The organism is Pseudomonas sp. BF-RE-22, from assembly GCF_019956155.1.
Taxonomy (GTDB): Bacteria; Pseudomonadota; Gammaproteobacteria; order Pseudomonadales; family Pseudomonadaceae; genus Aquipseudomonas; species Aquipseudomonas migulae.
In genome coordinates this window covers 1-56984 of record NZ_JAHBDD010000014.1, presented here as the reverse complement: position 1 = coordinate 56984, position 56984 = coordinate 1, and the positions used below count along the sequence as shown (strand labels likewise).

Here is a 56984-nt window from a genome sequence, read left to right as displayed (position 1 = left end):
CCGGCGTGTTTGCAGAAGTCGATGATCGCGCCCAGGGTGTGACCTTCATCGAGGATGTCGTCGATGATCAGCACGTCACGGTCGATAAACGACACTTCAGGCTTGGCTTTCCAGAACAGGTCGCCGCCGCTGGTTTCGTTGCGATAACGGGTGGCGTGCAGGTAGGACGCTTCCAGCGGGAATTGCAGATGGGTGAGCAGCTTGCCGGCGAAGATCAGGCCGCCGTTCATCACGCAGAACACCACCGGGTTAGTGTCAGCCATTTGTTCATTGATATGTGCACCAACGCGGGCGATGGCCGCCTCGACTTCAGCTTCGGTGTACAGGCAGTCAGCCTCTCGCATGATTTGACGGATATGCTCGAGATCAGCGGACATGGCGCTCTCCAAGGGGTGGCATTCAGGAAAAGCGGGCAAAGGTACGCATCCCGCACGGCCAGATCAAGCGTTTGTGGACTAACGTACTCTATTGTCTATAGGACAACACCCTCGGATAGATTAATCTAGGCCGGTTTTTTTGCCCGCCGCCGGAGCCTTTCCCATGCCCATCCTCGAGATCCGCCATCCGCTGATCCGTCACAAACTCGGCCTGATGCGCCGCGCAGACATCAGCACCAAGAATTTCCGCGAGCTCGCTCAGGAAGTCGGTGCCCTTTTGACCTATGAAGCCACCAAAGACCTGCCGCTGGAATCCTACGACATCGAAGGCTGGTGCGGCACCGTGTCGGTCGAGAAAATCGCCGGCAAGAAAATCACCGTGGTGCCGATCCTGCGCGCCGGCATCGGCATGCTCGAAGGCGTGCTGAGCCTGATCCCGGGCGCCAAAGTCAGCGCCGTGGGCGTGGCCCGCAACGAACAGACGCTGCAAGCCCACACGTATCTGGAAAAACTGGTTCCGGAAATCAACGAACGCCTGGCAATGATCATCGACCCGATGCTCGCCACCGGCAGTTCCATGGTTGCCACCATCGACCTGCTGAAAAAAGCCGGTTGCCGCGACATCCGCGCCATGGTGCTGGTCGCCGCGCCGGAAGGCATCGCCGCTGTGGAGAAGGCTCACCCGGACGTGACCATCTACACCGCTTCCATTGACGAGAAACTCAACGAACACGGTTACATCATCCCGGGCCTGGGCGATGCCGGCGACAAGATCTTCGGCACCAAGCAGAAGGACGCTTGAGCATGCAGCAAGAGTTCAACGATCCGCTCTGGCGCACAGTGCTGTCGGGTGCGCAGATGCTGTTCGTGGCCTTTGGCGCGCTGGTATTGATGCCGCTGATTACCGGCCTCGACCCGAACGTGGCGCTGTTCACCGCCGGTTTGGGGACGATTCTGTTCCAGATCGTCACCGGGCGTCAGGTGCCGGTGTTCCTGGCATCGAGCTTCGCCTTCATCACCCCGATCATTCTCGCCAAAGGCCAGTTCGGCCTCGCGGCGACCATGGGCGGCGTGATGGCGGCGGGTTTTGTCTACACCTTTCTCGGCCTCGCCGTGAAGATCAAAGGCACCGGTTTCATCGACCGTTTGCTGCCACCGGTGGTGATTGGTCCGGTGATCATTTCCATCGGCCTGGCCATGGCGCCAATCGCCGCCAACATGGCGATGGGCAAGGCTGGCGACGGCTCCGAGCTGATTCATTACCAGACAGCCATGCTGATCTCGATGCCCGCGCTGCTGACCACGCTGATCGTTGCGGTGTTCGGCAAAGGCATTTTCCGCCTGGTACCGATCATCTCCGGCGTGCTGGTCGGTTTTGCGATGGCGTTCTATTTCGGCGTGGTTGATACCGCGAAGATTGCCGCTGCACCCTGGTTCGCGATCCCGAACTTCACTGCGCCGGAATTCAACTGGCAGGCGATTCTGTTCATCGTTCCGGTGGCATTGGCCCCGGCCATCGAGCACATCGGCGGCGTGATCGCCGTGGGCAGCGTGACCGGCCGCGACTACCTGAAGAAGCCAGGCCTGCACCGCACGCTGCTCGGCGACGGCATAGCAACCACCGCAGCCGGCCTGTTCGGCGGCCCGCCCAACACCACGTACGCCGAAGTGACCGGCGCGGTGATGCTGACCAAGAACTACAACCCGAAAATCATGACCTGGGCGGCGATCTTCGCCATCAGCCTGGCGTTCATCGGCAAGTTCGGCGCGTTGCTGCAAAGCATTCCGGTGCCGGTAATGGGCGGGATTCTGTGCCTGTTGTTCGGTTCGATTGCGGCGGTGGGGATGAACACGCTGATTCGCCACAAGATCGACCTGGGCGAGGCGCGCAACCTGGTGATCGTTTCAGTCACGCTGGTGTTCGGGATTGGCGGCGTGCTGGTCGGCACCGGCACCGGCCCGGACGACTTCGGCCTCAAAGGCATCGCGCTGTGCGCGGTGGTGGCGATTGCGCTGAACCTGTTGCTGCCGGGGAATGACAGCTGGAAGCACAAGAAGGCGGATGAGCCGTTGTTGTAAACCAGCCTTTAGATCGCCTTCGCCCACTGCGGATCATCGTTGAGGCACGGCACCAGCACCAACTCCTCCCCTCCCGCTTCGCGGAACTGTTCTTTCCCGCGATCACCGATTTCTTCCAGCGTCTCGATGCAATCGGCAACGAACGCCGGGCACATCACCAGCACCTTTCTCACGCCCATTCCCGCCAACTCATCAAGGCGCGCTTCGGTGTAGGGTTCGATCCATTTCGCTCGACCCAGCCGCGACTGAAACGACACCGACCATTTGCCGTCCGGCAAACCCATGCGCTTGGCGAATTCCGCTGCGGTGCGCAGGCACTGGCCGCGATAACAGGTCGCAACGACTTCCGGTGGCGCACCAGCGCAGCAATCGCCGCCACCTTCAAAACTGTGCCCCGGGTTGAGCTTCTTCAGATGCCGCTCCGGCAAGCCATGGAAGCTCAGCAACAGATGATCGAAGTCCTGCTCCAGATGCGGTTTGGCGCTGGCCACCAGGGCATCGATGTATTCCGGCTGATCATAGAACGGCTCGAGTATCGAGAACTGCACATTGAGTTTGTGCTCGCTCACCACCCGCTTGGCTTCCTCGATCACCGTGGTCACGGTGCTGTCGGCGAACTGCGGATAAAGCGGCGCGAGGGTAATGCGCTTGTGGCCCTGGGCGGCGAGTTGCAGCAGTTTCGACTCAATCGACGGCTCGCCGTAACGCATCGCCAGTTCCACTGGCCCGTGGCTCCACTGTGCGCTCATGGCCTGTTGCAAGCGGCGACTGAGCACCACCAGTGGCGAGCCCTCCTCCCACCAGATCGAGGCGTAGGCGTGGGCCGACTGCTCCGGGCGTCTGATCAGAATCAGCGAGACCAGCAAACGGCGCACCGGCCATGGCAGGTCGATCACATACGGGTCCATCAGAAATTGATTGAGGTAGCTGCGCACATCCGCCACCGAGGTGGAGGCAGGTGAACCCAGGTTGACCAGAAGCAACGCGTGATCGGTCATGCAACGTCCTATTTCAGAGGCGGCTGGACAAGTCGTCCAGAGCCGCACGCAGGTCAGTGAACTGGAAGGTGAAGCCCGCTTCCAGCAAGCGCGCCGGGACAGCCTTCTGGCCACCCAGCAACAGCAATGACAACTCGCCCAGGCCCACCTTCAAGGCCAGGGCCGGCATGGGCATGAACGCCGGGCGATGCAGCACGCTGCCCAGCGTCTTGGCAAATTCGCGATTGCGCACCGGTTTGGGCGCGCAGGCATTATAAGGACCGCTGGCGCTTTTCTGATGCAGAAGAAAATCAATCAGGGCGATTTGATCCTTGATATGGATCCACGGCATCCACTGCCGACCAGTGCCCAAAGGCCCGCCCAGCCCCAGTTTGAACAGCAGCAACAGCCGCGACAAAAAGCCGCCCTCGGCCGACAGCACCAAGCCGGTGCGAACGAAGATCACGCGAACGCCCAAGGCTTCGGCACGCTGGGCGGTTTCTTCCCAGGCAATGCACAACTGACTGGCAAAATCATCGATCACCGGAGGGGAATGTTCAGTCAACTCCCGCTCGCCCCCGTCGCCATACCAGCCAATGGCAGAGCCCGAAATCAACACCTGCGGTTTTTGTTCACGGCTTTCGAGCCACGCCAGCAAGGTTTCCGTCAGGGTGATGCGGCTGCTCCACAGCAAGGCTTTACGTCGGTGGGTCCAGAGCCGGTCGGCAATTGGCGCGCCCGCGAGGTTGATAATCGCATCCACCGGTTCCTGACCGAGGTCCTCGAGTCGGGCCACCGCGCGCACCTGGGCGCCACAGACTTTCGCGACTTTGGCCGGCGTCCGGCTCCAGACGGTCAGACGATGTCCCTGACTCAACCAGTGGCGGCAGAGCTGACGTCCTATCAAACCAGTACCGCCGGTCAGCAATATGTGCATGACTTCTTCCTCGCGTGGCGTTTTACCCTGATCACTAGTCTATTTTTATAAGCAGGGATCTTTGATATCGGGCAGGGTCTGTGTTTAACAATAGGCCAAGCTGTCAGAACGAGAACGCTAAAAGTTATACCGAAAAACAATATTGTACAGGTTTCAACCACGGCGTAGTCTGTACAGAAAGGTAAACGAGGCCCCTATGACTGTACCTATCGCAATCATCGGCACCGGCATTGCCGGACTCTCAGCCGCCCAGGCCCTTACGGACGCAGGGCATGTCGTTCAACTTTTCGATAAAAGCCGCGGCAGTGGCGGGCGCATGTCGAGCAAGCGCAGCGATGCGGGTGCGCTGGACATGGGCGCGCAATATTTCACTGCACGTGATCGCCGCTTTGTCACTGAAGTCCAGCGTTGGCAAGCCAAAGGCTGGGTCGCCGAATGGGCGCCGCAGCTTTATACCTACCACGGTGGCCAGCTCAACCTGTCGCCGGACGAGCAGACGCGCTGGGTCGGCACGCCACGCATGAGCGCCATCACCCGTGGCCTGATTGGCGATCTGGAAGTGCATTTTGCCTGCCGCATTACCGAGGTCTATCGCGGTGAAGAACACTGGCATCTGCAGGATGCCGAAGGGTTCACTCATGGCCCGTTCAGTCACGTGATCGTCGCCACGCCAGCACCGCAAGCGACCGCCTTGCTGGCCTCCGCGCCGAAACTCGCAGGCGCCGCCGCCGGGGTCAAAATGGACCCGACCTGGGCCGTCGCACTGGCCTTCGATACTCCGCTGGATACGCCCATGGAAGGCTGCTTCGTGCAAGACAGCCCACTCGACTGGCTGGCGCGCAACCGCAGCAAACCGGGGCGCGACAACACCAAGGACACCTGGGTATTGCACGCGACCAGTGCCTGGAGCCGGCAACATATCGACCTGTCCAAGGAAGCCGTGATCGAGCAACTGCACGGCGCGTTCGCCGAACTGCTCCACAGCGCCATGCCTGCGCCGAGCTTCAGCCTCGCGCACCGCTGGCTCTACGCCCGCCCCGCCAGCAGCCATGAATGGGGCACGCTGGCCGATGCCGACCTGGGTCTTTACGCGTGTGGCGACTGGTGCCTGTCCGGTCGTGTCGAAGGTGCCTGGCTCAGCGGTCAGGAAGCCGCCCGCCGCCTGCACGAACACCTGCAGTGAACCGCATCAACCCGAGCAAATTGCTGCTGTCGAAATGGACAGCAGCCCAGCCGCAAAACCGCGAAAAACATTTTCTGGTCATCGAGCTGTTCCGCGACGAGGAAGGCACGGTGCTGGACGTCGAATTGCAGGCAGTGCTGACCAAGCGCAATCAACGCCTGAGCTGGCAAACCCTGAAAAACAGCGACGCCTGGATCTCGGGCTGGAACTAGATCCTGTAGGAGCCGGCTTGCTGGCGATTCAGGCGCCACGGTTTAGCAGGTAAACCCCCATCATCGTTCATCGTCGGAACGCCGCCCGCAGCAAGCCAGCTCCTACAGCACGCCAAATACTTATACAAACAATTTGACTTGTACACCTTTGAATCTATGATGAAACACATGTTGTACAGAAATTAAATCCTGTACAGGTTTGGATTCGAGGTGCTCCGATGCTCCACGCCAGCGCGAAACCGAAAATCGCCATCAGCGCCTGCCTGATGGGCGCCGAGGTGCGTTTCAATGGCGGGCACAAGGAATCGCGGCTGTGCAGCCGCACCCTCACCGAGTATTTCGATTTCGTCCCGGTGTGCCCGGAAGTCGCCATCGGCCTGGGCATTCCTCGCCAGCCCATTCGACTGGTCGGCGACGCTGAACGCCCCGAAGCCATCGGCACTGTTCACCCCGAACTGAATGTCACCCGGCCGCTGGCCGATTACGCCCGGAAGATGGCCGCCGAGCTGGACGATGTCTGCGGCTACATCTTCATGCAGAAATCGCCGTCGTGCGGACTGGATCGGGTCAAGGTCTACCACGCCAACGGTGCGCCGGTAGACGGCGGTGGCCGCGGCATCTATGCCCAGGCTTTCTGTGCGTTGCACCCGGACCTGCCGGTGGAAGAAGACGGCCGGCTCAACGACCCGGTGCTGCGGGAAAACTTTCTCACCCGCGTGTTCGCCTACAGCGCCTGGCAACAGTTGCTGCAAGCAGGCCTGACTCGTCGCGGCTTGACCGAATTTCAATCGCGCTACAAATACCTGCTGATGGCCCACAACCCGGTGCAGTACAAAACCCTGGGCAATCTGCTGGGCAACATGGGCCGGATCGACCCGAAAGAACTCGGCCCACGCTATTTCAGCGAACTGATGGCGGCCTTGAAAAAGTGCGCCACGCGCCGCACCCACACCAACGTCCTGCAACACATCAGTGGTTACCTCAAGCAGGTCATCAGCGCTGAAGACAAACAGGAAGTGCAACACGTCATCGGCCAGTACCGCCACGGTATCGTGCCGCTGGTGGTGCCGCTGACGCTGCTCAAACATCACTTTCGCCAACACCCGGACCCGTACATTGCGCAACAGGTTTACCTGCAACCGCACCCGGAAAACCTCAGCCTGCGAAACGCGATCTGATGAAAATCCCACTCGACACCAGTGCCCGCGAAGACCTCGGCGCCGACTTCAAGAAAGCCCTCGATGAGGGTTGGCTGCCAATTCGTGAAGTGGCCCGGCAGACCGGCGTCAACGCCGTCACCTTGCGCGCCTGGGAACGGCGTTACGGTTTGATCGTGCCGCAACGCACGCCCAAAGGGCATCGGCTGTTCAGCGCCGAACACGTACAACGAATCCTGACAATCCTCACCTGGCTCAATCGCGGCGTGGCCGTCAGCCAGGTCAAGCAACTGCTCGACACCCCGCAAGCCTTTGGCGAATCGGTCGAAAATGATTGGCAGGTGATGTGCAACACGCTGCTGCAAGCAGTCACTCGGCTCAACGAACGCACCCTGGATGACACCGTCAACCAGGCGATCGCGTTGTACCCGCCGCGGACTTTGTGCGAACAACTGTTGATGCCGTTGCTGGCCGAACTTGAACAACGCTGGCAAGGCCAGTTTGGCGCGCAGATGGAGCGCGTGTTTTTTCACTCCTGGTTACGCAGCAAATTCGGCGCGCGCATCTACCATAACAACCGTCAACTGCGCACCGCACCGCTGCTGTTGATCAATCACTCCGACCTGCCGCTGGAACCGCATCTGTGGCTCACCGCGTGGTTGATCAGCAGCGCCGATTGCCCGGTGGAAGTGTTCGACTGGCCGTTGCCGGCGGGCGAGCTCGCACTGGCGGTCGATCACCTGCAAGCCCGTGGCGTACTGCTGTATTCCAGCAAAGCCATGAACCTTGCGCAGCTGCCGAAACTTTTCAACGGTGTCAGTTGCCCAAAAATGATTGCCGGACCAACGGTATGCATCCACCACGCCGAGTTGTCCGTAAAAACCACAGAGATTGCTGAATTGTTCCTGGCCGAAGATCCGTTATCGGCGCATCAGGACCTGGTACAGCGCGGGCTTATTTAAATGAATCGTACGGACACCACCATGCAATTGATCTGGCTGCGCAGCGACTTGCGTCTACATGACAACACCGCTCTCTCGGCTGCCGCTTCCCGGGGGCCGAGCGTGGCGGTGTACCTGTTGAGCCCGGAACAATGGCGCGAGCATGACGACGCGCCGTGCAAAGTGGATTTCTGGCTGCGCAACCTCCGTGAACTGAGCCACGCACTCGGCGAGTTGAACATCCCGTTGCTGATTCGCACGGCCTCTCGCTGGGATGAAGCGCCGAAGGTTCTGCTCGACCTGTGCCAGCAGTTGAAGATCGACGCGGTGCACGTCAACGAGGAGTACGGCATTCACGAAAGCCGTCGTGATGCGGCGGTGGCCGAAGCACTGAAAACCATAGGCGTCGACTTTTATAGCTACCTCGATCAGTTGCTGTTCAGCCCCGGCACCGTACTGACCAAGACCGGCACCTATTTCCAGGTCTTCAGTCAGTTCCGCAAAGTCTGCTACGACCGTCTGCACCGTTCATTGCCGAGTCTCGTCAGGGCGCCAGCGGTGCAATCGAAGCTGAACATCGACAGCGATGAAACCCCTTCAAGCGTTGCAGGCTTCGACACGCCCAGCGACACCTTGCGCGCGCTCTGGCCCGCCGGTGAAGCCGAAGCCCGACGCCGTCTGGACACCTTCGCCGATGCGCAGATCGACTACTACAAAAGTGAGCGTGACTTCCCGGCCAAACCCGGCACCAGTCAGCTCTCGGCTTACCTGGCGGCCGGCGTCATTTCCCCGCGCCAGTGCTTGCATGCCGCCCTGCAAAGCAATCAGGGCGAGTTCGAAAGCGGCAAAGTCGGCGCCGTCACCTGGATCAACGAATTGCTGTGGCGCGAGTTCTACAAACACATTCTGGTGGGCTACCCGCGCGTCTCCCGTCACCGCGCCTTCCGCCCGGAAACCGAAGCCCTGGCCTGGCGCGATGCCCCCGACGAACTGGCAGCCTGGCAAGAAGCGCGAACCGGTCTGCCGATCATCGACGCGGCGATGCGCCAACTGCTTGAAACCGGCTGGATGCACAACCGTTTGCGCATGGTGGTGGCGATGTTCCTCACCAAAAACCTGCTGATCGACTGGCGTGAAGGCGAACGTTTTTTCATGCGGCACCTGATCGATGGCGATCTCGCGGCGAATAACGGTGGCTGGCAATGGAGCTCATCCACCGGCACCGATTCGGCGCCCTATTTCCGGATTTTCAACCCGCTCAGCCAATCGGAAAAATTCGACAGCGAAGGCCTGTTCATCAAGCACTGGTTGCCGGAGCTGGCCGGGCTGAACAAGAAAGACGTGCACAACCCGGCGAACCTCGGCGGGTTGTTTGGCGTGGCAGGTTATCCGTCGCCGATCGTCAATCTAAGTACATCCCGTACACGCGCGCTGACGGCGTTCAAAAACCTGCCGTCGCGACAGAACGCGGGAGGCGGTTATGAGTGATTTCCTGCGCCGCTTCGCCTGGCAGTTTGCCGAGCTGAACAAAGACAACCTGCAGCGCCTGAATGAGCTGTACGCCGACGATGTGCACTTCACCGATCCGCTGCACGAAGTACAGGGCCTCGCGCATTTGCGCAGTTATTTCAGCGAGCTCTACGCCAACGTCAGCGAACTGCGCTTCGATTTTCACGGCTTCGACCAGATCGGCGAAGGCGAAGGTTATCTGCGCTGGGTCATGAGCTACCGCCATCCGCATCTGGCCGGCGGGCGCTTGATTCGGGTGGAGGGCTGCTCGCACCTGCTCTGGCGTGACAAGGTTTATCGCCACCGGGATTACTTCGATGCCGGGGCACTGCTTTACGAACATGTACCCGTATTGGGCCGGGCTATCGCCTGGTTGAAAAGGAGAATGGGATGAGCCTTACACCTCCACGACGATATTGGCTGACTGGCGCCAGCAGTGGCATTGGCGCCGCGCTGGCCGAGGAGATTCTGAAAACCGGCGCCCATCTGGCGGTCAGTTCACGTTCGCTGGCGCCGATGAAAGTCTTGTCGCAACGCTATCCCGGGCAAGTGCTGGTGGTGGCGGGTGACCTGACCAACAGCCAGACCGTACGCGAAATCGGCGAGCAGATCGCGCAAGACTGGGGCTCGCTGGATACGGTGATTCTCAATGCTGGCACCTGCGAATACGTCGACGTTCAGCAGTTCGATTCGTCGCTCGTCGAGCACGTGGTGCGCACCAATCTGCTGGCCAGCAGTTACTGCATCGAAGCCGCCCTGCCGCTGTTGCGCAAAGGCCTTGCGCCGCATCTGGTGGGCGTCGCCAGTTCGGTGACTTACCTGCCGCTGCCACGGGCGGAGGCGTATGGCGCGTCGAAGGCCGGGCTGCGTTATCTGTTCGAATCGTTGCGTATTGACTTGGCGCCCGAAGGCATCGAAGTCACCGTAGTCAGCCCGGGGTTCGTCGAGACTCCGCTGACGGCGAAGAACGATTTCCCGATGCCGCTCAGTTGGCCGGTGGGTAAAGCGGCGCGGCACATCTTCGAAAAACTGAAGCATCGGCCACTGGAGATCGCGTTCCCGGCGCTGTTCATGGCGGCGCTCTGGCCGCTGTCGAAAATGCCCAACCGGGTGAAGCTCGCCATCGGCAAACGCATGGTCCGCAGCAGTCCGCCGATCAAGGACGTGCCGTGAACATCGCCATCATCGGCAGCGGCATCTCGGGGCTGACCAGTGCTTACCTGCTGAATCGCCGCCACGAGATCACCCTGTTCGAGGCCGATGACCGGGTCGGTGGCCATACCCACACCGTGGACGTGAAAGTCGATGGCGAGCTTCACGCCGTGGACACCGGTTTCATCGTGTTCAACGACTGGACCTACCCGAACTTCATTCGCTTGCTGGGTCAGATCGGCGTGGGTTTCAAAGCGACCGAGATGAGTTTCTCGGTCACCGATCCGAACAGCGGCCTGGAGTACAACGGCAACAACCTCAACAGCCTGTTTGCCCAGCGCCGCAACCTGCTGTCACCGGGGTTCTGGGGCATGCTGCGCGACATTGTGCGCTTCAACAAGCGCGCCCGGCTCGACCTGTCCGAGGGCCGGATCGCGGCGCACACCACGCTCGATGAATACCTCAAGGCCGGCGGTTACGGCGAGCGGTTCATCCTGCATTACATCGTGCCGATGGGCGCGGCGATCTGGTCGATGCCGATGGCCGAAATGCTGAATTTTCCGCTGCAATTCTTTGTGCGGTTTTTCAAGAATCACGGTTTGCTGTCGGTCAACAATCGCCCGCAATGGCGTGTGATCGAGGGCGGATCGAGTGCTTACATCGCACCGTTGACCGCAACCTTTAACCGGAAGATCCGCCTCAACTGCCCCGTGATGCAGGTCGAGCGCGATGCCGATGGCGTCGTGATCCACAGCCGCGCCGGCAGCGAACGCTTCGACAAAGTGGTGTTCGCCTGCCACAGCGATCAGGCGCTGAAACTGCTGGCCAAACCGAGTGATGCCGAACAGTCGATCCTCGGCGCCCTGCCCTACGCCGACAACGAAGTGGTGCTGCACACCGACACGCGCCTGCTGCCGTCGCGCACACTCGCCCGGGCCAGCTGGAATTACCGCCTCGGTGGCGCCGGCCATACGCTGGCGGCGGTCACCTACGACATGAACATCCTGCAAGGCATCCAGAGCGACACCACGTTTTGCGTCAGCCTCAACCAGAGCGCCGGCATCAGCCCGGCCATGGTGCTTGGCCGATTCACCTACGCCCATCCTCAATACAGCCTGGCGGCGGTGGCGGCGCAGGAGCGCTGGGAAGAATTGAACGGCGCGCAACACAGCTTTTATTGCGGCGCCTACTGGGCCAACGGTTTCCATGAAGATGGCGTGGTCAGCGCGTTGCGCGTGGCCCGCTCGTTCGGGGAAGTGCTGTGAACAGCGCGCTCTACAGCGGCTGGATCGCCCATCGGCGGTTTGCCCCAAGGCGCCATGAATTCCGCTACCGGATCGGCCTGCTGTACCTCGATCTCGATGAACAGGACGCCGTACTCGGGTTATCGCCGCTGTCGGGCAACCGCCGCTTCTCGCCGTTTTCGTTTCGCGAAAGCGACTACCTCAAAGCCTTCACCGGCAATGGCATGCGCCTGATCGATGCGGTGCGCGAACAGGTCCGCCAGGCCATTGGTCATGCGCCACAAGGTTCAGTCTGCCTGCTGACCCAGCCCCGCAGTTGGGGCCTGGCGTTCAACCCGGTGAGCTTTTTTTATTGTTACGAAGCCGACGGCCAACTGGCGGCAATCGTTGCCGAAGTCACCAATACCCCGTGGCGCGAGCGTTATCACTACGTGTTGCCGGCCAGGACACCGGATGACCTGCGCGATTTCCATCAGCATTTCGCCGTGGCCAAGGCCTTTCATGTGTCGCCGTTTCTGCCACGCGATCTCGAACACCGTATGAGCTTCAGCCCGGTCGCGAAAAAACTCGGCGTGCACATGGCCGACTGGCAGGGCGAACTGAAGCTGTTCGACGCCACGCTCAACCTGAAACGCGAAGCCCTGAGTCGCGCCAGCCTGCACCGGTACCTGCGGCGCTTTCCGTGGATGACCGCAAAAACCTGCCTGGCGATTTATTGGCAAGCCCTGCGCCTGTTGTTCAAACGCGTGCCGATATTTGCTCATCAAGCTGCCGACGGCAGCTTTCAAACCGCCACCGTTCCGCCCAAGGATCGCCGCCATGAAATCCTCTAGCGTCTCGGCCAAAGCCACTCTACTCAGCACTAACGGCTTGACCGGGACGTTGCTGCGTCGCGGTGTGCTGCGGCAACTGGCGCACCTCAAGCACGGGCAACTGGTGGTGATCGAGGACGGCGAGCGGCAGGTCTTCGGCACCGCTGGCAGTCATTTGCAGGGGGAAATCCACATCCTCGACGCAGCGGCGTGGGGGTTGGTGGCGAGTAACGGTTCGATCGGCGCGGGCGAGGCATTTATCCACGGTTACTGGAGCTCGCCGGACCTGACGGCGGTGGTTCGCGTGTTCGTCAGTAACCTTGAAGTACTTGATTCGCTGGAAGGTGGCCTGGCGAAACTCGGCCGGCCCTTCGTTCAAGGCCTGCACTGGCTCAACCGCAATACACGCAAGGGTTCGCAGAAAAACATCGCCGCTCACTATGACCTGGGCAACGACCTGTTCGAACAGTTTCTCGACCCGACCATGATGTATTCGGCCGCACAGTTTCTAAGTCCCGAGGACAGTCTGGAACAGGCGCAGCTGAACAAACTGGAGCGGATCTGCCAGAAACTCGACCTCAAACCCAGCGATCACCTGCTGGAAATCGGCACCGGCTGGGGCAGCATGGCGCTGTACGCGGCGCAGAATTATGGCTGCAAAGTCACCACCACCACGCTGTCCAGGGAGCAGTACGCGTTTACCGCGCAACGGATCGAAACCCTCGGGTTGCAAGATCAGGTCACGTTGTTGCTCAAGGATTACCGCGACCTCACCGGGCAGTACGACAAACTGGTGTCGATCGAAATGATCGAAGCCGTGGGCCATCGCTTTCTGCCGACCTACTTCAAGCAGTGTGCGCACTTGCTCAAGAGCAATGGTTTGATGCTGTTGCAGGCGATCACCATCCGCGAACAGCGCTACGAGCAGGCCAAGGGCAGTGTCGACTTCATTCAGCGCTACATCTTCCCCGGCGGCGCCCTGCCCTGCGTGCAGAAAATGCTCGAGATCGTCAGCCGCGACACCGACATGAACTTGCTGCACATGGAGGATTTCGGCCTGCACTACGCGCGAACCTTGCGCCTGTGGCATGAGAATTTTCGCCGCGCCCAAGGCCGCTTGAGCGAATTGGGCTACGACGATTATTTCCTGCGGCTGTGGGAGTTTTACCTGTGCTACTGCGAAGGTGGTTTCCTGGAGCGCACCATCGGCACCGCGCAGTTGCTGCTGGCCAAACCTTCGGCGATCACCGCGCCGCTGCTCGGCCGTTTCGATGCTTGAACGCCTGGCCAACGCCGTGCTGTTCCAGCTCGGCTGGCTTGCCTGCGTGATCGGCGGCAACAGTCTGTGGTTATTGGTGGCGCTGGGCGCTTTGGTGATTCATCTGCTGTGGATAAGTCGTTGGGCGGACGAAGGCCGGCTGATTCTCAGCGTGGTGCTGCTGGGCACGACCGTCGACAGCTCATTGCGCTGGCTGGGGGTGTTCGAGTTCAACGATGTCACGCCGCTGATTCCCCTATGGCTGATGCTGTTGTGGGCGTTGCTGGCCACGACGTTGCGCCATTGCCTGCAATGGAGCGCAACGCCCTGGTGGCTGGGCTGCTTGCTGGGCGCCGTGGGTGGGCCGTTGTCGTATTACGCGGGAGGACAACTGGCCGGGGTGCAATTCCCTTACGGCCAATTACCGACGCTGATCGGCATCGGATTACTCTGGGCGCTGCTGTTTCCCACGCTGCATTTCATGGCCCGGCGCCTGGCGTCGTCCGACACCCACGACTGAGCGTCCGTCCGGCCTTTCACACAGCACCGACCGACTGACTTACACTGCGTGCCATGAAAACCATTCCCCACACGCAAATTGCCGAGCCTGCGGTCACGTGCTCGACCTGCGCGGCCTGCTGCTGCCAGCTCGAAGTGATGCTGATCACCGACACGGGCGTGCCCGAACGTTTTATCGATACCGATGATTGGGGCGGGGAAGTCATGCTGCGCCTGGACGACGGCTGGTGCGCCGCGCTGGATCGCAACACGATGATGTGCACGATCTACGAAAAACGCCCGCTGATCTGCCGGGAGTTCGAGATGGGCGCACCGGAGTGCATCGAAGAGCGCCAGGGGATTAGCACGGCGTATCGATGATTTAGAAATGTGTTGCCTGATCTGACGCCTTCGCGGGCAAGCCTCGCTCCTACAGGTTGGATGATCCCCTGTAGGAGCGAGGCTTGCCCGCGAAGCTTTTAGTCTTACAACGGCATCGTGTAATGCAGCGCGTAACTTTCTACACCATCGTTCGGGCTGCTGAGCCCCGCATTGGAATAGTGCGTCGCACGAATCCCGACTTCATGCCCGCCCGCAAAACGCAGACCAAAGCCGAAACGGTCTTCGAACTGAAAGGCGCTGCCCAGTTCGTTGCCTTCAAGTTCGGTATTCGAGAACGCCGCCACGCCAACCCCGAGCTCTAGATAAGGTTTGACGTTCTGACCGGCAAACTCATAAACAAACACCGGCGAAAAAGACAGGCTGTGGTTGCTGGAAGTCTTGTCGCCTTCCCAATAGGTGTAGGCACCACTCCAGTAACCGGTCAAACGACCGACGTCACTTTGCAACCAGCTCTTGTCCCAATCGAATTGCATGCCCAATCGATAGGTCATGGTCGAATCGCTGGTCTGGCCGACCCCGAACTCCACGCCTGCCGCCTGTGCGGTAAAACTTTGCCCCATCAATGCGGCCGCAATCGCGGCCAAGCAGAATAGTCGCTTCATAGAAACATCCTTTTCCGTACGATTTCGTATGGTTTTTTTGTTGCTTACCGCAATAGAAGCCGACGTTTAATCAGAAGTTCACCCCAATTACCCGTTTCCCCAAACTACCTATTGAAGCTTTGCACAACGCCAGCGGTATTCCACAGTATCGGCAAGATATTTCTGAAATGTTCCGGATCGGCACTCGTCCAGAATTGCGCTGCGCGAACTGGACCTTCAGCCAGCAATTCACGCTCGGCCAACAGCCGCTGAAGTTGTCGCGCGACGGCGGCGCCGGTATCGATCAGGCTGATGTCCTCGGGGATCATCTGCTTAAGCAACGGCTTTAGGAAGGGGTAATGCGTGCAGCCGAGAATAATCGTGTCGCAGCCTGCGGCGAGCAGCGGCCCGACATAGCGGGCCAGCAACTCACGCAGGGCGGGACTGTGCAGATCGCCGTTTTCAATCAGCTCCACCAGCCCCGGGCACGGCTGAGTGATCACCTGCACATCGGTGGCGAAACGGTCGAGCAACGCAGCGAACTTGGCGCTCTGCAAGGTGCCCGTGGTGGCGAGGACACCGACCACGCCGCTGCGGGTCGCGGCGGCGGCCGGTTTGACCGCAGGCTCCATGCCGACGATGGGCCACTCGGGGAAGTCGCGCCGCAAATCGGCAACACCGGCCACCGTCGCCGTGTTGCAGGCCAGCACCAGGGCCTTGGCGCCTTGCTGCTGAAAAAATTCGGCCATCACGCTGCAACGATGGCGAATGAATTCCGGGGTTTTCTCGCCGTAAGGAATATTGCCGCAATCGGCGACGTACAGCAGAGACTCGTTGGGCAGCAAACGCTGGACCTCGGCCAGCACCGACAGCCCACCGACCCCGGAGTCGAACACGCCAATGGGCGCTTCACGCATGTTTCGGCCCACAGACGCTGCAGCCCGGATCGCGCTTGACGCGCAATTCACGGAAGCGCGAACCCAAGGCATCGATCAACAACAGGCGCCCTACTAGCGGTTCGCCGAAACCGGCCAACAGTTTCATGGCTTCCAGTGCCTGAAGGCTGCCGACCAGTCCCACCAAAGGACCGACGACGCCCGCTTCACTGCACGTCAATTCAGCTTCGCTGCCGTGCCCGTATAAGCAGTGGTAGCACGGACTGTCCGGACGGCGCGGGTCGAACACCGACAATTGCCCTTCAAGACGAATCGCCGCGCCGCTGACCAGCGGCTTGCCGGCCGCCACGCACGCAGCGTTGACCGCTTCGCGGGTGGAAAAATTGTCGGAACAGTCGAGGACCAGATCCACTGTGGCCACCACAGCGGCCAGGGAATCTTCGTCCAGCGCGGCACGATGGGCGACCAGCTTGATCTCGGGGTTGATCGCGCTCAGGCGGCGGATCGCCGAATCGACCTTGGTCTGGCCGACGCTGTCGGTGTCGTGAATGATCTGGCGTTGCAGGTTGGTCAGGTCGACGGTGTCGAAGTCCGCCAGATGCAGCTCACCGATACCCGCGGCGGCGAGATACAGCGCAACCGGCGAACCGAGGCCGCCTAGACCGACGATCAACACGCGGCTTTCTTTCAATCGCAACTGGCCGTCGATGTCGACGTGCTGCAACAGAATCTGCCGACTGTAACGCAACAATTCCTGATCATTCAGCACGGCAGGCGCCCCAGGCTGATCCGTTGGTGACCGCCCAGATCGGTGCGGCTGTGGACTTCTTCAAAGCCGCGTGTCTGCAACAAATCGCGCACGGCTTCGGCTTGATCATAACCGTGTTCGAGCATCAGCCAGCCGCCCGCTTCCAGATAATCCGGGGCCTGGGCGACGATCAAACGCAGATCGTCGAGCCCGTCGACTCCAGCCACCAAGGCACTGGCCGGTTCGAAGCGCACATCACCTTCCACCAGATGCGGATCGGCGGATGCAATGTACGGCGGGTTGCTGATGATCAGTTGAAAACGCTGACCTTCCAGGGCGCTGAACCAATGACTGCTCAGCACGGTGGCGTTGTTCAGGTGCAAACGCTGACGATTGCGCTCGGCCAAAGCCACGGCTTCGAGTACACGATCCACAGCGGTGACGCTCCACGCCAGACGCTCGCTGGCCAGGGCCAACGCAATGGCGCCGCTGCCGGTGCCGAGATCGAGGACCTTGGCGGGGGTGGCGGGCAACAATTCCAGCGCGGCTTCCACCAGCAATTCGGTGTCCGGGCGCGGGATCAAGGTGTGTGGCGCAACTTCCAGATCCAGCTTCCAGAAACCTTGCTGGCCCAGAATGTAAGCCACCGGCTCACCGCCACGACGGCGTTGCAGGTACTCGGCAAACTTCAGCGCGGCGTCGCTTGGAACGATGCGCTCCGGCCAGGTGTGCAGAAAACTGCGGGACTTGCCCAACGCCGCCGCCAGCAGCAATTCGGCATCCAGACGCGCCGTCGGCGAGTCGGGTAAATCAGCGGCGCGCAACAAACTGGCAATGATCGTCATTTAGTCACCTATCGCTGCCAATTGGTCGGCCTGGTATTCGGCCAGCAACGGTTCGATCACCGCATCGACACCGCCCGCGAGAATTTCGTCGAGGGAATACAGCGTCAGGTTGACCCGGTGGTCGGTGACCCGGCCCTGGGCAAAGTTGTAGGTGCGGATGCGCTCGGAGCGATCACCCGAACCGACCAGCAACTTACGCTCGCTGGCGATGGCATTCGCCGCTGCGCTGGTCTGCTGATCATTGAGCTTGGCCGACAGCCAGGACATCGCCCGGGCGCGGTTCTTGTGCTGGGAACGTTCTTCCTGGCACTCGACGACGATACCGGACGGCAAGTGCGTGATGCGGATCGCCGAGTCCGTCTTGTTGACGTGCTGGCCACCGGCACCGGAAGAACGGTAGGTATCAATCCGCAGGTCCGCCGGATTGATCTCGATTGCTTCCTGCTCGTCCGGCTCGGGCAATACGGCCACGGTGCACGCCGAAGTGTGGATACGCCCCTGGGATTCAGTGGCCGGAACCCGTTGCACACGGTGCGCGCCGGATTCGAATTTCAGCTTGCCGTAGACGTTGTCGCCTTCGACGCGGGCGATGACTTCTTTATAGCCGCCATGTTCGCCCTCGTTTTCCGAGAGGATTTCCACACGCCAGCCGCGACGCTCGGCGTAACGCGAATACATGCGGAACAGGTCGCCGGAGAAGATCGCCGCCTCGTCACCGCCGGTGCCGGCGCGGATTTCAAGGAATACGTTGCGCCCGTCGTTCGGGTCCTTGGGCAGCAGCATGCGTTGCAGGCTGGCTTCGATCTCGATCAATTGCTCTTTGGCTTCGCGGACTTCTTCCACGGCCATTTCACGCATGTCCGGGTCGTTGTCCTTGAGCAGTGCCTGGGCGCCTTCGAGGTCGCTCTGTACTTTGAGCAACTGTTTATAGGCGTCGACAATCGGCTCGACTTCCGCGTATTCCTTGGAATAGGCGCGGAATTTGGTCTGGTCGGAAATGACCTCGCCGTCGCCAAGCAAGGCGGTCAATTCCTCGAAACGGTCCTGGAGGATGTCCAGCTTATTGAGCAGTGACGCTTTCATTGCGGTTTTTTATCCGAAAAGCTATCCGATGAGCCCTCACCGAGGGCAAAGAGTTCCTGGGCCATGGCCAGTGCGTCGAGGCGACCTTCGGCTGAGAGCTTTTTCAACTGCACGCTCGGGGCGTGCAAGAGTTTGTTGGTCAAGCCACGCGCCAGTTGCACCAGCACGTCTTCGGCGCTGCTGCCGTTGGCCAGCATGCGTTGGGCCTTCTGCAATTCTTCGTCACGCAGGCGCTCGCTTTGTTGGCGATAGGCCTTGAGTACATCCACCGCTGCCAGTTCACGCAGACGGATCATGAAATCTTCGGCACCGACCGAAACCATCTCTTCCGCCGCTTGCGCAGCGCCTTGACGGCTCTTGAGGTTTTCGGCGACCACTTCGTGGAGATCGTCGACGCTATAAAGGTAAACGTCGTCCAACTCGCCGACTTCAGGCTCGATATCGCGCGGTACGGCGATGTCCACCATGAAGATCGGTTTGTGCTTGCGCAGTTTCAAGGCACTTTCCACCGCGCCTTTACCGAGGATCGGCAACTGGCTGGCGGTGGAACTGATGACGATGTCGCTACGCACCAGTTCGGCCGGAATGTCCGAGAGCAACACGGCATGGGCGCCAAACTGCTCGGCCAGAATGCTTGCGCGCTCCAGGGTGCGGTTGGCGACGACGATGCGTTTTACCCCCAGTTCGTGCAGATGGCGGGCGACCAGGGTGATGGTCTCGCCGGCACCGATCAGCAAGGCCTGGCTGCGTTGCAGGTCGCTGAAAATCTGTTTCGCCAGGCTGACTGCGGCAAACGCCACGGACACCGGGTTTTCGCCGATGGCGGTGTCGGTGCGCACTTGTTTGGCCGCATTGAACGTGGCCTGGAACAAACGCCCGAGCAGCGGACCGATGGTGCCGGCCTCGCGGGCCACGGCGTAGCAGGATTTCATCTGGCCGAGGATCTGCGGTTCGCCCAGCACCAGCGAATCGAGCCCGGAGGCGACCCGCATCATGTGACGAACTGCCGCATCATCTTCGTGCACATAAGCGCTCGCGCGCAGCTCGTCGAGGCTCAGATGGTGATAATCGGCCAGCCAGCGCAGCACGATGTCCGCCGAAAGGTGATCCTGTTCTATATAGAGTTCACTGCGATTGCAGGTGGAGAGGATCGCAGCTTCGCGGCTGTCGGTGAGTCGGCAGAGCTGCTGCAAGGCCTCCACCAGCTGCTCAGGGGTAAAGGCCACGCGCTCGCGGACGTCTACTGAAGCAGTCTTGTGGTTAATACCGAGTGCAAGGAAGGCCATTCAAGGTCGCTGATGGTGACGTGAAGCCGGCAATTGTCCTACTTCGACAGATTCAGAACAACTACTCGATCTCTATTGACCTGGTAGCCGATGCCCGACTTTGCGAGCGGTTCTCGTTTACCCGACTTCCACGCAACCTTTGTAGGAGCCGGCTTGCTGGCGATGGTCGTGAACGATGGCGCATTTATTCCTGGAAAGGATGCGGCGCCTGCAAGTCCATCGTCGGAACGCCGCCCGCAGCAAGCCGGCTCCTACAGGGGTTTGTCGCGTGCTTCAGGGAAAATGCCCGGCCGGTTATGTTTGGCCGAAGGCTTGTGTCATGATGATCTGACCGCAGGTTAGTCGTCCTCTTCCTATATGAATAGATCTTCCGCGTTGCTCCTCGCTTTTGTCTTCCTCAGCGGCTGCCAGGCCTTGGCACCCGTTTCGTCGGACGGTACGTCGCCGGTCGAAGACAGCACTCCGGCCCCTGAAAAGCCCAAGGTCTACAGCTCGTTCAGCGAAGAAACCATCTTCAGCCTGTTGAGCGCCGAACTGGCTGGCCAACGCAATCGTTTCGACATTGCGCTGGACAACTACGTGACCCAGGCCATCAACACCCAGGATCCGGGCATCTCCGAACGCGCGTTTCGCATCGCCGAGTACCTGGGCGCCGATCAGGCCGCCCTGGATACCGCGCTGATCTGGGCGAAAAACGCCCCGGACGACCTCGAGGCGCAACGGGCCGCGGCCGTGCAACTGGCGCGCGCCGGGCGTTATGACGACTCCATGGCCTATATGGAGAAAGTCCTTCAAGGCAAGGGCGACACGCATTTCGATTTCCTGGCCCTGTCTGCGGCCGATACCGATCAGGAAACCCGCAACGGCCTGATGAAAAGTTTTGACCGTTTGTTGCAGCGTCATCCCAACAACAGCCAGCTGATTTTCGGCAAGGCCTTGTTGATGCAACAGGACGGCGACAGCAAAGGTGCACTGACGCTGCTGGAAGACAACCCGCCGGATGACGGCGAAATAGCCCCGATTCTGCTGCGCGCACGCCTGCTGCAAACGCTCAATCGTGGTGATGAAGCGTTGCCGCTGCTGCAAAAAAGCATCAAGAAATACCCGGACGACAAACGCCTGCGCCTGACGTATGCCCGCATGCTGGTCGAACAGGACCGGATGGACGACGCCAAAGTCGAGTTTTCGAGCCTGGTTCAGCAGTACCCCGAAGACGACGAATTGCGTTACTCCCTGGCGCTGGTATGCCTGGAAGCCAAGGCCTGGGACGAGGCCAAGGGCTACCTGGAAGACCTGATCGCCCGAGAAAGCCATGTCGACTCGGCACACCTGAACCTCGGCCGTATCGCTGAAGAGCGCAACGATCCCCAGGGCGCCCTGATCGAATACGCCAAGGTCGGCCCGGGCAACGACTACCTGCCGGCACAGTTGCGTCAGGCCGATATCCTGATGAACAACGGCAAGACCGCCGAAGCGCAAAGCCGCCTGGCGGCCGAGCGTGACGAACAACCCGATTACGCGATTCAGCTGTATCTGATCGAAGCCGAAACCCTGTCCGCCAATAAACAGGGGGACAAGGCCTGGAATGTTCTGCATAAAGCCTTGCAGCAATACCCGGACGATCTGAATCTGCTGTACACCCGCGCCATGCAGGCGGAAAAACGCAATGACCTGGCGCAGATGGAAAAAGACCTGCGGCTGATCATCAAGCGCGACCCGGACAACGCCATGGCACTGAACGCCCTCGGCTACACCTTGTCCGACCGCACGACGCGTTATGCCGAAGCCAAGGCCCTGATCGAACAGGCGCACCAGATCAATCCGGAAGACCCGGCGGTACTCGACAGCCTCGGCTGGGTGAATTTCCGCATGGGCAATCTCGACGAAGCGGAAAAACTGCTGCGCAAGGCACTGGATCGTTTTCCCGACCAGGAAGTGGCCGCTCACCTCGGCGAAGTCCTGTGGGCCAATGGCAAACAACGCGAAGCCAAACAAATCTGGGGCAAGTTCCTCAAGGAACAACCCGACAGCCCAATCCTGCGCGGCACCATCAAGCGCCTGACCGGATCAGAGACTCTTTAAGCTTATGTTTTTGCGCCACTTCATCGTTTTCAGTTTCATCGCCCTGCTCGCCGGTTGCGCGGGCTTCGGTGCCCGCGAATCGGTACAGGGTCAGGGCGACGCCGGCCTGTGGCGCGTTCACAAAGAACAACTGACCGGCCTCGACGGCTGGCAGATCAACGGCAAGATCGGCATTCGCGCGCCAAAAGACTCGGGCAGCGGCACGCTGTTCTGGTTGCAGCGCCAGTCCTATTACGACATTCGCCTTTCGGGCCCCCTGGGTCGCGGCGCCGCACGCCTGACCGGACACCCCGGAAAGGTTTCGCTGGAAGTCGCCAATCAGGGGCGCTATGAAGCGCCTACGCCGGAAGTGCTGCTCGAAGAACAGCTCGGCTGGAAGTTGCCGGTGTCCCATCTGGCGTGGTGGGTCCGCGGACTCCCGGCGCCGGACAGCAAGAGCCGCCTGACCCTGGACACCGATAGCCGCCTGGCCAATCTGGAACAGGATGGCTGGCAAGTCGAATACCTGAGTTACGCCGAGCAAAACGGCTTTTGGCTGCCCGAGCGGATCAAACTGCATGGCACCGACCTTGATGTCACGCTGGTGATCAAGGAATGGCAACCGCGCAAACTGGGGCAATGAACATGACGACCCCACGCTTGACGCTGCCCTCCCCGGCCAAACTCAATCTGATGCTGCACATCCTCGGTCGCCGTGAAGACGGTTACCACGAGTTGCAGACGATTTTTCAGTTTCTCGACTACGGCGATGAAATCACTTTCGCCGTGCGCGACGACGGTGTGATTCAACTGCACACTGAATTCGATGGCGTACCGCACGACAGCAATCTGATTGTTCGAGCGGCAAAAAAACTTCAGGAGCAATCCGGTTGTTCGCTCGGCATCGACATCTGGATCGAAAAAATCCTGCCAATGGGCGGCGGCATCGGTGGCGGCAGTTCAAATGCCGCGACGACTTTGCTCGGGCTCAATCACCTCTGGCAACTGGGTTGGGATGAGGATCGACTGGCCGCACTGGGCTTGACGCTGGGCGCCGACGTCCCGGTTTTCGTGCGTGGCCACGCGGCTTTCGCCGAGGGTGTGGGAGAGAAACTCACCCCTGTAGACCCCGAAGAACCGTGGTATCTCGTGCTTGTGCCGCAAGTATCTGTAAGTACAGCAGAAATTTTTTCAGATCCGTTGTTGACACGTAACTCTTCTCCCATTAAAGTGCGCCCCGTTCCCAAGGGAAACAGTCGAAATGACTGCTTACCGGTGGTAGCAAGGCGTTATCCAGATGTACGTAACGCATTGAATTTGTTAGGTAATTTTACCGAAGCAAAACTCACCGGAACTGGAAGTTGTGTGTTTGGGGGCTTCCCAAGCAAAGCTGAAGCTGATAAAGTCTCGGCCCTTCTTACAGAGACCCTTACAGGGTTTGTAGCAAAGGGAAGCAACGTTTCGATGTTGCATCGCAAGCTGCAAAGTCTGCTCTAAAGGAACCGATTACTGGGTAATCGTTGCAACAGATACAGGGGCGTCGCCAAGCGGTAAGGCAGCAGGTTTTGATCCTGCCATGCGTTGGTTCGAATCCAGCCGCCCCTGCCATTTTCTATACTCATCCAGGTTACCCTCAGCCTCTAGGTACTGCGCGTGTCCAAGATGATGGTCTTTACGGGGAATGCTAACCCCGATCTGGCTCGGCGTGTCGTACGTCAGCTGCATATCCCTCTCGGTGACATCTCTGTCGGTAAGTTTTCCGACGGCGAGATTACAGCCGAGATCAATGAAAACGTCCGCGGTAAAGATGTCTTCATTATTCAGCCGACTTGCGCTCCGACCAACGATAACCTGATGGAACTGGTAGTGATGGCTGATGCCTTCCGCCGCTCCTCGGCTACTCGTATTACTGCTGTTATTCCTTACTTTGGTTATGCCCGTCAGGATCGCCGTCCGCGTTCCGCACGTGTGGCTATCAGCGCGAAAGTCGTTGCTGACATGCTTACCGTAGTCGGCATCGACCGTGTTCTCACGGTTGATCTGCATGCTGACCAAATCCAGGGTTTCTTCGATATTCCGGTAGATAACATCTACGGCTCCCCCGTTCTGGTGGATGACATTGAAGATCAGCGCTTCGAAAACCTGATGATCGTGTCCCCGGACATTGGCGGCGTCGTGCGTGCACGTGCTGTTGCCAAATCCCTGGGCGTGGATCTCGGGATCATCGACAAACGCCGTGAGAAAGCCAATCACTCTGAAGTGATGCATATCATCGGTGATGTCGAAGGGCGTACCTGTATTCTGGTCGATGACATGGTCGATACCGCCGGCACTCTGTGCCACGCGGCAAAGGCTTTGAAAGAGCATGGCGCTGCCAAGGTTTTCGCCTACTGCACACACCCTGTGCTGTCCGGTCGGGCGATCGAAAACATTGAAAATTCCATGCTGGACGAACTGGTGGTGACTAACACCATCCCGTTGTCCGCTGCTGCTCAAGCCTGCTCGCGTATCCGTCAACTGGATATCGCGCCGGTTGTTGCCGAAGCGGTCCGCCGCATCAGCAATGAAGAATCGATCAGCGCGATGTTCCGTTAAGGGCCCTGCCCTTCTCGAACAGCTCGTTGACGAAAAGCGCCCCGCCCCGGCATTCCTGTCGGGGCGGGGCTTTTTTGCCCATATCGCCTTTAGCGCTGGTCGCAAACGCTGGGGCGAATGTGGTTATTTTGGAGATACAACATGAACGATTTTACTCTGAATGCTGAAGTGCGTTCCGACCTGGGGAAAGGTGCGAGCCGCCGCCTGCGTCGTCTCGCAAGCCTGGTACCAGCTGTAGTTTACGGTGGCGAAAAAGCCCCTGAATCCATCAGCATGCTGGCTAAAGAAGTTGCCAAACTGCTCGAAAACGAAGCGGCTTACAGCCACATCATCGAGCTGAACGTTGGCGGCACCAAGCAAAACGTAATCATCAAAGCTCTGCAGCGTCACCCGGCCAAAGGCCACGTGATGCACGCTGACTTCGTACGCGTAGTTGCCGGCCAAAAGCTGACCGCTATCGTTCCAGTGCACTTCATCAACGAAGAAGCACCAGCGAAGAAAGGCGGCGAGATTTCGCACGTTGTTGCTGAAATCGAAGTGACCTGCCTGCCAAAAGACCTGCCTGAATTCATCGAAGTCGACCTGGCTAACGCCGAAATCGGTTCGATCATTCACCTGTCCGACCTCAAAGCCCCTAAAGGCGTTGAGTTTGTTGCTCTGGCACACGGCGATGACAAGGCTGTTGCCAACGTCCACGCTCCACGTGTTGCTCCAGAAGCTGCTGAAGGCGCTGCAGAGTAATTCACTCTGTGATGCCGGAGTGACCCGGTAACATCGCGGACTGGAACGTAGCGAGAAAGCGGGCGAGAACGCGGAGTTTACATAATGGTAAATGAGCACTTGTCGTCCACTTTCGCCGCACACCCGGATTGCGGCGATGTTATCCACCACTCCAAAGAAGGGCCCCTATCGTGACTGCCATCAAACTGATCGTTGGCCTGGGAAATCCAGGCGCTGAATACGAACAGACCCGGCATAACGCAGGGGCCCTTTTTGTTGAGCGCATCGCGAACGCACAAGGCGTCAACCTTGTGGCGGACCGCAAATATTTCGGCCTGACCGGGCGCTATTCGCACCAGGGTCAGGATGTTCGCCTGCTGATTCCCACCACGTACATGAACCGCAGCGGCCAGGCCGTGGCGGCACTCGCCGGTTTCTTCCGCATCAAGCCTGAAGAAATCCTCGTGGCGCATGACGAACTCGACCTGCCACCGGGCGTAGCCAAACTCAAACAGGGCGGCGGCCATGGCGGTCACAACGGGTTGCGCGACATCATCGCGCAACTGGGCAATCAGAATACCTTCTACCGCTTGCGGCTTGGCATTGGCCATCCGGGCGTAGCCAGTATGGTTTCAAATTTCGTCCTGGGTCGTGCGCCACGCGCCGAACAGGAAAAACTCGATGCCAGCATCGACTTTGCCCTCGGCGTGCTGCCGGATATCCTCGCCGGGGAATGGAACCGCGCGATGAAAAACCTGCACAGCCAGAAGGCCTGACTCTACTCCTCGGGGAAAACACCATGGGATTCAATTGCGGCATCGTCGGCCTGCCTAACGTCGGTAAGTCCACCCTGTTCAACGCCCTGACCAAATCCGGGATCGCGGCCGAGAACTTCCCCTTCTGCACCATCGAGCCGAACAGCGGTATCGTGCCGATGCCGGATCCGCGTCTGGACGCCTTGGCGGCCATCGTCAAACCAAAGCGCATCCTGCCGACCACCATGGAATTCGTCGACATCGCGGGCCTCGTTGCCGGCGCCTCGAAAGGTGAAGGCCTGGGCAACAAGTTCCTGGCCAACATCCGTGAAACCGATGCCATCGCCCACGTGGTCCGCTGCTTCGAAGACGAGAACGTGATTCACGTCTCCAACAGCGTCGACCCGAAACGCGACATCGAAATCATCGACCTGGAACTGATCTTCGCTGACCTCGACAGCTGCGAGAAGCAACTGCAGAAAGTCGCACGCAACGCCAAGGGCGGTGACAAGGACGCAGTGGTCCAGAAAGGCCTGCTGGAGCAACTGATCGCTCACTTCACCGAAGGCAAGCCAGCGCGCAGCCTGATGAAGAGCATGGGCACCGACGAGAAAGCGGTGATCAAGGGCTTCCACCTGCTGACCACCAAACCGGTCATGTACATCGCTAACGTCGCTGAAGACGGTTTCGAAAACAACCCGCACCTGGACGTGGTCCGCGCCATCGCCGAAGAAGAAGGCGCCGTGGTTGTTCCGGTGTGCAACAAGATCGAAGCGGAAATTGCCGAGCTGGATGACGGCGAAGAGAAAGACATGTTCCTCGAAGCCCTTGGCCTCGAAGAGCCTGGCCTGAACCGCGTGATCCGCGCCGGCTACGAAATGCTGCACCTGCAGACCTACTTCACCGCCGGTGTCGAAGAAGTCCGCGCCTGGACCGTCCGCGTTGGTGCCACCGCACCGCAAGCCGCTGGCGTGATCCACACCGACTTCGAAAAAGGCTTCATCCGCGCCGAAGTCATCGCCTACGACGACTTCATCCAGTACAAGGGCGAAGCCGGCACCAAAGAAGCCGGTAAATGGCGTCTGGAAGGCAAGGACTACATCGTTAAAGACGGCGACGTGATGCACTTCCGTTTCAACGTGTAAAAACACCCGCCCAAGAAAAAGCCGCGTTTGATACGCGGCTTTTTTGTGCCTGAAATCCCGTTCACCGCAATCCTGTAGGAGCCGGCTTGCTGCGGGCGGCGTTCCGACGATCCAGACACCGCGGTTAACCAGCCAGTCCGCGTGATCGTTCATCGCCAGCAAGCCGGCTCCTACAGAAGAAATGTGTAGATCAGGCCTTTTTGGTTCTTGGCAGGAAGATCGCCAACACGCCCAACAACGGCAGGAACGAGCACAGGAAGTACACGTATTCGATGCCGTGCACGTCCGCCAGATGCCCCAGCAACGCCGCGCCAATCCCGCCGAAACCGAACATCAGCCCGAAGAACACCCCGGCAATCATCCCGACATTACCCGGCACCAATTCCTGTGCATAAACCACAATGGCCGAGAATGCCGAGGCCAGGATGAAGCCAATCACCACGCTCAGAATGCTGGTCCAGAACAAATCAACATGCGGCAGGATCAGGGTGAACGGCGCAACCCCAAGGATCGAAAACCAGATCACCGCCTTACGTCCGATCTTGTCGCCAATCGGCCCGCCGAAGAAAGTCCCCGCCGCCACCGCCCCCAGAAACAGGAACAAATGCAGCTGCGAACTGGCCACCGAGAGGTCGAATTTCTCGATCAGGTAAAAGGTGAAGTAACTGGTCAGACTGGCCATGTAGAAATACTTGGAGAACACCAGCAGCCCAAGCACCACCAGCGCACTCGTGACCCGGCCCTTCGACAAGCCATGAGTGGCCGCCTGACCTTGCTTGAGCTTGAACAGGTTCAAGTGATTGGCGTACCAACGGCTGATCCGGTAGAGCACGAACAGCGCAAACAACGCGAACAAGCCGAACCACGCCACATGGCCCTGGCCGAACGGAATGATGATCGCCGCCGCCAGCAATGGGCCAAAGGCCGAACCCGCGTTACCGCCCACCTGGAACGTCGATTGCGCCAGACCGAAGCGCCCGCCCGAAGCCAGTCGCGCCACACGGGAGGCTTCCGGGTGAAAGGTCGAGGAACCAATACCGATCAGCCCTGCCGCCAGCAGGATCATCGGAAAGCTGCCGACCACCGACATCATCAAAATACCAATCAACGTACACACCGTACCGGCCGGAAGCAGCCAGGGCTTGGGATGACGATCGGTGTGGTAACCGACCCACGGTTGCAACAGCGAAGCCGTCAGTTGAAAGGTCAGGGTGATCAGGCCGACCTGGGTGAAGGTCAGGCCGTAGTTGGCCTTGAGCATCGGGTAGATCGACGGCAGCACCGACTGAATCAGGTCGTTGATCAAATGCGCCAGCGCCACGGCACCGATGATGCGCATGACCAGAGGGCTGCTTTGTGACGTCGCGGATGCCGGCGTCGCGCCGGTCTGGGCATTGCTGATAGCCATGGGAGTTTCCGTACAACAGATGGGTGCACACGGGCAGGTGCGTCAATGTGCCATTTTTCAGTGCAGCAGCGCCATCCCCTTAGCCAGCTAACGAACTAATTTCCGCAAGTAATAGCGCAACGCCATGGTCTGAATCTTGCCTTGTTATCCGCTTCAACGCGGCGCCCTTACAAAGGGCACCGAGAATGGGAAGTTTCGCTACAGAGTCGGCCTACAGAGCTGGCGAGGGTGAACTTTCGAGGCCTTTAAAAAGGGCACGAGTCGCGGTCGCAACGACCTCGACGCACGCCATTGGTGCGTGGTGTCCAGAGGAGTCATGGGGCATGCAGGCTTTTTTATCTCCGGGGATCGGGTTGCTGGGGCGTTTCGGCTTCGCCCGTAAATTTCAGTTGTTGTTTCTGCTGTTTATCCTGCCACTGGCGGGTAGCCTGCTGATGATCGGCCAGGACTATCGCGCCAAACTGAACCTGATTTCCGGCGAACGTGCCGGGGTTCGGCAACTGCTCGCGCTGGATGCGCTGGATAACCTGCTCGCCGCCCAGCGTGATCGCGCCGCGCGCTGGCGTGCCACCGAGACCAATCGCCAACCGACACCGGCCACCCTCGCCGCGATGGCGGCGTTCGATGCCGTTCAGCCGGCGGTCGCGCAAGCCACCACGGACCTTGGCAACGCGTTGCAAACCGAAGGCGCCGAGGGCGAAACCCTGGCCCGCTATCAAACCCTGCAAACCGCGCTCAACGGCCTCGACTCGAAAAGCCTGAGCAGCGTCGGCTGGTGGCCGGACGGTTACGACCGTTTCACTAACGCCTTGAGTGCCCTGCAGGCCCTGCGCGAGCAGATCGCCATGGACAATCGCCTGACCCTCGCGCCGTGGCTGGAAACCTACCTGCTGACGCAGATCTCGACGCAACACGCGCCGGACCTGATCGAGCGCGTCGGCCGTCTGGCCAGCGTCGGCCAGGCGTCGGTGGTGTCCGGGCAATTCACCCTGCAAAGCCGCCTGCAATTGCGCGACCTGCGCAGCCGCATCGGCGACGCCCGCGAGCAGCTTGTCAAAACCGCCGGCCTGCTGGAAGCGCGCCTGCCCAGTGCCTTGCAGGCGTGGGCCGGGCAGTACCATGACAACCTCAAACACCTCGACGCCGAGCTGAAAGTCCTCGATGACGGCGTGTTTGGCGGCAGCATCAAACTCAAACCCGAGGAGTTCGAACGCAGCCTGGACAGCCTGCTCACCGACCTCGCCTCGCTGCGTCAGCAGTCGTTGGTCTCGCTGGATCAGCGTCTGGATTACTACCATGGCTCGGCGATCCGCCAGTTCATTCTGGTGGCCGTGATCTTTGGTTGCCTGCTGCTGGCCGCGCTGTACCTGTTCATCTGCTTGCAGGCTTCGATCCGCCGCAGCGCCAGCGGCATCACGCTGCTGGCCGAAGCCTTGCGCGACGGCAATCTGAGCCTGCAAGTGCCGGTTGAAGGCCGCGACGAACTGGCGGCGATCAGCACCGCGCTCAACGTTGCGGTGGTGCAACTGCGCAACAGTCTGTTGGGGGTCGATCATGAAACCTTGCAGCTGAGTAACGCGGTGCGCACGCTCAATCACCATTCCAGCGGCGCGTTGGGCGAGGTTGAAGCGCAGCAGTTGCAGATCAGTCAGATCGCGGCAGCGGCAACGCAATTGGCCGCCACTTCCCAAGGGGTTGCCCAGAGTTGCGAACAGGCCTCCGGCAGCGCTCAGCATACCCAGCGCATTGCTGCCGACAGCAGCCGTGACAGCCAGCGTACAACGGCGAGCATCCAGCAGCTCAACCAGCGTTTGAACGACACGGCGGCTGCACTCGGACGGGTCAGCGAACAAGGGCAGCAGATTCAGTTGGTGGTCGACACCATTCGCGGTGTCGCCGAGCAGACCAACCTGTTGGCGCTCAACGCGGCGATCGAGGCCGCGCGTGCCGGTGAGCAGGGCCGTGGCTTTGCGGTGGTGGCCGATGAAGTGCGCAGCCTCTCGCAGCGCACCCAATCGTCCACCGCGCAGATCGCCGGTACCGTCGACAGCCTGCGCAACACGGTGAACGAAGCCGTGAGCCTGATGGAAGCCGCCTGTGGCCAGGCGCAATCCGATGCGCAAGCAGTCACTGGCCTCGGCGAACGACTGGGGGAAATCGCCAGTGCCGTGCAGAGTGTCACCGACACGTTGGCGCAAATTGCCACGGCGGTCGACGAGCAAGCGACCACTGCCGACGAAGTCAGCGGCAACATCCAGCAGGTCGATCAGGCGGCTGTCCGCTTGCTCGAAGGCGCGCGGGCGGTGAACCTGGCGGCGGACACCTTGAGCCAGGGCAGCAAGGCCCTGAGTGCCAATACCGGGAGATTCCAGCTCGGTTGACGCCCTCCCCCGGTCCGGTTTTTCGGCTCTGGAGGATAAGCGGTTGAAAGTGTAGAGAAATATTTTAGATTTACGCTTGACGCATCTGCATTACCGGTGAATAATGCGCGCCACTTGGCTACATAGCTCAGTTGGTTAGAGCATAGCATTCATAATGCTGGGGTCCGGGGTTCAAGTCCCTGTGTAGCCACCAAGTACTAAAAACGGCTTACCGAAAGGTAGGCCGTTTTTTTATGCCCGGAGAAAAGTGCACGGATTCTTTGGCCAACACATACACGGGCATGTGTCGTGCGCGAACTCTTTGCCCGACACAAAACCTGTAGGAGCCGGCTTGCCGGCGATGGCGGCCTGACAGGCTCCACAAAACCTGAACCGGACCACAACGCCTGTCAGGAACGCATTGCCGCCAGCGCCGACAACGCCCGCTCCCATATCTGCCACGTACGCAACCAGACCATCGCCTGCCAGTCGCTGTCGGCAGGATAGAACTGTTCCAGCAGATTCAGTTTGATCTCGCGCCCCACGGCATCGCCGGGATTGCCGTGCAGATGCAGCCAATGATCGTCACGCAGATGACGATGAACCTCGGCCCCCGGATACGTCCCGCACTCAATCACGAAGGGCATCAGGCGCACCTGCGGCAACGCATCGATCAGCGCCTGCGAGGTGTAGCCGGTTGCCGTCGCGGCCACGCCGGTTTCGCTCAGCGTATCGGCACCGGTCAGCAGCGTGTAGAGCCATGGCCCGTAAATGGCCTGCGCCTCTGGCAACGCCGGGTAAGCCGACTCGGTGATGGTCAGCAACATCGGATGGCCGTACTCCCCGGCGCCGGTGTGCAGGTCAAAGCACATCGCGACCTCGGCGTGGGCGACATGCTTTTGCAGGATCTGATGCAACGTACGGTTCGACCAGGCCGGTGCCCGCCCGCCATAAAACAGACCATCGGGATGACTGTGCTGGCCGCCCTCGACAATCGACATCACCGCCGGCCAGCCGTGATCGTGGATCTGCTGGTTAAGCAGCGCATCGGCGTGATCACGCTCGGGGCCTGCCAACTCAGTGCAGGCATAGATCTCATGCAGCGCGGCGTAGGCCCGGTTGTCCGGCAGTGGATGTTCAAAGTTCAGGTGATTGCGGTTCAGGTCGATGTTGTCTTCGTTGACCCGGCGCAACCACGCCGTGCCCCAGGGATTGATCAGATGAACGAACACCACGGCGACATCAGCCGGCAGTGAACGCTTGCCCAACTCCTGCATCCATTTGATCTGACAGCCCGAACCATAGAAACCTTCGACCCCGTGAGTGCCGCTCAACGCGATCAGCAAGCGTTTGGCGCCCGGATCTCCGAGCACCGCCACATCGGTGCTCAACGGCTCACCGAACGGCCCTTTGAGCGGGTGCGGGTACTCAGTCAGCGTCGCGCCGGCCGTGGTCGCTGCGGCCAGAAACTGTTCACGCTGGGTGCGATAGCCGGGCTGGGTGGGAAAGTCGGTCTGCATGTCTGCCTCTTGTTTGTTTTCTGGCCTGCCTGTTGCCCTCGACCCTACAGAAAATCCGTCAATGGATGAAGGACAAAACGTCCTGTGGTTTGCGTCGCTTCCTGTCGGCCGATAAAGTCCCCTGAACTTTTCCCACGGACGGAGTGCCCCGCGTGTTCTCAACCCTTCATTTGAGCCGCTATCGCCTGTCAGCCCTTTCGCTGATTGCCAGTGCATTAATCCTCGCGGCGTGCAGTGCCCCGCCCTCCTCGACCTTACCGGTCGCACCGGAAACCGCCTCGGGCTATCGCACCGACCTGCAAACCCGCCACGCCTCAAAACACATGGCAGCAGCAGCCAACCCACTCGCTGCCGAAGCCGGACGGGCGATGCTGCGTCAGGGCGGTTCGGCGATTGATGCCGCCATCGCCATGCAAGCAGTGCTGACGCTGGTCGAGCCACAATCGTCGGGTATCGGTGGTGGCGCGTTGATTGTGTTGTGGGATGGCAAAAACGTGCGCACGTACGACGGTCGCGAAACCGCACCGGCCGGCGCCACCGAGAAGCTGTTCCTGCAGGCCGATGGCAAACCGATGCCGTTCACTCAGGCGCAGATTGGCGGTCGCTCGGTCGGCACGCCGGGCGTGTTGCGGGCGCTGGAACTGGCCCATCAAAAACACGGTCGCCTGCCTTGGGCGCAGCTGTTCGAGCCGGCGATCAAACTCGCGGAACAAGGCTTCGCCATCTCGCCGCGCCTGCATCAGTTGATTGCTTCGGATTCGTCCATGCAGCGCTCGCCGGACATGATGGCGTACTTCCTGAACGCGGATGGCAGCCCGAAAGCCGTCGGCACCTCACTGAAAAATCCGGCACTGGCCGCTGTGTTCAAACGCATCGCCAAGGAAGGTCCCGATGCGCTGTACAAAGGCCCCATCGCGCAGGAAATCGTCGCCAAGGTTCAGGGCCACGCCAACCCCGGCACGCTGTCGCTGAACGACCTCAACGGCTACACCGCCAAAGAACGCGCACCGCTGTGCACCGATTACAAACGCTGGCAAGTCTGCGGCATGCCGCCACCGTCGTCGGGCGGGATCGCCGTGGCGCAGATTCTCGGCACCTTGCAGGCGCTGGAAGCCCGCGACCCGCGTTATGCCCTGGCGGCACTGAAGCCAGTCAAAAGCGCCCAACCCGCCGGCATCGAACCGGCCCCTGAAGCCGTGCACCTGATCTCCGAAGCCGAGCGCCTCGCCTACGCCGACCGTGCACAGTACGTCGCCGACAGCGACTTCGTGCCCGTCCCGGTCAAGGGCCTGGTGGACCCGACCTATCTGGCCAGCCGCGCCGCCCTGATCGGTGATCGCAGCATGGGCACGGCCAAACCCGGCACCCCACCGGGCATTCAGGTCGCCTACGCGCCGGACCGCTCGCCACTGCGCATTTCCACCTCTCAGGTGGTGGCGGTCGATGACCTGGGCGGTGCGGTGTCGATGACCACCACGGTCGAATCCGCCTTCGGCTCACACCTGATGGTCCAGGGCTTTCTGCTCAACAACCAGATGACCGACTTCTCGTTCATCCCCGAAGAAAACGGGCAAAAGGTCGCCAACCGCGTCGAGCCCGGCAAACGCCCGCGCTCGTCCATGGCGCCGACCCTGATCTTCGACCGCCAGAGCGGCGAATTCCTCGCCACCATCGGCTCTCCCGGCGGCTCGCAAATCATCGAGTACGTGGCCAAATCGACCTTGGGCCTGCTCGACTGGAACCTCGACCCGCAAACCGCCATCAACCTGCCCAACTTCGGCAGCCGCAACGGCCCGACCGAACTGGAACGCGGGCAGTTCAGCGCCGAGCTGATTCAGGCGCTGAAGGACAAGGGGCACAACGTGAGCGAAATCGACATGACCAGCGGGACGCAGGCGATTGTCCGGGTCAGGGATGCACAGGGGAAAGCGTCGCTTGCGGGTGGAGCGGATCCGCGGCGGGAGGGAGAAGCGTTGGGGGATTGAGTCCTGCGCAGTGCTGAAAGCCGGATGCTCCTGAATCCGTTGCCGGAGCGAGCTTGCTCGCGAAAAACGTCTGGAGAACGCGGTCATTCAGATAGCACGCGTTATCGTTGACGATCTTCGCTGGCAAGCCAGCTCCTACAGGGAAATACGTCGTTTGAGAGGCTGAGCCTGAACAATCGCACGCAAACTAACGAGAAATCTTCAACACCTGCCGTGCCTTGTGCTTCTCCAGCGCCAGCTCGATCAGACGACTGACCAGCTCGCTGTACGTCATGCCCGTGGCCTGCCACAGCTTGGGGTACATGCTGATGCGGGTGAAACCGGGCAGCGAGTTGATCTCGTTGATCAGTACTTCACCGCTGTCCGTCAGGAACACATCGACCCGCGCCAGCCCGGAGCAGCCGAGCACCTGAAACGCCTCGACGGCCAGGGCACGAATGCGTTCGCTGGCTTCGGTGCTGATGTCAGCCGGAACCACCACTTGCGCGGCCTGTGCGTCGATGTACTTGCTGTCGTAGGAATAAAACCCGCTACGCACGACAATTTCGCCACAACCACTGGCGATAGCGTCTTCGTTGCCGAGCACCGCGCATTCGATCTCGCGACCGCTGACGGCAGATTCGACCAGCACTTTCTCATCGAAACCCAAGGCCAATTCGATCGCTGCCGTGTACTCGGCCTCATCGTTGACCTTGCTCACACCCACCGAAGAGCCCTGATTCGCCGGTTTGACGAACAGCGGCAGCCCGAGTTTGCCCCGGACCTCGGCGAACCCGGTGCGCTTGGCGGTTGCGCGGGTCAGGGTCACGAACGGCGTCACCGCCAACCCGGCATCGCGCAGCAGGCGTTTGCTGATGTCCTTGTCCATGCACACCGCAGAGCCCAGCACATCGGAGCCGACAAACGGCAGATCGGCCATGCGCAGCAACCCTTGCAGGCAACCGTCTTCACCCAGCGTGCCGTGGACGATCGGGAAGATCACATCAACGTGGCCCAACAGCTCCTGACTGGAAGTCTCCACCAATTGCTGACGGGTTTTGCCCGGCACCACGGCGAGTTCGCGGTTGGATTGGTTGAGGGCGATCAGCGCCGGGTTTTCCTGGTTGAGCAGGAAATTCGACGGGTCGTTCAAGTGCCAATGACCCTGTTTATCGATACCGATCAACACCGGATCGAAGCGCGAACGATCCAGTGCGTCGACGATGTTTTTCGCCGATTGCAGCGACACTTCGTGCTCCGCCGAACGGCCGCCAAAAATAATGCCTACCCGCAGTTTGCTCATTCAGAACTCCTTAGCGACTGGCCACCAGATGCGCACCGAACAACAGGTAGCAACTGCCGGCAAAGCGATCCAGCCATTGGCGCGAACGGTCGTACACCCGCGCCATCCGACGGCTGGAGAAAACCAGCGCCACGCTGCAATACCAACTGAACGACAACGTCGCCATGGTCAATACGGCCAGCACCAGCAATGTCGGGGGCACTGTCGCGGGCATGGCGGTCGCGAAGATCGTCGCCACGAACAGTGCGGATTTTGGGTTGGTCATGTTGCCCAGAAAACCCTGGCCATACACCGACCACAATGTGCGCCTCGCGCCGTCAAGCAAGCGGCTGTCGCCCGCAGCAACCGGCGGTTTGCGCTTGAACTGCTTCAAGCCGAGGTAGATCAGGTAACAACCACCGGCAATCTTGAAGCTCAGGTAAAGCGTCGGTGCCGCGCTGAACAGCGACTTGATGCCCAACCCGCCCGCCAGCCCCCAGAGCACCGTGCCGGTGGCCACGCCCAGCGCAGCCACCACGCCGTGACGTTTGGATTGACTGGCTGCCAGTTGCGCGATGTTGAAGAAGTTCGGCCCCGGCGTCACCACCGCAACCGTCCACAACAGCGCCAGCGACAACAACGGAGCGGCGTAGCTCAGGTGGGATATTTCCATAATGGGGGTCGCCTTCTTGGCTGCAGAGGATGCGCAACACATTGCAACATTTGCACTCGGTTTTCTACTCGCGCGAGACCTTCCATCCGCCAGCAGACAGACGACCGGTCACTGAGCTAACGTGTTCTGCATCAAGCTCAAGATAACGATCACCATGGCCCGACACCCGCCTCGCAATGACTGGTTCCACCGCGCACCCGACGTTTCCGGCCTGCAGCGTTTCGAAGCGTTTTTTGCAGGTCACGGCTACGACTTGCACCGCCACGACACCTACGCCATCGGTCACACCCTGGCCGGCGTGCAGAGTTACCAGTACCGCGGCGCCTGGCGCCACAGCCTGCCCGGCGGGACGATGGTGCTGCACCCGGACGAAGTCCACGATGGCGAGGCCGGGACCGAGAGCGGTTTCCACTACCGAATGATGTACATCGAACCGGCGCTGATCCAGCAGATGCTCGGCGGTCAGCCGTTGCCGTTCATCAAGAACGGGTTGTCGACCGACCCACGCCTGTTCGCCGCCACCCAAGTGCTACTGCGCAGTCTCGATTGCCCGCTCGAACCGCTGGAAGAACAGGACGCGCTGTTCGATCTGGCGCAAGCCTTGAACACTGTCGGCGGAGTGACCACCACGCGCCCAAGCTTCGATTATGTGGCAGCAGAACGCGCGCGGGAGTACATGCACAGCGCCCTGGATCGCACCGTGACCCTGGAAGAACTGGCGCACCACAGCGGTCGGGATCGCTGGAGCCTGTCACGGGACTTTCGCCTGTTGTTCGGCACCAGCCCTTATCGATACCTGACCATGCGTCGCCTGGACCTGGTCCGTTCGCTGCTGATTCAGGGCCAATCGCTGGTCAGTGCCGCGCTGATCGCCGGCTTCACCGACCAGAGCCACATGACCCGCCAGTTCAGCAAAACCTACGGCTTGTCACCGGCGCGCTGGATGAAAATGCACCGGCGCTGAGCCACGCACAATCGTACAAGAAGCGCGCCGTTGCGCTGGTTACCGTGGTTCTACGATCAACCACGAGAACTGCTTCATGAAAGCTTACGAAAGCTTGAACTTCGCCGAAAAAATCTCACGAATCGACTCGCACTGGACACCGCGCGTCATTGCCGAAATGAACGACTACCAGTTCAAGGTGGTGAAGCTGCTGGGGGATTTCATCTGGCACGACCACCTCGATACCGACGAAGCCTTCATCGTGCTCGAAGGCCAGTTGCGCATCGATTTTCGTGATGGCCACGTGCTGGTGAACGCCGGCGAAATGTACGTGGTGTCCAAGGGCATCGAGCACAAGCCGTTCGCCGAGCAAGAGGTGAAACTCCTGCTGATCGAACCCCGGGGCGTGTTGAACACCGGCGACAAGGGTGGCGAGCGCACGGCGGAGAATGACCTCTGGGTCTGAAGTCTTACGGCTGCAAGGCTTTGCCGTCTACCGGATCACCGATGGTCAGGAAATGCCCGCCCGCCACGTGGTGCAAGGTGCGTAAAGCATCGTGCCCCTCGAAATGCCAGCGTCCGTCGCTGAACACCCGCTCGTCCGCCTGGGCCGCAATCACTTCGGCCAGGAACAGATCGTATTGTTGGTGGTTGTTCGGTTCCGGCAGCAACCGGCATTCCAGCCAGGCCACGCAGCCTTCGAGCATCGGCGCGTCGATCAACTCGCCGCTGAAGGTCTGCAAGCCATAGGTCTGGAACTTGTCCCGGCCCTGGCCTTGAGTCAGCTCCAGGCCCGAGGTCGAGCCGACGGTTTGCGCGATATCGGCCTGGGCAGCGCAGGGTACGTTCAACACGAATGTGCCCGACGCTTCCAGCAGGTGCCGGGTCCAGGTGGACTTGTCCAGCACCACGGCAATTTTCGGCGGTTCGAAATCCAGTGGCATGGCCCAGGCCGCCGCCATGATGTTGCGCTGCCCGTCATGGGCCGCACTGACCAGCACGGTCGGCCCATGGTTGAGCAGGCGATAAGCCTTGGACAAGGGAACCGGACGGCGATGGGAAGCGCTCATGGGATCTGCTCCTGGGAAAAGAGCCGATTGTAGCGATATCCGCCCGGTTCGCAGGCATCAAGTCGTTAGCTGGTTGGCAAACTGCCCGACCGCGTTCACCACTTTCTGCGCGCCGTCCTGAATCTCGACAATCACCGTGCCCGCCTCTGCCGCCAGCGCCAGCCCCTGCTCTGCCTGAGTTTTGCCGTCGGTCATCAGTGACACCGCATTACGCGCCATGTCCTGGTTCTGACGCACCACCAGGACAATTTCATCGGTGGCCTGACTGGTGCGCGAAGCCAATTGCCGGACCTCGTCCGCGACCACGGCAAAACCACGACCCTGCTCACCGGCACGGGCCGCTTCGATCGCCGCGTTGAGTGCCAGCAGGTTGGTCTGTTCGGCGATGCCGCTGATGGTTTTGACGATGGTGCCGATCACCAGCGACTGCTCGTTCAAGGCCTCGATGCCCTCGCCGGCCGTTTGCATGTGCTTGGCCAGGTCGCGCATCACGTTCACCGCTTGCGTCACCACGGCCGTGCCGCGCTGGGCGCTTTGATCGGTTTGCTGCGAGGTGCCGTAGGCAATGTTCGCCGCTTCAGCGACGGCCAGCTCCTGATTGACCTGATCGGTGATCACCGTGGCGAACTTCACCACTTTGTAGAGTTTGTTATTGGCGTCGACCACCGGGTTGTAGGACGCCTCCAGCCAGACCGTACGCCCGTGGCTGTCGATGCGTTTGAAGCGGCCGGCCACGAATTCCCCGGAATTCAGGCGACGCCAGAAGTCCTGATACTCGGCACTGGTGTGCTCCTGCGCTTCACAGAAGAGACGGTGATGTTTGCCTTTGATCTGCGCGAGGCTGTAACCCATGCCGTTGAGGAAGCGGTCGTTGGCCGACAACACATTGCCAGCGAGGTCGAACTCGATCACCGCCGTCGAGCGCACCAGCGCGCCGATCAGGTTCTCGTGTTCACGGGATGCCTCGATGGTGCGGGTCAGGTCACTGGAGTAAATCGAAAAGTGCTTGATCCGCCCGTCCCCGGAGCGCACCGGCTGCACAATCGAACGCAACCAGGCTTCCTGGCCATCGCCACGCAACAAGCGCACCGCACCGGCAAAGTGCTCGCCTCGGGTCAGTGCAGCCTTGAAGCGGTGATGGAATTCGTCGGACTTCACGTGAACAGGAACGATGTCTTCGATAGGACGATCGATCAGGTCGTGGCTCTTGTAGAGCATCTCGCTGAGAAAATTCTGATTGACCGATTGAATCCGCCCGTCGGGATCCAGGGTCAGGACCAGCATCTCGCTTTCCAGACTTTCCTTCACTTGCTGAAGGCTGGAGAGTTCTTCGCGAAGAGCCGACAACTCTTGCTTCAAGCGTTTGTTGAACATGGGAAAGCACCGATGGACAGAGATAGAAAGCGGCATGCAGCCTAGCCATCGGCCTTGGGGATGTTTTCTGAAGAGTGTTTCAGGGTTGTCCTACAAAAATAGTTGTCTTGGACGCAGCGCCACCTTCAATCAGATGGCGCCAGCCGCCGGGCAATTGCCTGTGCTCGGCGTACGCGCGCCGAAATACAGCGCGCTGCTCACGCCCACCGCGCCCATCACCGCGCAGAAAATCACGCAGATCCAAGGGCTCCACGGCATCAGACCGATCAGCAACAGCGGCGTGATACTCGCCCACGCGGCGTAGGCAATGTTGTACGTGAAGGAAATCCCCGAGACGCGAATCCGCGCCGGGAACAGGCTGACCATCACCGACGGCACCGCGCCGACCACGCCACAACTCAGGCCGGCAATCGCATACGCCAGACCGATCCAGTTGCCGCCGATGATCAGGCAGGTATAAAGCACGCCGATGCCCAGCGGCAGCAGCAGGCTGTACAGCATCACGGTGCGCCAGGCGCCGATACGGTCGACGAGCAAACCGGCGAGCACGCAGCCGATGTTCAGGAACACGATGCCCAATGCGCTCAGGCCAAAGGTGTGGCTGGCGGTCATGCCGAAGGTTTTCTGCATCATGGTCGGGGTAATGACCACAAACACCACCACGGCTGAAGTCAGCACGCAGGTGAGGATCATCGCCGGCAAAATGGCCAGGCGATGCTCACGCAGGACCGTGCGCAGTGGCAGTTCGACGGCGGCATCACGCTTCGCCTGCATCGCCATGAACACCGGAGTTTCATTGAGCCAGCGGCGCAGCCAGACGCCTATCACGCCAAATACTCCGCCCAGCAGGAACGGGTAACGCCATGCGAAATCGAGGATCTCCGCCGGGGTGAACGCCTGTGCCAGAAAGGTCGCTGTCAGCGCGCCGATCAAGTAGCCAAAGGTCAACCCGGCCTGAAGGAAACCCAGTGCATAACCGCGATGCCCGGCCGGCGCGTGCTCGGCGACAAACACCCAGGCGCTCGGCACTTCACCGCCGACCGCCGCGCCTTGCAGTACCCGCAGGACCAACAGCAGCAAGGGTGCGAAATAACCGATCTGGGCGTAGGTCGGCATGATGCCTATCAGCAGGCACGGCAGCGCCATCATCAGAATGCTAAGGCTGAAGACTTTCTTGCGCCCCAGCCGGTCGGCGAAATGCGCCATCAGAATCCCGCCCAACGGCCGCGCCAGGTAACCGGTGACAAAAATCCCGAAACTTTGCAGCAGGCGCAGCCATTCAGGCATTTCCGGCGGGAAGAACAGCTGACTGAGGGTCAGGGCGAAAAACACGAAGATGATGAAATCGTAGATTTCCAGCGCGCCGCCGAGGGCCGCAAGGCCTAGGGTCTTGTAGTCCGAACGGCTGAACGGTGCCGGGCGCGAATCGTTAAGGGCAGTCATCAAAAGAACTCTGGCATGGGCAAAAAACCAAGGCGCCCATGGTCTACGCAAACGCGCCAGCGGACAACCCGTTAGACCATAGTCCCGTATCGGTAAAACTTCGTCACAAATTCTGACCGATTGATTTACTGTTGGCGCCTGTCCAGACGGGCGTTGCAGCCAGTGCCGATCAAAAACTGTAGGAGCGAGCCTGCTCGCGATGGACTCGAGAACGACGCGTTTAATCAGTAAACACGCGTCATGGTTTACGACCATCGCGAGCAGGCTCGCTCCCACAATAAAAACGGCGTTAGGCCTTTGCAGCCCTGAAGACCACAACAAACATAAAAATTCGAGGTACTCCCGTGGCTGCTGATATCGAAGATACCCGCTCCGCCCGCTTTGCCCTGCGCTGTTCAAGTTTTGCCGAACGCTGGTTTCCTGATTCCTGGGTGTTTGCTGCCCTGGCGGTGATCATCGTCGCCGTGGCCACCCTGTTCATGGGCGCCAAACCCACCGACGCCGCGATGGCCTTCGGTGACGGGTTCTGGAGCCTGATCCCGTTCACCATGCAGATGGCGTTCGTGGTGATCGGCGGCTATGTAGTCGCCAGCTCGCCGCCCGCCGTCAAGCTGATCGACCGTCTGGCGCGCATCCCCAAGAACGGCCGTTCCGCCGTGGCGTGGGTGGCGCTGATTTCCATGGTCGCGTCGCTGCTGAACTGGGGCTTGTCGCTGGTGTTCGGCGGCTTGCTGGTGCGCGCCCTCGCCCGCCGCGTCGACCTGAAAATGGATTATCGCGCCGCCGGTGCTGCCGCCTACCTGGGCCTTGGCGCGGTGTGGGCCCTGGGCCTGTCGTCGTCCGCCGCGCAGTTGCAGGCCAACCCGGCCAGTTTGCCGCCGTCGATTCTGTCGATCACCGGGGTGATACCGTTCACGCAAACCATCTTTCTCTGGCAGTCCGGCGTCATGTTGCTGGCGCTGATCGTGATCTCGCTGATCATTGCCTACGCCACCGCCCCAGGCCCGAACTCGGCCCGCGATGCCAAAGCCTGCGGCATCGACCCGAGCTTCAACCTGCCACCGCTGCAACCGCGCACTCGCCCCGGCGAATGGCTGGAACACAGCCCGCTGCTGACGATTCTGCTGGTGCTGCTGGCGGCCGGGTGGCTGTTCCACGAGTTCTCGACCAAACCGGCGATCAGTGCGATTTCCGGGCTGAACACCTACAACTTCCTGTTCATCATGCTCGGTGCCTTGCTGCACTGGCGCCCGCGCAGTTTCCTCGATGCGGTGTCCCGCGCGGTGCCGACTACCACCGGCGTGCTGATCCAGTTCCCGTTGTACGGCTCGATCGCCGCGCTGATGACCACGGTCAAAGGCACTGACGCGCAGACTCTGGCGCACCACATCTCGACCTTTTTCGTACAAATCGCGTCCCACGACACCTACGCGCTGCTGATGGGCGTGTACTCGGCGATCCTCGGCTTCTTCATCCCGTCGGGCGGCGGCAAGTGGATCATCGAAGCGCCGTACGTGATGCAAGTGGCCACCGACCTGAACTACCACCTGGGCTGGGCCGTGCAGATCTACAACGCCGCCGAAGCCCTGCCGAACCTGATCAACCCGTTCTACATGCTGCCGCTGCTGGGTGTGCTGGGTTTGAAGGCGCGGGACTTGATCGGGTTTTCGTTCGTGCAACTGCTGGTGCACACGCCGCTGGTGCTGTTTCTGCTGTGGGCGCTGGGGACGACGCTGACGTATACGGCGCCGGTGATGCCGTAATGCAAAAAGGGGCCGATATTTCTATCGGCCCCTACTTCTCGTTCGGCCTCTTCTGTTTCAGTATGTCTTCGCCCGTTCTCGAGGGCCCACACGCTGAAAAGGATCTGAGCATGTTCAAACTCGCAGCACTCACCCTTGCCGCCCTGACCCTGAGCACCGCCGCCCAGGCGGATGCCGATCTGAAGCTGGGCAGCACCGAGCGCGTCACCCGGCTGTTCGCTTACCCCAACAATTGCAACGTGATCTGCTTTCGCAACTGGACGCTGGAGCAAACCGTCGAGCATTACCTGACGCAGAGCGTGCAGCGTGATGGTTACAGCGATGCGAAGGTGCAGGTCAAAACCGATAACAATCAGCTCTATGCCGCAATCACCGGTGTGCCCAGGGGCTATGAAAAGCCGTTGGCAGCGCTGCTCGATGCCGGCGATCTGGCTTATACCGGCGCCAGCAAGCTGAATGCCGACGGCAAGTGGGCTTACAGCTGGTACTTGTTCCTGCCGCTGGGCATGGCCCTGGAGAACCGCAGAAGTGTCGAGCTGCTGCACTTCCCGCCGGATTACTCGCTGACTCAGGCCCAGGACTATCTGGAGTCCAAGACCACCGATCGCTGGGCCACGCTGCTGACGATCAACGGCATCCCTGCCGATCAGACACCGGCTTTCCAGACCATCATCGACATCGCGCCGATCGCCGCGCCGTCCAACGCCGGCAAGGATCTGGAAGGCGTCTACGACTACTTCAAGGACTACCAGACCACCATGGTCAAGGAAGTCAGCCAGAACGCCAGCGGTGCCACGTTGCCGATGGTCGCGTTCGGTGCGCCGGTGCGTAACTGGATCAAGCAGCAATACGGACCGACCGTAAACGTGCTGGGCCTGGCAACCATCAGTCCGAAAGAAGGGGTGAAAGTGCCGGTGCTGGGTTCCAACCACCCGAGCTACATCTGGTACGCCGCCGACCCGGACAGCTACACCGGCAAAGATGCCCAGGCACAGGCCGATGCAGCGGGCCTGAAAGTCATGGGCCAGGACTTGAGTGCCGCATGCTGGCAGGCCGCAATGGGCCGCGACCTCGACAGCAATCCAGACATTGAGCTGAGAAGTTGCACCCAGACCTGGCAAGTGGCCCAGGCAGTTAAAACCTGCGAACTGTTCTACACCTCGATCCGCAACCTGACGCCTGGGCAAGCCACGGCCAAATGCGCGACGACGCCGATCAAGGCTCAACTCAAACAGCTCAAGGTCCCCACGCCTGCGACCGCAGTGCCTGCTACGCATCTGTAAAAAACTGAACGGCGTTCCTGCGTGAGCCTTGGCTGACGTGGGAACGCGCGCTTTTCCTCTGTCAGTTATGACAGTAGACCGGTGGTTTTTTTTGCGAGAGTCTTGAGGCGTACCCATGTGCTGCAGGGCTGACAGGATGTCAGCTGACGGAGGTCGCAGCGCCCCGCCGACAAGGATTGTGATGAAACCCCACGCTGAGCAAGGAATCACCTCACCGCCATTCAATGGCATCTATCGGTTTAGAAAGTTGTCCCCTCGACTAGGATTCCCTAACACGGAAGACTTTCAAATCATCAACAATGCTCAGGGAGAGCCGATCGCTGTCGCCGCTTTGCGCGAATTCCCTCGGCTCAGCCGAATCTGCCGTATTTCCGGGCATTTGCTGCCCTATCGCTGCCGACACACTCGGCAAATGGCACCGGGCATTCATGTCTATGACCCGCGCTTCTGCGGATTGCTTAACCACGCCTGCGACCCCAACGCCTTTCTCGACATGAGTGAACTGTGGTTATGGGCGCTGAAGGACATCAGAAAAGGTGATCGGCTGACGATGGATTTCGCCACGACGGAAGACAGGCTGCAGCGGCAGTTTGCCTGCCGCTGTGGTTGTCCTTGCTGCCGTGGCTGGATCACCGGCTACGACGAATCGCCGAATGCCGATGGCCAGTTGTTCTTCCAGAACTGGCGCCGATGACACCAGGGGCTTTTACAGCGGCTCGAATGGGCGCAGGCGGTACTGCGGCGGCAACTGCTCGAAACCACTGATGGTGGCATTCAGGCTCTTCCACCGACCGTCCTTGATGCCATAGATGCAGCCGTGAATCGACAGTTTCTGCCCGCGGTGCCAAGCGTTTTGCACAATGCTGGTGTGCCCGACGTTGGCCACTTGCTGGATCACGTTGAGCTCGCAGAGGCGGTCGACCCGCTCTTCTTCGGTCGGCAGTTTGGAGAGTTCTTCGCGCTTTTCGTAGTAAAGGTCACGAATCGACCGCAGCCAGCCATCGATCAAGCCGAACTGGCGATCCTGCATCGAAGCACGCACACCGCCGCAGCCATAGTGGCCGGTAACGAGGATGTGTTTGACCTTGAGCACGTCCACCGCGTACTGAATCACCGACAGGCAGTTGAGGTCAGTGTGCAGCACCACGTTGGCCACGTTGCGGTGGACGAACAGGTCGCCAGGCAGCATGCCGACAATCTCGTTCGCCGGTACGCGGGCGTCGGAGCAGCCGATCCAGAGGAATTCCGGCGTTTGCTGACGCGCCAGTTTGGCGAAGAAATCAGGATCTTCTTTGGTGATCGCGTCAGCCCAGCGCTCGTTGTTATCAATCAGATCTTGTAAGTCGTTCATGCAATGAAGCCTCGAGAATGATGCGCTGCTTTGACAGACAACCGTCCGTCGGGGTCACGCGCAAGATGCAGATTGCCGATGAGGCATATTACCGGTGTTCCCTGCCGGCGGAATTCCGGGCAGCCCAGTGGGTCTACCGTAGTAAGGCTCACAGTATGAGGAATTACCATGAATGATTCACGACGTCCGTACGATGCGGCGCAACCCGAGCCCATCGACGACAACGAAGACCGCATGGGTTCGCTGCAGGAGCTGGATTTCGAGGAGGAAGAACCCAGCGCGAAAATCGGCGACGAACTGACGCAAACGGAACGCGAGCGACTGATACCGCGCGCGCGCGTGCGTGAAGCCGGAATGACCGGCGCCTCGACCGCTGATCATGAACCCACCGATGATGACATGAGCCCGGAAACGTTGATCCGTGAAGACGGTGCGCGGGATGCGCATGAGGCCGGTGACGATTACCGGGCCGATTGGGATTTGAGCATCGTCGATGAAGATGACATCGGCGGGGGTAATGGGTTGGATGAAGAAGAACTGGCGCGGCTGGATCCGCTGGATGGGAATCGGTAATGGTGGGTGTCAATGAAGACGCCTTCGCGGGCAAGTCGGATCGCCGCCCGCTCGCTCCTACGTTTGCAATGCAATTCCCTGTAGGAGCGAGGCTTGCCCGCGAAGCTTTTGAGGCTCAATCCACCAAAGTGCAGGCCATGACCACCGCATCTTCGCGCCCACCCACCGCCGGATAATAATCCCGACGCCGGCCAATCTCGTTGAACCCGAAACGCTCATACAACCGGAACGCCGAGCGATTGCTGTCGCGCACTTCCAGAAAACATTCCCGCGCCTCAGCCTTGTAGGCAATCGACATCAGGTGCTCCAGCAGCGTCAAACCCAGGCCACGGCCCTGATTTTCCGGTTTGACGGTGATGTTCAGCAGGTGCGCTTCATCCAGAATGATCTGCACCACACCGTGCCCGACCTGCTGTGAACCTTCGAACATCAGCCAGATCTGGTACTTGCCCAGCCCATCGAGAAAAATCCCGCGGGTCCAGGGATGGCTGTACGCCGCGAATTCAATTTTCAGGACAGCGTCCAGGTCCGCCTCGGTCATCGGGCGAAACGATACAGCGTCACTCATTCGATTCTTTCCAGCGCGCCATCAGCCGACGCATGGCTTGCCAGACATCAGCCTTACGCTGTGGCTCTTCCATTAATAATTCCAGGCCCGGCAGGGCCCAGACCGCGCCCAGGCCTTCGACCTGAAGTTCACGATTGAAGGATTCGGCGTTGGCCTCGCCGGCAAAACGCACCGCCGGCAGGCCGATCAGCCACACGCAGACGCACGGTGCGTCTTCCAGCCGGGCCGAGAGAAAACCTTGTACGAAGTCACGAGCCGCTTCCGGGCCTTGATCCATGGTGCCGCGAACCAACAATGGCCAGCGCACCGGTTCGCCGACAATTTGCGGGCTGTCCGGCAGACCGGCGGCGCGCAACATGTCCTTGAGCAGCAGATAGGCGGGATCGCGGGTCTGGAAGGTTTCGCCTGTGGGTAACTCCACCAACAGCAGGCAACGACCGGCGCGCAGCAATTGCAGGGCGAAACGCGGTGGCGGGATTTGCGGAGCCTTGGCGACGACCGGCACTTCCTCCTCGACCGGCTGGGTGACCGTCCGCGTGCTCGACAACGATGGCCGCGGCACCTCGATCTTCACCCGCTCCGCAGGTTTGACCACTGGTTCCACGGGCATCTCAGCCACGGGTGCCGGCGCCACAGGGGCAACGACCAACGGCTCCGGCATTTCCAGCAGCTCGGGCCGCGAGGGCGCGGCAAAGGGCAATTCGGTACGCGGCAGCCAGTTGACCACCTGCATGGCGGTCAAATAAGCGCGGCGACGGGACTCGATTAGCAAAGGTCGGCCACTTGTGGATAACTAAAGTGCGCTGATTCTACCGCCCTTCGCTCAAGATCGCCCGCGCTTGATCGATACTCTTTCCCTTAGAAACAGCTACAGCCCGTCCCGAGAGTGAATCGCATCGGTCCCGATGCAGTACAATCGCGGCTTTTAATCGCCAACCAGCCGGCCATTCCGATGATCGAACCCAAGCGCGTCTTGCGCGCCCTCGCTGAACACTGGGCACTTCTGGAGCCACTGTGCGAGCACTTCGACCAAGGCACACTGAGCCTCAACGAACTGCGCACGCAACTGGCCGCCCAGCAACTCGACAGTACGCCGCAGGACATCACCAGCCTGCTGGACGTGTGGATCCGCCTCGACATTCTGGTTCCCGTGGCAAAAAGCCCGAACCGTTTCGAGCTCAACGCGCAGATCCACGACTTCCTCGCTTACCTGCGCCGTGAGCACCGTCTGGGCCTGTGCCTGGAAATCGAAGCCTATTTGCGCCACCTCGAACGCCTGGCCGGTTACATTCAGGACGCCTTCGACATCCGCGACGGCCACGACCTGGCGCGCCAATTGCGCCTGCTCGACATGCGTGTGCGCGATGTACTGAAGAAGCTCGCCAACGACGAACAGGCCCTGGTGGCCGTCGCCGAACGCGCCAAGACCAGCGATCGGCAGATCCCGCTGCGTCAGCGTTACGCCGAAGTGCTGGCGACCTGGGACGAATACGTCGAGCCGATGATTCAGTTGGTGAACGCCGACGGCGCCTTCGAACAAGGCGTGCGCAAAGTCGAAAACGTCCTGTTGAAGATGCTCACCGAGCAGCAACGCCTCGGCCACCTGGTCGACGACGACATGCTGCTGCGCACCCACGCGCGCATCCTTGAAATGCAGACCAGCGCTCAATTGACGCTGCGTCATGCCCGCGAACTGCTACTGCCGCTGCGTGAAGAAGCCCGTCGTCACAACGCCGTGACCCGTGGCGCAGCGCTGGCCTTGTCGGCCATCCGTCGCAAAGGCATCGACGCGGTGCCACAAGCGGCGATGCCGATGTTCACCCGGCCGCAAAGCACCTTCCTCGGCAGTGCCAGTCAGGTCGAAGCCTACGTCTACGCGCTGGCCCGTTTCGAGCCGAAACCGGCGCGGTTCCCCAAGGCCCACAAGACCCAGAAAGGCGAAGCGCCACGCGCACCACGTACCGTTCGCGAAATGCTTGAACGTTGTGAAGACGCGCTGCCGATGCCAGACCTGATGACCTGGCTGCTGGAACAGGAACCGAACGGCGCCACCGACGAATTGCTGTACTGGTTCTCGCGCCTGTCGCGGGAAAAACGCTTCAAACGCGAGCGTCTGGAACGCCGCGATTACCACACTCACGAGCACCAGGTCAGCCTGCGCTCCTTCGCCCTGCTCTCGGCCGGCCCAGATGCCATCGAGAATTCTGCGAGCACTCCACATGCATCTTGATCTATCCGAACTGTCCCAGCTGGCACCGATCTTTCGCGAGCTGTTCAAGGGCTACCACGTCAGCCGCCGCGACCCGGAGCTGTACGCGCAACTGTCGAACTTCCAGGACCAGTACCGCACGCTGTTCAAGGCACTGGGTTTTGAACTGGTTTGCGACACCCGCGGTTTCTACTACTTTGTGCCGGACCTCGCCGCCGCTGCCGTGAACAAGACCGCGCAGCGTCTGGCGCTGTTCACCTTCATCCTCGTCGAGCATCTGGCCGATCAGGGCCGTGACCCGATTGCCGTGCTCGACGGCGGCAGCCTCGGTCGCGATGAACTGCCGTCGTTGCTGGAAAAATACCGCGACCTGTTCATCCAGGCCGAAGTGCAGACCGTCGAAGAACTCGAAGAAAAAATCATGCGCCGCATGACGCAGCTCGGGTTTGCCGGCGAAGAAAACGGCGTCTACCGCTTCCTGCCGCCGATGCACCGTTTCCTCGACGTCTGCCTGTCGGTTCAACAAGACCGCGACTTGGCCGCCAGCCTGCACAGCGTGCTGCCGCTGCCGGTTCCGGTACTGATCGACGACGACAGCGACGAAAAACTGCTGCAAACCGATGACCCGCTGGACCTCAGTGACTTCGCTGAAGAAAGCGAAGAAGACGCTCTGGCCCGCGCCATTGCCGAAGAACAGGAGACCGACGCATGAGCAAGGAACGCTACGGCATTCGCCGCTTTGCCCTTTTGAACACCGCCGGTTACAGCCTCGGCCTGTTTCCGCTGGAAGAACCGTTGTCGGTCTACGGCGCGAACAACCTCGGTAAATCCGCCTCGATCAACGCGTTGCAGTTCCCGATTCTGGCGCGCATGTCGGACATGAGTTTCGGCAAGTACAGCCTGGAACAATCCCGGCGTTTCTACTTCGCCTCGGACACCAGTTACATCCTGGTTGAAGTCTCGCTGCCCCACGGTCCGCACGTGATCGGTGTGGTTGGTCGCGGCCCGGGCGGTGGTTTCGGCCACCAGTTCTTTGCCTACGCCGGCAAACTCGACCTGGCCCATTACCAGAAAAACGACACCTGCCTGCGTCAGAAAGAACTGTTCACCAACCTTGAGCGCGAAGGCCTGAAAGCCTACGAACTGAAGCCGGATGAACTGCGTCGTTTGCTGGTCGGCGGCCACACCTCGATTCCGCTGGACCTGACCCTGATCCCGCTACGCTCCACCAGCGAGCAGAGCCTGAAGACCTTTCGCGCACTGTTCATCAACCTGCTGCACATGCGCGAAATCACCGCGGCCAAGCTCAAGCAATTGTTCCTCGATGCTTTCGAACACAGCCTGCGTTCCGGCAGCGTCGATTACATCGCTGCGTGCGAAGAAGCCTTCCGCGATGTACGACGCATGGAGCAGGACTACAACTCGCTGGTCACAGCGGGTCCGCTGGTTGAAGCGCTGGCCGCAGGCGTTGCCCAGCGCAATATTCTGCGCGGCAAGCTGCACCGGATCTCGCCGTTGCTCGATTCCTTGCTCGGCACCTGGTCGGACTATGCCAGTGCGCGCAAGGAAGAGCTGACGATTCAGGCCGAGCACTACCGCAACGAACAGGACGCGCTGCAAAACGATCAGCGCGGCGGCACGCAGGAGCTGATGCGTCTGGAGCGGGAAATCACCGGCATCCAGCGCTGGCTCGGCGAGTTGTCGGTGCTCAAGCATCGCTTCGCGTTGGTGACTGACGTCAAGGTCCTGGAGCAGCAATTGCTCGCGGCCAAGGACGCGCACGATGAATTGGCCGGTGCGCTGGCGCAGTCGCGGCAGTTCTCTGCCGAAGACCTGGAAGAGCGCCTGCGCGATCTGGAAAAACGCCTGAAATCGGTGAAACAGCAACTCGATCACGCCGACAACAACAGCTACGCCCGCCTGCGTGAAGAGTTCTCGCAACAGGATGTCGAGCGTCTGATGCGCCTGTTCAACAGCGCGCTGTTCAGCCTGCCGTTGGGCGAGCATGGCATCACGCTGGACGAGGACGGTCAGTGGGTCAAATCCATGGAGCTGATCCTCGACGGCTTCAAAGGCGAGCGCTTCGAAGTACCGGGCCTGTCCATCGATATCTCGCACATTGAACCTCCTGCGTTGCAAGCCCTGGCGGACCGCGCCGCGTTGCGCGATCAGAAAGACCGCCTGGAAAAAGAACTCAAGCAACTGAAAACCCAGGCTGCCGTGGTCGCCGACCGCGCAGCGAGCAAGACCCAGACCGAAGCGCTGTACCAGCAAGTGCTGGACGCGCAGAAAGCCCTGGAAGATTTCCGCCGCGCGCAAACCCTCAGCGCCGAGGAAGACGACAAGCTTGAGCAACTGGCGCAGATGGAAGCGGCGCAGGAAGAACTGAAGCGCTCCAGCGACGCCTTCACCGAACGTGTCCAGCAACTGTCGGCCAAGCTGCAACTGGTCGGCCGGCAGATCGGCGACATGGAAGCCAAGCAGCGCACCCTCGACGACGCCCTGCGCCGCCGTCAGTTGTTGCCGGCAGACCTGCCGTTCGGCACGCCGTTCATGGACCCGATCGACGATTCGATGGACAACCTGTTGCCGCTGCTCAACGACTATCAGGACAGCTGGCAGGGCTTGCTGCGCAGCGATGGCCAGATCGACGCGTTGTACGCTCAGGTGCGCCTCAAGGGCGTGGCCAAGTTTGACAGCGAAGACGATATGGAGCGTCGCCTGCAACTGCTGATCAACGCGTATGCGCACCGCACCGACGAAGCCCTGACCCTCGGCAAGGCACGTCGCGCCGCGGTTACCGACATCGCCCGGACCCTGCGCAACATCCGCAGCGACTACGACAGCCTTGAGCACCAACTGGCGCTGTTCAACCGCGAGATCAACAAGCGTCAGGTCTCCAACCTGCAGAGCTTCCGCATCGTGCTTGCGCCGAACAAGGAAGCGCTCAAGCACATCGACCAGATCATCCACAGCGCCGGTCAGTACGAAGAAGGCGAAACCCTCTCCGTGTTCGACCTGAGCCAAAGCGCCGATCAGGACAACAAAAACGAGGAAGCCAAGGAATACCTGGCGCGCCTGGTAGCGGCGAATCACAACCAGCTTGGTCTCAAGGACTTGTTCGAACTGGCGTTCGAGATCACCAAGGTCAATGGCCAACCGGTGATCCACACCGACATCGACGGCGCCGCGTCCAACGGCACGACGATGACCATCAAGGCGCTGACCAACATGTACTTGTTGCTGCACTTGATGGACCGCGACCAGGCCGGTCGCGTGCGCCTGCCGTACTACCTCGACGAAGCGGCGGACATCGACGAGAAAAACCAGGCAGCGTTGCTGGAAACCAGTCTGCAACTGGGCTTCGTGCCGATTCTGGCGAGTGTGAAGCCGCAGGTCTGCGCCAGTGTGGCGATTGACCTGGAAGGCGGTAGCGGGCCGAACGGGATCTACATCGATGAGGCGGACTGGAAGTACATCCGTCGCCACGATGAGGTGAAGGCTGTGGTTAATGTTGAAGCGGATGAACCGGAGCTGGATGCGGTCTGATTTGCGTTAATCGAAGGCAATAAAAAAGGCCGCGATCCAATCGCGGCCTTTTTTTTGTCTGGTGGTTATGTGTTGGCTATCCGGACCTCTTCGCGGGCAAGCCTCGCTCCTACAGGTTCGGTGCTGATCTGTAGGAGCGAGGCTTGCCCGCGAAGGCGTCATCCCTGACGCCAACAGATTATTTGCCGAGCGAGATCTTCGGCGCCCAGGTCAGCCATTCATCTTCAAACTTGTCGAACAACGGGAAGGTTTGCTCCGCTCGCGCCGGGTTACCCATGCGATCCCCGTCCGGCGTGGCGAAAGCGATGCCGCCCTGAATCAGCGTCTCCAGCGATTCGGTACGAACCGTCGCGCCTTTGAACAAGCCGTAGTCGAAACCAAAACCGCTGGTGTTCCAGAATCGTGTGCCGCTGCGCACCAATGGCGCGTACTTCGGCTCGATCAGGATGTGTATCAACACACGGTCAGCCGTCTGGCCCAGTTCATACCCCGTCACCTTGCCCACGGTGACTTCGCGATACGTCACTGGCACGCCGGTTTTCAACGAACCTCGACGAGCGGCGCTCAGAACCAGACTTAACCCGGCTTCCTGTTTGGCGGTTTCCGGAGGATTGGCCAGCGCTACGAAGTTATTCTGCGGCCCGATGTTTTTCGCGGCCGGCTGCACTTCGATGTATTGACCGGTCACCAGGGTTTCCAGGTTCGACGTTTTGAGCAGACCCAGCTCGGGTTTGACCACCCAGAACTGACTGCCGGCCCGAGCGATTCGCTCCGGCACTTCGGTGATCCGCGCGGTGAGCATCACCGATTGCAGGTCATCCGTGAGGTCGACGTCTTCAATCTTGCCGACGTCCAGACCTTTGAATCTCACCGGTGTGCCGCTGCGCAAGCCATCGGCGCGATCGACCTTGATCGTGATCACGGCGCCTTTCTGGTTGGCTTCGTCATGGCTGGCGAACAGACGGAAACGCGGGATTTTCTTTTGCAGCGGGGCTTTGGCCAGCGGGGTTTCGAAGGCGATACCGCCGGCCATCAGGCTTTGCAACGATTCACTTTTGACCTGGATTCCGCCAGTCAATCCGCCCGTGAGCGTAATGCCACTGGCATTCCAGAAACGAGTCGAGGCGTTAACCAGCCCTTCGTATTCCTTTTCGATGTGTACACCGATCACCAACTGTTTTTTCTTGCGCGAGAACTGATAGCTCTGGACCGAACCGACCTTGACCTGCTTGTAGAGAATCGGACTGCCAACTTCCAGCGAACCAAGATTTTCGGTGAACAACACCAGGTGCAGGCCCGGCGAACGCAAATCCAGCGGCGGCGCCTTGGCCCTTGCCACGAACTCACGCTGTGGTGCGGCGCCTTTATCGCCGGGACGCACAGCGATGTAGTTACCTTTGACCAGCGCTTCAAGCCCGGTGATACCCGCCAGGGAGATCGACGGTTTGACCACCCAGAATTGAGTGCCTTCGACCAGGTAATCTTCGGCCAGAGGATCAAGGGTCAGTTCAGCGGTAGCACCGGACAGATCGGGATCGATCTTCAACGCTTTCAGATTGCCGACCTGAATGCCTTTGTACATTACCGGCGTACGACCGGCCTGCAGGCCTTCGAAATCGCTGAGTTTAACCTTGACCCGTATACCGGCCGCCGCCGCATCGAAGTCTTCATAGAGACGGAACGGCAGGCTCGGATCGGTGGGCGGGCTGTCCCTGCGGTTTTCCGGCGTGGCGAATGCGATACCGCCGGCGACGATGCTGGCCAGGGACTCACTGCGCACCTTCACACCGGACAGGTTGGCGTCGATGCTGATGCCGCTGGCGTTCCAGAAACGTGTGTGTTTGCGTACGAGCTTGGCGTACGTGGGTTCGATGAACACTTTAAGCTCAACCGTGCTTTGGTCTTCGGACAGCAAGTAACTTTTGATCTGTCCTACTTTGATCTGCTTGTAGAACACCGGGCTGCCACGGTTCAGCGAACCGAGGCGGTCAGCCTTGATGGTCAGGTGCAACCCGGGCTGGGCATCCGACAACGGCGGTTCTTCAGCCAGGGCCTTGAACCGGCGTGTGGGCTCGCCTTCCCCCGGACTGATCGCGACGTAGTTACCGGAGACCAGGGTTTCCAGGCCCGTGATACCCGCCAGGGTCACGCTCGGCTTGACGAGCCAGAAGCGTGTGCTGGTCCGCAGGTATTGCTCCACGTCCTTGTTCATCTCAACGGTGGCGATCACTCCTTTGGAGGCACCTTCATCATCGAGCGTGAGGGTTTTCACCTTGCCGACCGACATGCCTTTGTAGACCACTTCGGTCTTGTTGGCCTGAATGCCTTCACCGCTTTCAAAACGTACCTGAATCTCGATGCCGGTCTCGTTGTAGGCACGCCAGCCGAGCCAGCCGCCGATGATCAGGGCGATCAGGGGCAACACCCAAATGGCTGACCAGTTCGAGGCCGGTCGGGTTTTCGCTGTGGGCAAATCAGTCATGGTCGTCGTCCGACTCCGTGTTATCCCAAATCAGTCGGGGATCGAAAGTTACTGCGGCAAGCATCGTCAGAATCACCACACTGGCGAAAGCGATGGCGCCAAGATTGGCTTCGACACTGGCAAGCCGTCCAAAATTCACAACCGCCACCAGGATGGCAATCACAAAGATATCGAGCATTGACCAGCGACCGATGAACTCGATAAAGCGGTACATCCAGATCCGTTGACGAGCCGAAAGCGGCTGGTGGCGCTGCACCGAAAACAGCAGCAAGGCGATGCCCACCAATTTGAACGTGGGCACCACGATACTGGCGATAAAAACCACGGCGGCGATGGGAAGCATGCCGTGTTGAACCAGTTGGATCACACCGGACATGATGGTGCTGGGATCGCCCTGACCGAGGGAACTGACCGTCATGATCGGCAGTACGTTGGCCGGAATGTAGAGGATCGCTGCCGTGATCAGCAACGCCCAGGTACGAGCGAGGCTGTTGGGACGGCGGGCGTGAACCAGCGCACCGCAGCGGGTGCAGACCTGCTCGTCGGTGTCAGCTTCCTGCTTGTTCAATTCATGGCATTCGGCGCAAATCAGAATGCCTGCATCAATCGCCCGCATGGGCATCCTCTCCTGATAAAGCCTGCCAGATCTGATGGGGCGACATCACGACCTCCAACCAGACCTGGACCAACAACAAACTGATAAAGCACGCCAGGCCGAGACCGATGGTGATTGCTGCCATATCTGCCAGTTTGACGATCGCCACCAGCACGCCCATGAGGTAGACCTCGAGCATCCCCCAATCGCGTAGATGGTGATAAATCCGATAGAGCAACAAGCCGTAACTACGGCCGATATCAAAACGAATGCTCAGCAGCACGGCCAGTTGGCAAAGCAGTTTGAGCAACGGGATCCCCATGCTGCACAGGAACACAACCACTGAGACGCCTTGCATTCCGGTATCGAACAGGCCGACAACGCCACTCCAGACAGTATCTTGCGACGACTGCCCGAGTAGATTGAGCTGCATGATGGGTAAAAAGTTCGCCGGGATGTACAACAACAGCGCGGAGATGACCAAGGCGAGACTACGTTGCACAACATTGTGCCGATGGGCATAGAGTTCGTAACCGCAGCGCGGACACAGGGCTTTCTCGCCATGGGCGAGCTTGGGCTTGCGCATCAGCAAGTCGCACTCATGGCACGCCACCAAGTCGTCCAGCGGTAATTCTGACAGCCCGGGGGCGTCAACCGGTTCTGGCATAAAGGCACTGACTCCGAAAAAGTTGGACCTATTCTAGTGTCCTGAGTCGAAAATAACTGTGCAAATTTGTGCTCGTCCCGGGCGTGCTTTTTTGCGGGCAAAACAAAACCCCAACTGCTTTCGCAATTGGGGTTTCGGAATTTAATCTTGACGATGACCTACTCTCACATGGGGAAACCCCACACTACCATCGGCGATGCATCGTTTCACTGCTGAGTTCGGGATGGGATCAGGTGGTTCCAATGCTCTATGGTCGTCAAGAAATTCTTGAGCTGACGCGTCTTGCGACGTTCCAGCGAATCGGGTATGCGATAGTTTGTGTGTTGCTCTCGAACTTTCGGTTCATTGCGTCTTCACACACCGCAATCTTATGCTCTTTCGAGTAGTCAAATTGCTTGGGTGTTATATGGTCAAGCCTCACGGGCAATTAGTATTGGTTAGCTCAACGCCTCAC

General features: G+C 60.1%; 53 protein-coding genes, 2 tRNA genes, 1 rRNA gene and 2 pseudogenes (1 of these 58 running past the window's edge). 34 read left to right on the top strand and 24 right to left on the bottom strand.

Annotation, left to right across the window (positions count from 1 at the left end; genetic code table 11):
* Window positions 1–377: the 5' portion of a hypoxanthine-guanine phosphoribosyltransferase gene (locus KGA82_RS10025; protein WP_008025895.1), read on the bottom strand. 181 nt of this gene lie to the left of the window's left edge; only the first 377 of its 558 coding nucleotides appear in the window; it begins with the start codon at window positions 375–377; its stop codon lies off the left edge, out of view.
* 163 nt (window positions 378–540) lie between these two features.
* Between KGA82_RS10025 and upp the strand changes: the two genes are divergently transcribed.
* Window positions 541–1179 (top strand): uracil phosphoribosyltransferase, encoded by a 639-nt coding sequence (gene upp / locus KGA82_RS10020; RefSeq protein WP_008025893.1) that lies wholly within the window; start codon window positions 541–543, stop codon window positions 1177–1179.
* Window positions 1180–1181: 2 nt separating this feature from the next.
* The gene (locus KGA82_RS10015; RefSeq protein ID WP_008025891.1) at window positions 1182–2456 is read left to right on the top strand and encodes a uracil-xanthine permease family protein; all 1275 of its coding nucleotides are present in this window, start codon (window positions 1182–1184) and stop codon (window positions 2454–2456) included.
* An 8-nt stretch (window positions 2457–2464) separates the two neighbouring features.
* Here KGA82_RS10015 and hemH read toward each other — a convergent pair whose 3' ends face one another.
* Entirely contained in the window at window positions 2465–3454 is a 990-nt protein-coding gene (gene hemH / locus KGA82_RS10010; protein WP_223450263.1) for a ferrochelatase, read from the bottom strand.
* A 13-nt stretch (window positions 3455–3467) separates the two neighbouring features.
* Window positions 3468–4370 (bottom strand): TIGR01777 family oxidoreductase, encoded by a 903-nt coding sequence (locus KGA82_RS10005; protein ID WP_223450262.1) that lies wholly within the window; start codon window positions 4368–4370, stop codon window positions 3468–3470.
* 196 nt (window positions 4371–4566) lie between these two features.
* On the opposite strand from KGA82_RS10005, the gene KGA82_RS10000 reads away from it, so the two are divergent.
* From KGA82_RS10000 to KGA82_RS09945, 12 genes are all read left to right on the top strand, one after another.
* Complete coding sequence (locus tag KGA82_RS10000) at window positions 4567–5553, top strand: NAD(P)/FAD-dependent oxidoreductase (RefSeq protein ID WP_223450261.1); 987 nt, start codon at window positions 4567–4569, stop codon at window positions 5551–5553.
* Window positions 5550–5765: a TIGR02450 family Trp-rich protein gene (locus KGA82_RS09995; protein ID WP_223450260.1), complete on the top strand. Its 216-nt coding sequence runs from the start codon at window positions 5550–5552 to the stop codon at window positions 5763–5765. The genes KGA82_RS10000 and KGA82_RS09995 overlap by 4 nt, the downstream gene beginning before the upstream one ends.
* A gap of 218 nt (window positions 5766–5983) precedes the next feature.
* Window positions 5984–6943 (top strand): YbgA family protein, encoded by a 960-nt coding sequence (locus KGA82_RS09990; protein ID WP_223450259.1) that lies wholly within the window; start codon window positions 5984–5986, stop codon window positions 6941–6943.
* Window positions 6943–7884 carry a MerR family transcriptional regulator gene (locus KGA82_RS09985; protein ID WP_223450258.1) on the top strand — a complete coding sequence of 314 codons (942 nt, stop codon included), beginning with the start codon at window positions 6943–6945 and terminating at the stop codon, window positions 7882–7884. Before KGA82_RS09990 ends, KGA82_RS09985 begins: the two co-directional genes overlap by 1 nt.
* Before the next feature lie 21 nt (window positions 7885–7905).
* Entirely contained in the window at window positions 7906–9351 is a 1446-nt protein-coding gene (gene phrB / locus KGA82_RS09980) for a deoxyribodipyrimidine photo-lyase (RefSeq protein WP_223450270.1), read from the top strand.
* Window positions 9344–9766, top strand: coding sequence for a nuclear transport factor 2 family protein (locus KGA82_RS09975; RefSeq protein ID WP_008025876.1), 423 nt, complete (start codon window positions 9344–9346; stop codon window positions 9764–9766). The genes phrB and KGA82_RS09975 overlap by 8 nt, the downstream gene beginning before the upstream one ends.
* Window positions 9763–10545 carry an SDR family NAD(P)-dependent oxidoreductase gene (locus KGA82_RS09970; RefSeq protein WP_192228947.1) on the top strand — a complete coding sequence of 261 codons (783 nt, stop codon included), beginning with the start codon at window positions 9763–9765 and terminating at the stop codon, window positions 10543–10545. The genes KGA82_RS09975 and KGA82_RS09970 overlap by 4 nt, the downstream gene beginning before the upstream one ends.
* Window positions 10542–11789, top strand: coding sequence for an NAD(P)/FAD-dependent oxidoreductase (locus KGA82_RS09965; protein WP_223450257.1), 1248 nt, complete (start codon window positions 10542–10544; stop codon window positions 11787–11789). The genes KGA82_RS09970 and KGA82_RS09965 overlap by 4 nt, the downstream gene beginning before the upstream one ends.
* Window positions 11786–12601 carry a DUF1365 domain-containing protein gene (locus tag KGA82_RS09960; RefSeq protein WP_223415253.1) on the top strand — a complete coding sequence of 272 codons (816 nt, stop codon included), beginning with the start codon at window positions 11786–11788 and terminating at the stop codon, window positions 12599–12601. The genes KGA82_RS09965 and KGA82_RS09960 overlap by 4 nt, the downstream gene beginning before the upstream one ends.
* Window positions 12588–13859: an SAM-dependent methyltransferase gene (locus KGA82_RS09955; protein WP_008025867.1), complete on the top strand. Its 1272-nt coding sequence runs from the start codon at window positions 12588–12590 to the stop codon at window positions 13857–13859. The genes KGA82_RS09960 and KGA82_RS09955 overlap by 14 nt, the downstream gene beginning before the upstream one ends.
* Window positions 13852–14358 (top strand): DUF2878 domain-containing protein, encoded by a 507-nt coding sequence (locus KGA82_RS09950; protein WP_223450256.1) that lies wholly within the window; start codon window positions 13852–13854, stop codon window positions 14356–14358. Before KGA82_RS09955 ends, KGA82_RS09950 begins: the two co-directional genes overlap by 8 nt.
* A gap of 53 nt (window positions 14359–14411) precedes the next feature.
* Window positions 14412–14717, top strand: coding sequence for a YkgJ family cysteine cluster protein (locus tag KGA82_RS09945; RefSeq protein ID WP_056726267.1), 306 nt, complete (start codon window positions 14412–14414; stop codon window positions 14715–14717).
* 104 nt (window positions 14718–14821) lie between these two features.
* Here KGA82_RS09945 and KGA82_RS09940 read toward each other — a convergent pair whose 3' ends face one another.
* The 6 genes from KGA82_RS09940 to hemA all read right to left on the bottom strand — a co-directional run bounded on the left by KGA82_RS09940 (window position 14822) and on the right by hemA (window position 20177).
* The gene (locus KGA82_RS09940) at window positions 14822–15340 is read right to left on the bottom strand and encodes an acyloxyacyl hydrolase (RefSeq protein WP_192419158.1); all 519 of its coding nucleotides are present in this window, start codon (window positions 15338–15340) and stop codon (window positions 14822–14824) included.
* Window positions 15341–15444: 104 nt separating this feature from the next.
* Window positions 15445–16236, bottom strand: a complete 792-nt coding sequence (gene murI / locus KGA82_RS09935; protein ID WP_008037212.1) for a glutamate racemase — start codon at window positions 16234–16236, stop codon at window positions 15445–15447.
* Entirely contained in the window at window positions 16229–16984 is a 756-nt protein-coding gene (locus tag KGA82_RS09930) for a molybdopterin-synthase adenylyltransferase MoeB (protein ID WP_223450255.1), read from the bottom strand. The genes murI and KGA82_RS09930 overlap by 8 nt, the downstream gene beginning before the upstream one ends.
* Window positions 16978–17808, bottom strand: a complete 831-nt coding sequence (gene prmC / locus KGA82_RS09925; RefSeq protein WP_223450254.1) for a peptide chain release factor N(5)-glutamine methyltransferase — start codon at window positions 17806–17808, stop codon at window positions 16978–16980. The genes KGA82_RS09930 and prmC overlap by 7 nt, the downstream gene beginning before the upstream one ends.
* A complete protein-coding gene (gene prfA, locus KGA82_RS09920; protein ID WP_008025856.1) occupies window positions 17809–18891 on the bottom strand; it encodes a peptide chain release factor 1 in 1083 nt (360 codons plus the stop codon). It lies immediately after the preceding gene.
* On the bottom strand, window positions 18888–20177 hold the full coding sequence (gene hemA / locus KGA82_RS09915; protein ID WP_008025854.1) for a glutamyl-tRNA reductase: 1290 nt from the start codon (window positions 20175–20177) through the stop codon (window positions 18888–18890). The genes prfA and hemA overlap by 4 nt, the downstream gene beginning before the upstream one ends.
* Window positions 20178–20534: 357 nt before the next feature.
* On the opposite strand from hemA, the gene KGA82_RS09910 reads away from it, so the two are divergent.
* The 8 genes from KGA82_RS09910 (at window position 20535) to ychF (ending at window position 27453) form a co-directional block, all read left to right on the top strand.
* The gene (locus KGA82_RS09910; RefSeq protein WP_008025853.1) at window positions 20535–22259 is read left to right on the top strand and encodes a tetratricopeptide repeat protein; all 1725 of its coding nucleotides are present in this window, start codon (window positions 20535–20537) and stop codon (window positions 22257–22259) included.
* Window positions 22260–22263: 4 nt separating this feature from the next.
* The gene (gene lolB / locus KGA82_RS09905; RefSeq protein WP_008025852.1) at window positions 22264–22881 is read left to right on the top strand and encodes a lipoprotein insertase outer membrane protein LolB; all 618 of its coding nucleotides are present in this window, start codon (window positions 22264–22266) and stop codon (window positions 22879–22881) included.
* 2 nt (window positions 22882–22883) lie between these two features.
* Window positions 22884–23735 (top strand): 4-(cytidine 5'-diphospho)-2-C-methyl-D-erythritol kinase, encoded by an 852-nt coding sequence (ispE, locus tag KGA82_RS09900; RefSeq protein WP_032828609.1) that lies wholly within the window; start codon window positions 22884–22886, stop codon window positions 23733–23735.
* A 36-nt stretch (window positions 23736–23771) separates the two neighbouring features.
* Window positions 23772–23846, top strand: a tRNA-Gln gene (locus KGA82_RS09895).
* A 45-nt stretch (window positions 23847–23891) separates the two neighbouring features.
* Complete coding sequence (locus KGA82_RS09890) at window positions 23892–24833, top strand: ribose-phosphate pyrophosphokinase (RefSeq protein ID WP_003208392.1); 942 nt, start codon at window positions 23892–23894, stop codon at window positions 24831–24833.
* A 141-nt stretch (window positions 24834–24974) separates the two neighbouring features.
* Entirely contained in the window at window positions 24975–25574 is a 600-nt protein-coding gene (locus KGA82_RS09885) for a 50S ribosomal protein L25/general stress protein Ctc (protein ID WP_008025849.1), read from the top strand.
* Between the two features lie 170 nt (window positions 25575–25744).
* Window positions 25745–26329, top strand: a complete 585-nt coding sequence (gene pth, locus KGA82_RS09880; protein WP_008037207.1) for an aminoacyl-tRNA hydrolase — start codon at window positions 25745–25747, stop codon at window positions 26327–26329.
* A gap of 23 nt (window positions 26330–26352) precedes the next feature.
* Entirely contained in the window at window positions 26353–27453 is a 1101-nt protein-coding gene (gene ychF, locus KGA82_RS09875; protein WP_207286086.1) for a redox-regulated ATPase YchF, read from the top strand.
* A 190-nt stretch (window positions 27454–27643) separates the two neighbouring features.
* Here the strand turns inward: ychF and KGA82_RS09870 are convergent, their stop codons facing one another.
* Window positions 27644–28861, bottom strand: a complete 1218-nt coding sequence (locus tag KGA82_RS09870; RefSeq protein WP_008037203.1) for an MFS transporter — start codon at window positions 28859–28861, stop codon at window positions 27644–27646.
* 185 nt (window positions 28862–29046) lie between these two features.
* Between KGA82_RS09870 and KGA82_RS09865 the strand changes: the two genes are divergently transcribed.
* Both KGA82_RS09865 and KGA82_RS09860 read left to right on the top strand, forming a co-directional pair.
* Window positions 29047–31242, top strand: a complete 2196-nt coding sequence (locus tag KGA82_RS09865; RefSeq protein WP_411737658.1) for a methyl-accepting chemotaxis protein — start codon at window positions 29047–29049, stop codon at window positions 31240–31242.
* A gap of 116 nt (window positions 31243–31358) precedes the next feature.
* A tRNA-Met gene (locus tag KGA82_RS09860) sits at window positions 31359–31435 on the top strand.
* Window positions 31436–31631: 196 nt separating this feature from the next.
* Here the strand turns inward: KGA82_RS09860 and KGA82_RS09855 are convergent.
* The gene (locus KGA82_RS09855; RefSeq protein ID WP_223450253.1) at window positions 31632–32741 is read right to left on the bottom strand and encodes a DUF2817 domain-containing protein; all 1110 of its coding nucleotides are present in this window, start codon (window positions 32739–32741) and stop codon (window positions 31632–31634) included.
* A gap of 152 nt (window positions 32742–32893) precedes the next feature.
* On the opposite strand from KGA82_RS09855, the gene ggt reads away from it, so the two are divergent.
* Window positions 32894–34726 (top strand): gamma-glutamyltransferase, encoded by a 1833-nt coding sequence (ggt, locus tag KGA82_RS09850; protein WP_223450252.1) that lies wholly within the window; start codon window positions 32894–32896, stop codon window positions 34724–34726.
* A 187-nt stretch (window positions 34727–34913) separates the two neighbouring features.
* Here ggt and ddlA read toward each other — a convergent pair whose 3' ends face one another.
* The gene (gene ddlA, locus KGA82_RS09845) at window positions 34914–36008 is read right to left on the bottom strand and encodes a D-alanine--D-alanine ligase (protein ID WP_223450251.1); all 1095 of its coding nucleotides are present in this window, start codon (window positions 36006–36008) and stop codon (window positions 34914–34916) included.
* A gap of 10 nt (window positions 36009–36018) precedes the next feature.
* Window positions 36019–36660 (bottom strand): LysE family translocator, encoded by a 642-nt coding sequence (locus KGA82_RS09840; RefSeq protein ID WP_223450250.1) that lies wholly within the window; start codon window positions 36658–36660, stop codon window positions 36019–36021.
* A 154-nt stretch (window positions 36661–36814) separates the two neighbouring features.
* Here KGA82_RS09840 and KGA82_RS09835 point away from each other — a divergent pair, with 154 nt between their 5' ends.
* Window positions 36815–37624 carry an AraC family transcriptional regulator gene (locus KGA82_RS09835; RefSeq protein WP_032832348.1) on the top strand — a complete coding sequence of 270 codons (810 nt, stop codon included), beginning with the start codon at window positions 36815–36817 and terminating at the stop codon, window positions 37622–37624.
* Window positions 37625–37700: 76 nt separating this feature from the next.
* Window positions 37701–38069 carry a cupin domain-containing protein gene (locus tag KGA82_RS09830; protein ID WP_207286082.1) on the top strand — a complete coding sequence of 123 codons (369 nt, stop codon included), beginning with the start codon at window positions 37701–37703 and terminating at the stop codon, window positions 38067–38069.
* 4 nt (window positions 38070–38073) lie between these two features.
* Here KGA82_RS09830 and KGA82_RS09825 read toward each other — a convergent pair whose 3' ends face one another.
* From KGA82_RS09825 to KGA82_RS09815, 4 genes and pseudogenes are all read right to left on the bottom strand, one after another.
* Window positions 38074–38673 (bottom strand): flavin reductase family protein, encoded by a 600-nt coding sequence (locus tag KGA82_RS09825; protein ID WP_008025833.1) that lies wholly within the window; start codon window positions 38671–38673, stop codon window positions 38074–38076.
* A gap of 57 nt (window positions 38674–38730) precedes the next feature.
* Window positions 38731–39165, bottom strand: a pseudogene (locus KGA82_RS29460) (methyl-accepting chemotaxis protein); the annotation flags it as partial.
* A gap of 159 nt (window positions 39166–39324) precedes the next feature.
* Window positions 39325–39957, bottom strand: a pseudogene (locus tag KGA82_RS29455) (PAS domain-containing protein); the annotation flags it as partial.
* Window positions 39958–40176: 219 nt separating this feature from the next.
* Window positions 40177–41490, bottom strand: a complete 1314-nt coding sequence (locus KGA82_RS09815; RefSeq protein WP_008037185.1) for an MFS transporter — start codon at window positions 41488–41490, stop codon at window positions 40177–40179.
* Between the two features lie 344 nt (window positions 41491–41834).
* Between KGA82_RS09815 and KGA82_RS09810 the strand changes: the two genes are divergently transcribed.
* The 3 genes from KGA82_RS09810 to KGA82_RS09800 all read left to right on the top strand — a co-directional run bounded on the left by KGA82_RS09810 (window position 41835) and on the right by KGA82_RS09800 (window position 45230).
* Complete coding sequence (locus tag KGA82_RS09810) at window positions 41835–43253, top strand: short-chain fatty acid transporter (RefSeq protein WP_008037184.1); 1419 nt, start codon at window positions 41835–41837, stop codon at window positions 43251–43253.
* A 110-nt stretch (window positions 43254–43363) separates the two neighbouring features.
* Window positions 43364–44536: a hypothetical protein gene (locus KGA82_RS09805; protein ID WP_223415240.1), complete on the top strand. Its 1173-nt coding sequence runs from the start codon at window positions 43364–43366 to the stop codon at window positions 44534–44536.
* A gap of 181 nt (window positions 44537–44717) precedes the next feature.
* Complete coding sequence (locus tag KGA82_RS09800) at window positions 44718–45230, top strand: SET domain-containing protein-lysine N-methyltransferase (RefSeq protein WP_223450249.1); 513 nt, start codon at window positions 44718–44720, stop codon at window positions 45228–45230.
* A 12-nt stretch (window positions 45231–45242) separates the two neighbouring features.
* Here KGA82_RS09800 and can read toward each other — a convergent pair whose 3' ends face one another.
* Window positions 45243–45887 (bottom strand): carbonate dehydratase, encoded by a 645-nt coding sequence (gene can / locus KGA82_RS09795; RefSeq protein WP_008025819.1) that lies wholly within the window; start codon window positions 45885–45887, stop codon window positions 45243–45245.
* Window positions 45888–46055: 168 nt separating this feature from the next.
* Between can and KGA82_RS09790 the strand changes: the two genes are divergently transcribed.
* Window positions 46056–46460: a hypothetical protein gene (locus KGA82_RS09790; protein ID WP_008037181.1), complete on the top strand. Its 405-nt coding sequence runs from the start codon at window positions 46056–46058 to the stop codon at window positions 46458–46460.
* Window positions 46461–46575: 115 nt separating this feature from the next.
* On the opposite strand, the gene rimI is transcribed toward KGA82_RS09790, so the two are convergent.
* Together rimI and KGA82_RS09780 are read right to left on the bottom strand one after the other, a co-directional pair.
* Window positions 46576–47028: a ribosomal protein S18-alanine N-acetyltransferase gene (rimI, locus tag KGA82_RS09785; protein ID WP_223450248.1), complete on the bottom strand. Its 453-nt coding sequence runs from the start codon at window positions 47026–47028 to the stop codon at window positions 46576–46578.
* Window positions 47021–47761 (bottom strand): energy transducer TonB, encoded by a 741-nt coding sequence (locus KGA82_RS09780; RefSeq protein ID WP_223436761.1) that lies wholly within the window; start codon window positions 47759–47761, stop codon window positions 47021–47023. The genes rimI and KGA82_RS09780 overlap by 8 nt, the downstream gene beginning before the upstream one ends.
* Window positions 47762–47980: 219 nt before the next feature.
* Here KGA82_RS09780 and mksB point away from each other — a divergent pair, with 219 nt between their 5' ends.
* Genes mksB through mksF form a run of 3 tightly spaced genes read left to right on the top strand, consistent with a single transcriptional unit; the run spans window position 47981 to window position 52786 of the window.
* Complete coding sequence (mksB, locus tag KGA82_RS09775) at window positions 47981–49258, top strand: Mks condensin complex protein MksB (protein WP_192419130.1); 1278 nt, start codon at window positions 47981–47983, stop codon at window positions 49256–49258.
* Entirely contained in the window at window positions 49248–49949 is a 702-nt protein-coding gene (gene mksE / locus KGA82_RS09770) for an Mks condensin complex protein MksE (protein WP_008025812.1), read from the top strand. The genes mksB and mksE overlap by 11 nt, the downstream gene beginning before the upstream one ends.
* Window positions 49946–52786 carry an Mks condensin complex protein MksF gene (gene mksF, locus KGA82_RS09765; RefSeq protein WP_008037179.1) on the top strand — a complete coding sequence of 947 codons (2841 nt, stop codon included), beginning with the start codon at window positions 49946–49948 and terminating at the stop codon, window positions 52784–52786. Before mksE ends, mksF begins: the two co-directional genes overlap by 4 nt.
* A 178-nt stretch (window positions 52787–52964) precedes the next feature.
* On the opposite strand, the gene KGA82_RS09760 is transcribed toward mksF, so the two are convergent.
* From KGA82_RS09760 to rrf, 4 genes are all read right to left on the bottom strand, one after another.
* Window positions 52965–55268: an intermembrane transport protein PqiB gene (locus tag KGA82_RS09760; RefSeq protein ID WP_223450247.1), complete on the bottom strand. Its 2304-nt coding sequence runs from the start codon at window positions 55266–55268 to the stop codon at window positions 52965–52967.
* Window positions 55261–55884, bottom strand: a complete 624-nt coding sequence (locus KGA82_RS09755; protein ID WP_192228931.1) for a paraquat-inducible protein A — start codon at window positions 55882–55884, stop codon at window positions 55261–55263. The genes KGA82_RS09760 and KGA82_RS09755 overlap by 8 nt, the downstream gene beginning before the upstream one ends.
* Window positions 55871–56530, bottom strand: coding sequence for a paraquat-inducible protein A (locus KGA82_RS09750; protein WP_223450246.1), 660 nt, complete (start codon window positions 56528–56530; stop codon window positions 55871–55873). Before KGA82_RS09750 ends, KGA82_RS09755 begins: the two co-directional genes overlap by 14 nt.
* Before the next feature lie 145 nt (window positions 56531–56675).
* Window positions 56676–56791, bottom strand: a 5S ribosomal RNA gene (rrf, locus tag KGA82_RS09745).
* Window positions 56792–56984 lie beyond the last annotated feature (193 nt).

Excerpts from the sequence above, each read along its gene's own strand:
- KGA82_RS09825 (WP_008025833.1), bottom strand. The coding sequence starts at position 38,673 with ATGAGCGCTTCCCATCGCCGTCCGGTTCCCTTGTCCAAGGCTTATCGC.
- KGA82_RS10005 (WP_223450262.1), bottom strand. The coding sequence starts at position 4,370 with ATGCACATATTGCTGACCGGCGGTACTGGTTTGATAGGACGTCAGCTC.
- prmC (WP_223450254.1), bottom strand. The coding sequence starts at position 17,808 with ATGACGATCATTGCCAGTTTGTTGCGCGCCGCTGATTTACCCGACTCG.
- KGA82_RS09865 (WP_411737658.1), top strand. The coding sequence starts at position 29,047 with ATGGGAAGTTTCGCTACAGAGTCGGCCTACAGAGCTGGCGAGGGTGAA.
- KGA82_RS09855 (WP_223450253.1), bottom strand. The coding sequence starts at position 32,741 with ATGCAGACCGACTTTCCCACCCAGCCCGGCTATCGCACCCAGCGTGAA.
- murI (WP_008037212.1), bottom strand. The coding sequence starts at position 16,236 with ATGCGTGAAGCGCCCATTGGCGTGTTCGACTCCGGGGTCGGTGGGCTG.
- mksB (WP_192419130.1), top strand. The coding sequence starts at position 47,981 with ATGATCGAACCCAAGCGCGTCTTGCGCGCCCTCGCTGAACACTGGGCA.
- KGA82_RS09805 (WP_223415240.1), top strand. The coding sequence starts at position 43,364 with ATGTTCAAACTCGCAGCACTCACCCTTGCCGCCCTGACCCTGAGCACC.
- upp (WP_008025893.1), top strand. The coding sequence starts at position 541 with ATGCCCATCCTCGAGATCCGCCATCCGCTGATCCGTCACAAACTCGGC.
- KGA82_RS09950 (WP_223450256.1), top strand. The coding sequence starts at position 13,852 with ATGCTTGAACGCCTGGCCAACGCCGTGCTGTTCCAGCTCGGCTGGCTT.
- KGA82_RS09830 (WP_207286082.1), top strand. The coding sequence starts at position 37,701 with ATGAAAGCTTACGAAAGCTTGAACTTCGCCGAAAAAATCTCACGAATC.
- KGA82_RS09970 (WP_192228947.1), top strand. The coding sequence starts at position 9,763 with ATGAGCCTTACACCTCCACGACGATATTGGCTGACTGGCGCCAGCAGT.
- KGA82_RS09840 (WP_223450250.1), bottom strand. The coding sequence starts at position 36,660 with ATGGAAATATCCCACCTGAGCTACGCCGCTCCGTTGTTGTCGCTGGCG.
- KGA82_RS09800 (WP_223450249.1), top strand. The coding sequence starts at position 44,718 with ATGAAACCCCACGCTGAGCAAGGAATCACCTCACCGCCATTCAATGGC.
- KGA82_RS09990 (WP_223450259.1), top strand. The coding sequence starts at position 5,984 with ATGCTCCACGCCAGCGCGAAACCGAAAATCGCCATCAGCGCCTGCCTG.
- KGA82_RS09955 (WP_008025867.1), top strand. The coding sequence starts at position 12,588 with ATGAAATCCTCTAGCGTCTCGGCCAAAGCCACTCTACTCAGCACTAAC.
- rimI (WP_223450248.1), bottom strand. The coding sequence starts at position 47,028 with ATGAGTGACGCTGTATCGTTTCGCCCGATGACCGAGGCGGACCTGGAC.
- KGA82_RS09750 (WP_223450246.1), bottom strand. The coding sequence starts at position 56,530 with ATGCCAGAACCGGTTGACGCCCCCGGGCTGTCAGAATTACCGCTGGAC.
- KGA82_RS09910 (WP_008025853.1), top strand. The coding sequence starts at position 20,535 with ATGAATAGATCTTCCGCGTTGCTCCTCGCTTTTGTCTTCCTCAGCGGC.
- hemH (WP_223450263.1), bottom strand. The coding sequence starts at position 3,454 with ATGACCGATCACGCGTTGCTTCTGGTCAACCTGGGTTCACCTGCCTCC.
- ddlA (WP_223450251.1), bottom strand. The coding sequence starts at position 36,008 with ATGAGCAAACTGCGGGTAGGCATTATTTTTGGCGGCCGTTCGGCGGAG.
- KGA82_RS09815 (WP_008037185.1), bottom strand. The coding sequence starts at position 41,490 with ATGACTGCCCTTAACGATTCGCGCCCGGCACCGTTCAGCCGTTCGGAC.
- KGA82_RS09760 (WP_223450247.1), bottom strand. The coding sequence starts at position 55,268 with ATGACTGATTTGCCCACAGCGAAAACCCGACCGGCCTCGAACTGGTCA.
- KGA82_RS10000 (WP_223450261.1), top strand. The coding sequence starts at position 4,567 with ATGACTGTACCTATCGCAATCATCGGCACCGGCATTGCCGGACTCTCA.
- lolB (WP_008025852.1), top strand. The coding sequence starts at position 22,264 with ATGTTTTTGCGCCACTTCATCGTTTTCAGTTTCATCGCCCTGCTCGCC.
- can (WP_008025819.1), bottom strand. The coding sequence starts at position 45,887 with ATGAACGACTTACAAGATCTGATTGATAACAACGAGCGCTGGGCTGAC.
- KGA82_RS09755 (WP_192228931.1), bottom strand. The coding sequence starts at position 55,884 with ATGCGGGCGATTGATGCAGGCATTCTGATTTGCGCCGAATGCCATGAA.
- KGA82_RS09945 (WP_056726267.1), top strand. The coding sequence starts at position 14,412 with ATGAAAACCATTCCCCACACGCAAATTGCCGAGCCTGCGGTCACGTGC.
- KGA82_RS09885 (WP_008025849.1), top strand. The coding sequence starts at position 24,975 with ATGAACGATTTTACTCTGAATGCTGAAGTGCGTTCCGACCTGGGGAAA.
- hemA (WP_008025854.1), bottom strand. The coding sequence starts at position 20,177 with ATGGCCTTCCTTGCACTCGGTATTAACCACAAGACTGCTTCAGTAGAC.
- KGA82_RS09870 (WP_008037203.1), bottom strand. The coding sequence starts at position 28,861 with ATGGCTATCAGCAATGCCCAGACCGGCGCGACGCCGGCATCCGCGACG.
- mksF (WP_008037179.1), top strand. The coding sequence starts at position 49,946 with ATGAGCAAGGAACGCTACGGCATTCGCCGCTTTGCCCTTTTGAACACC.
- KGA82_RS09790 (WP_008037181.1), top strand. The coding sequence starts at position 46,056 with ATGAATGATTCACGACGTCCGTACGATGCGGCGCAACCCGAGCCCATC.
- KGA82_RS09985 (WP_223450258.1), top strand. The coding sequence starts at position 6,943 with ATGAAAATCCCACTCGACACCAGTGCCCGCGAAGACCTCGGCGCCGAC.
- KGA82_RS10015 (WP_008025891.1), top strand. The coding sequence starts at position 1,182 with ATGCAGCAAGAGTTCAACGATCCGCTCTGGCGCACAGTGCTGTCGGGT.
- KGA82_RS09975 (WP_008025876.1), top strand. The coding sequence starts at position 9,344 with ATGAGTGATTTCCTGCGCCGCTTCGCCTGGCAGTTTGCCGAGCTGAAC.
- ispE (WP_032828609.1), top strand. The coding sequence starts at position 22,884 with ATGACGACCCCACGCTTGACGCTGCCCTCCCCGGCCAAACTCAATCTG.
- mksE (WP_008025812.1), top strand. The coding sequence starts at position 49,248 with ATGCATCTTGATCTATCCGAACTGTCCCAGCTGGCACCGATCTTTCGC.
- KGA82_RS09835 (WP_032832348.1), top strand. The coding sequence starts at position 36,815 with ATGGCCCGACACCCGCCTCGCAATGACTGGTTCCACCGCGCACCCGAC.
- KGA82_RS09940 (WP_192419158.1), bottom strand. The coding sequence starts at position 15,340 with ATGAAGCGACTATTCTGCTTGGCCGCGATTGCGGCCGCATTGATGGGG.
- phrB (WP_223450270.1), top strand. The coding sequence starts at position 7,906 with ATGCAATTGATCTGGCTGCGCAGCGACTTGCGTCTACATGACAACACC.
- KGA82_RS09780 (WP_223436761.1), bottom strand. The coding sequence starts at position 47,761 with ATGCAGGTGGTCAACTGGCTGCCGCGTACCGAATTGCCCTTTGCCGCG.
- prfA (WP_008025856.1), bottom strand. The coding sequence starts at position 18,891 with ATGAAAGCGTCACTGCTCAATAAGCTGGACATCCTCCAGGACCGTTTC.
- ychF (WP_207286086.1), top strand. The coding sequence starts at position 26,353 with ATGGGATTCAATTGCGGCATCGTCGGCCTGCCTAACGTCGGTAAGTCC.